General features: G+C 49.7%; 50 protein-coding genes (2 of these 50 cut by a window edge). 24 read left to right on the top strand and 26 right to left on the bottom strand.

The annotated features are described in order from the left end of the window. A protein-coding gene (locus tag BUC22_RS10845) for an RNA polymerase sigma factor (protein WP_158308573.1) crosses the window boundary here: on the bottom strand, positions 1-221 show its 5' portion. Its footprint begins 1,024 nt before the window's first position; the window shows 221 of its 1,245 coding nt (coding positions 1-221); it begins with the start codon at positions 219-221; its stop codon lies beyond the left edge, outside the window. A gap of 77 nt (positions 222-298) precedes the next feature. Here BUC22_RS10845 and BUC22_RS21850 point away from each other — a divergent pair, with 77 nt between their 5' ends. Then, the gene (locus BUC22_RS21850; protein WP_013378402.1) at positions 299-445 is read left to right on the top strand and encodes a hypothetical protein; all 147 of its coding nucleotides are present in this window, start codon (positions 299-301) and stop codon (positions 443-445) included. 26 nt (positions 446-471) lie between these two features. Continuing rightward, positions 472-7,896 (top strand): InlB B-repeat-containing protein, encoded by a 7,425-nt coding sequence (locus tag BUC22_RS10840; protein WP_013378403.1) that lies wholly within the window; start codon positions 472-474, stop codon positions 7,894-7,896. Positions 7,897-7,947: 51 nt separating this feature from the next. On the opposite strand, the gene deoC (BUC22_RS10835) is transcribed toward BUC22_RS10840, so the two are convergent. Genes deoC (BUC22_RS10835) through BUC22_RS10825 form a run of 3 tightly spaced genes read right to left on the bottom strand, consistent with a single transcriptional unit; the run spans position 7,948 to position 11,266 of the window. Next, positions 7,948-8,613 carry a deoxyribose-phosphate aldolase gene (deoC, locus tag BUC22_RS10835; protein ID WP_013378404.1) on the bottom strand — a complete coding sequence of 222 codons (666 nt, stop codon included), beginning with the start codon at positions 8,611-8,613 and terminating at the stop codon, positions 7,948-7,950. A 13-nt stretch (positions 8,614-8,626) separates the two neighbouring features. After that, positions 8,627-10,144 carry an FGGY-family carbohydrate kinase gene (locus BUC22_RS10830; protein ID WP_013378405.1) on the bottom strand — a complete coding sequence of 506 codons (1,518 nt, stop codon included), beginning with the start codon at positions 10,142-10,144 and terminating at the stop codon, positions 8,627-8,629. A gap of 51 nt (positions 10,145-10,195) precedes the next feature. Next, positions 10,196-11,266 carry a galactitol-1-phosphate 5-dehydrogenase gene (locus BUC22_RS10825; protein WP_013378406.1) on the bottom strand — a complete coding sequence of 357 codons (1,071 nt, stop codon included), beginning with the start codon at positions 11,264-11,266 and terminating at the stop codon, positions 10,196-10,198. A gap of 250 nt (positions 11,267-11,516) precedes the next feature. Between BUC22_RS10825 and BUC22_RS10820 the strand changes: the two genes are divergently transcribed. Then, positions 11,517-12,362 (top strand): MurR/RpiR family transcriptional regulator, encoded by an 846-nt coding sequence (locus BUC22_RS10820; RefSeq protein WP_110060309.1) that lies wholly within the window; start codon positions 11,517-11,519, stop codon positions 12,360-12,362. Positions 12,363-12,414: 52 nt separating this feature from the next. Here the strand turns inward: BUC22_RS10820 and BUC22_RS10815 are convergent, their stop codons facing one another. From BUC22_RS10815 to BUC22_RS10780, 8 genes are read right to left on the bottom strand one after another with little or no spacing between them, the layout of a single operon-like run. Further along, positions 12,415-13,980: an FGGY-family carbohydrate kinase gene (locus tag BUC22_RS10815; protein WP_013378408.1), complete on the bottom strand. Its 1,566-nt coding sequence runs from the start codon at positions 13,978-13,980 to the stop codon at positions 12,415-12,417. Positions 13,981-14,030: 50 nt separating this feature from the next. After that, entirely contained in the window at positions 14,031-14,405 is a 375-nt protein-coding gene (locus BUC22_RS10810) for a DUF1667 domain-containing protein (RefSeq protein ID WP_013378409.1), read from the bottom strand. A 4-nt stretch (positions 14,406-14,409) separates the two neighbouring features. After that, a complete protein-coding gene (locus BUC22_RS10805; protein ID WP_013378410.1) occupies positions 14,410-15,675 on the bottom strand; it encodes an NAD(P)/FAD-dependent oxidoreductase in 1,266 nt (421 codons plus the stop codon). A 10-nt stretch (positions 15,676-15,685) separates the two neighbouring features. Next, positions 15,686-17,140 carry an NAD(P)/FAD-dependent oxidoreductase gene (locus tag BUC22_RS10800; protein ID WP_041689791.1) on the bottom strand — a complete coding sequence of 485 codons (1,455 nt, stop codon included), beginning with the start codon at positions 17,138-17,140 and terminating at the stop codon, positions 15,686-15,688. Positions 17,141-17,154: 14 nt separating this feature from the next. Then, positions 17,155-17,805 (bottom strand): deoxyribose-phosphate aldolase, encoded by a 651-nt coding sequence (deoC, locus tag BUC22_RS10795; RefSeq protein ID WP_013378412.1) that lies wholly within the window; start codon positions 17,803-17,805, stop codon positions 17,155-17,157. Between the two features lie 31 nt (positions 17,806-17,836). Beyond that, the gene (locus BUC22_RS10790) at positions 17,837-19,024 is read right to left on the bottom strand and encodes an apurinic/apyrimidinic endonuclease family protein (RefSeq protein ID WP_013378413.1); all 1,188 of its coding nucleotides are present in this window, start codon (positions 19,022-19,024) and stop codon (positions 17,837-17,839) included. 21 nt (positions 19,025-19,045) lie between these two features. Next, positions 19,046-20,089, bottom strand: coding sequence for an alcohol dehydrogenase catalytic domain-containing protein (locus BUC22_RS10785; protein WP_013378414.1), 1,044 nt, complete (start codon positions 20,087-20,089; stop codon positions 19,046-19,048). 17 nt (positions 20,090-20,106) lie between these two features. Beyond that, positions 20,107-21,159, bottom strand: coding sequence for a galactitol-1-phosphate 5-dehydrogenase (locus BUC22_RS10780; protein WP_013378415.1), 1,053 nt, complete (start codon positions 21,157-21,159; stop codon positions 20,107-20,109). A gap of 214 nt (positions 21,160-21,373) precedes the next feature. On the opposite strand from BUC22_RS10780, the gene BUC22_RS10775 reads away from it, so the two are divergent. Then, on the top strand, positions 21,374-22,219 hold the full coding sequence (locus tag BUC22_RS10775) for a MurR/RpiR family transcriptional regulator (RefSeq protein ID WP_013378416.1): 846 nt from the start codon (positions 21,374-21,376) through the stop codon (positions 22,217-22,219). Positions 22,220-22,382: 163 nt separating this feature from the next. Then, positions 22,383-22,922, top strand: coding sequence for a DUF6323 family protein (locus BUC22_RS10770; protein ID WP_013378417.1), 540 nt, complete (start codon positions 22,383-22,385; stop codon positions 22,920-22,922). 20 nt (positions 22,923-22,942) lie between these two features. Here BUC22_RS10770 and BUC22_RS10765 read toward each other — a convergent pair whose 3' ends face one another. From BUC22_RS10765 to BUC22_RS10745, 5 genes are all read right to left on the bottom strand, one after another. Beyond that, positions 22,943-23,467 (bottom strand): YcxB family protein, encoded by a 525-nt coding sequence (locus BUC22_RS10765; protein WP_013378418.1) that lies wholly within the window; start codon positions 23,465-23,467, stop codon positions 22,943-22,945. A 75-nt stretch (positions 23,468-23,542) separates the two neighbouring features. Continuing rightward, positions 23,543-25,681 carry a glycoside hydrolase domain-containing protein gene (locus tag BUC22_RS10760; RefSeq protein ID WP_013378419.1) on the bottom strand — a complete coding sequence of 713 codons (2,139 nt, stop codon included), beginning with the start codon at positions 25,679-25,681 and terminating at the stop codon, positions 23,543-23,545. Positions 25,682-25,855: 174 nt separating this feature from the next. Beyond that, entirely contained in the window at positions 25,856-26,590 is a 735-nt protein-coding gene (locus BUC22_RS10755; protein ID WP_013378420.1) for a peptidoglycan-binding protein, read from the bottom strand. After that, the gene (locus BUC22_RS10750) at positions 26,581-26,841 is read right to left on the bottom strand and encodes a phage holin (protein ID WP_013378421.1); all 261 of its coding nucleotides are present in this window, start codon (positions 26,839-26,841) and stop codon (positions 26,581-26,583) included. The genes BUC22_RS10755 and BUC22_RS10750 overlap by 10 nt, the downstream gene beginning before the upstream one ends. A 187-nt stretch (positions 26,842-27,028) precedes the next feature. Beyond that, a complete protein-coding gene (locus BUC22_RS10745) occupies positions 27,029-27,427 on the bottom strand; it encodes a hypothetical protein (RefSeq protein ID WP_013378422.1) in 399 nt (132 codons plus the stop codon). Between the two features lie 440 nt (positions 27,428-27,867). Between BUC22_RS10745 and BUC22_RS10740 the strand changes: the two genes are divergently transcribed. Together BUC22_RS10740 and BUC22_RS10735 are read left to right on the top strand one after the other, a co-directional pair. Continuing rightward, positions 27,868-29,298, top strand: coding sequence for a trimethylamine methyltransferase family protein (locus BUC22_RS10740; RefSeq protein WP_013378424.1), 1,431 nt, complete (start codon positions 27,868-27,870; stop codon positions 29,296-29,298). A 10-nt stretch (positions 29,299-29,308) separates the two neighbouring features. Then, a complete protein-coding gene (locus tag BUC22_RS10735; RefSeq protein WP_013378425.1) occupies positions 29,309-30,538 on the top strand; it encodes an MFS transporter in 1,230 nt (409 codons plus the stop codon). Here BUC22_RS10735 and BUC22_RS10730 read toward each other — a convergent pair. Then, the gene (locus tag BUC22_RS10730; RefSeq protein WP_013378426.1) at positions 30,535-31,986 is read right to left on the bottom strand and encodes a sigma-54 interaction domain-containing protein; all 1,452 of its coding nucleotides are present in this window, start codon (positions 31,984-31,986) and stop codon (positions 30,535-30,537) included. The genes BUC22_RS10735 and BUC22_RS10730 overlap by 4 nt on opposite strands. A gap of 266 nt (positions 31,987-32,252) precedes the next feature. On the opposite strand from BUC22_RS10730, the gene BUC22_RS10725 reads away from it, so the two are divergent. After that, positions 32,253-32,846 (top strand): hypothetical protein, encoded by a 594-nt coding sequence (locus tag BUC22_RS10725; RefSeq protein WP_013378427.1) that lies wholly within the window; start codon positions 32,253-32,255, stop codon positions 32,844-32,846. Between the two features lie 46 nt (positions 32,847-32,892). On the opposite strand, the gene BUC22_RS10720 is transcribed toward BUC22_RS10725, so the two are convergent. After that, entirely contained in the window at positions 32,893-34,284 is a 1,392-nt protein-coding gene (locus tag BUC22_RS10720; RefSeq protein WP_013378428.1) for a sigma-54 interaction domain-containing protein, read from the bottom strand. 298 nt (positions 34,285-34,582) lie between these two features. Here BUC22_RS10720 and BUC22_RS10715 point away from each other — a divergent pair, with 298 nt between their 5' ends. The 7 genes from BUC22_RS10715 (at position 34,583) to BUC22_RS10685 (ending at position 42,974) form a co-directional block, all read left to right on the top strand. Then, positions 34,583-36,046 (top strand): trimethylamine methyltransferase family protein, encoded by a 1,464-nt coding sequence (locus tag BUC22_RS10715; RefSeq protein ID WP_013378430.1) that lies wholly within the window; start codon positions 34,583-34,585, stop codon positions 36,044-36,046. A 27-nt stretch (positions 36,047-36,073) separates the two neighbouring features. After that, entirely contained in the window at positions 36,074-36,988 is a 915-nt protein-coding gene (locus BUC22_RS10710) for a sugar phosphate isomerase/epimerase family protein (protein ID WP_013378431.1), read from the top strand. Between the two features lie 21 nt (positions 36,989-37,009). After that, positions 37,010-38,350, top strand: a complete 1,341-nt coding sequence (locus BUC22_RS10705; RefSeq protein ID WP_013378432.1) for an MFS transporter — start codon at positions 37,010-37,012, stop codon at positions 38,348-38,350. A gap of 14 nt (positions 38,351-38,364) precedes the next feature. After that, positions 38,365-39,768, top strand: coding sequence for a trimethylamine methyltransferase family protein (locus BUC22_RS10700; protein WP_013378433.1), 1,404 nt, complete (start codon positions 38,365-38,367; stop codon positions 39,766-39,768). Positions 39,769-40,139: 371 nt separating this feature from the next. Then, entirely contained in the window at positions 40,140-41,489 is a 1,350-nt protein-coding gene (locus BUC22_RS10695) for a BCCT family transporter (protein WP_073382870.1), read from the top strand. Further along, positions 41,381-41,734, top strand: coding sequence for a BCCT family transporter (locus BUC22_RS22675; protein ID WP_278286326.1), 354 nt, complete (start codon positions 41,381-41,383; stop codon positions 41,732-41,734). Before BUC22_RS10695 ends, BUC22_RS22675 begins: the two co-directional genes overlap by 109 nt. Positions 41,735-42,002: 268 nt before the next feature. Continuing rightward, positions 42,003-42,974 (top strand): NADPH:quinone reductase, encoded by a 972-nt coding sequence (locus BUC22_RS10685; protein WP_013378435.1) that lies wholly within the window; start codon positions 42,003-42,005, stop codon positions 42,972-42,974. 37 nt (positions 42,975-43,011) lie between these two features. Here BUC22_RS10685 and BUC22_RS10680 read toward each other — a convergent pair whose 3' ends face one another. Beyond that, on the bottom strand, positions 43,012-43,362 hold the full coding sequence (locus tag BUC22_RS10680; RefSeq protein WP_013378436.1) for a helix-turn-helix domain-containing protein: 351 nt from the start codon (positions 43,360-43,362) through the stop codon (positions 43,012-43,014). Between the two features lie 205 nt (positions 43,363-43,567). On the opposite strand from BUC22_RS10680, the gene BUC22_RS10675 reads away from it, so the two are divergent. From BUC22_RS10675 to BUC22_RS10660, 4 genes are all read left to right on the top strand, one after another. Next, positions 43,568-43,810, top strand: coding sequence for a DUF739 family protein (locus BUC22_RS10675; RefSeq protein WP_013378438.1), 243 nt, complete (start codon positions 43,568-43,570; stop codon positions 43,808-43,810). Continuing rightward, positions 43,797-44,033 (top strand): hypothetical protein, encoded by a 237-nt coding sequence (locus tag BUC22_RS10670; RefSeq protein ID WP_013378439.1) that lies wholly within the window; start codon positions 43,797-43,799, stop codon positions 44,031-44,033. Before BUC22_RS10675 ends, BUC22_RS10670 begins: the two co-directional genes overlap by 14 nt. Before the next feature lie 3 nt (positions 44,034-44,036). After that, the gene (locus tag BUC22_RS10665; RefSeq protein ID WP_013378440.1) at positions 44,037-44,750 is read left to right on the top strand and encodes a hypothetical protein; all 714 of its coding nucleotides are present in this window, start codon (positions 44,037-44,039) and stop codon (positions 44,748-44,750) included. Between the two features lie 336 nt (positions 44,751-45,086). After that, positions 45,087-48,389, top strand: a complete 3,303-nt coding sequence (locus BUC22_RS10660; RefSeq protein WP_013378441.1) for a S8 family serine peptidase — start codon at positions 45,087-45,089, stop codon at positions 48,387-48,389. Positions 48,390-48,443: 54 nt separating this feature from the next. Here the strand turns inward: BUC22_RS10660 and BUC22_RS10655 are convergent, their stop codons facing one another. From BUC22_RS10655 to BUC22_RS10645, 3 genes are read right to left on the bottom strand one after another with little or no spacing between them, the layout of a single operon-like run. Continuing rightward, positions 48,444-48,956 carry a cyclophilin-like fold protein gene (locus BUC22_RS10655; protein WP_013378442.1) on the bottom strand — a complete coding sequence of 171 codons (513 nt, stop codon included), beginning with the start codon at positions 48,954-48,956 and terminating at the stop codon, positions 48,444-48,446. Between the two features lie 27 nt (positions 48,957-48,983). Beyond that, the gene (locus tag BUC22_RS10650) at positions 48,984-49,526 is read right to left on the bottom strand and encodes a flavodoxin family protein (RefSeq protein ID WP_073382865.1); all 543 of its coding nucleotides are present in this window, start codon (positions 49,524-49,526) and stop codon (positions 48,984-48,986) included. A gap of 29 nt (positions 49,527-49,555) precedes the next feature. Beyond that, positions 49,556-50,125 (bottom strand): sugar O-acetyltransferase, encoded by a 570-nt coding sequence (locus BUC22_RS10645; RefSeq protein WP_013378444.1) that lies wholly within the window; start codon positions 50,123-50,125, stop codon positions 49,556-49,558. Between the two features lie 157 nt (positions 50,126-50,282). On the opposite strand from BUC22_RS10645, the gene BUC22_RS10640 reads away from it, so the two are divergent. Beyond that, the gene (locus BUC22_RS10640; protein ID WP_013378445.1) at positions 50,283-51,176 is read left to right on the top strand and encodes a LysR family transcriptional regulator; all 894 of its coding nucleotides are present in this window, start codon (positions 50,283-50,285) and stop codon (positions 51,174-51,176) included. Between the two features lie 41 nt (positions 51,177-51,217). Here BUC22_RS10640 and BUC22_RS10635 read toward each other — a convergent pair whose 3' ends face one another. Further along, the gene (locus BUC22_RS10635; protein WP_073382863.1) at positions 51,218-51,988 is read right to left on the bottom strand and encodes a sulfite exporter TauE/SafE family protein; all 771 of its coding nucleotides are present in this window, start codon (positions 51,986-51,988) and stop codon (positions 51,218-51,220) included. Between the two features lie 187 nt (positions 51,989-52,175). On the opposite strand from BUC22_RS10635, the gene BUC22_RS10630 reads away from it, so the two are divergent. Genes BUC22_RS10630 through BUC22_RS22310 form a run of 4 tightly spaced genes read left to right on the top strand, consistent with a single transcriptional unit; the run spans position 52,176 to position 53,570 of the window. Then, a complete protein-coding gene (locus tag BUC22_RS10630) occupies positions 52,176-52,400 on the top strand; it encodes a DUF1659 domain-containing protein (RefSeq protein ID WP_013378447.1) in 225 nt (74 codons plus the stop codon). Between the two features lie 18 nt (positions 52,401-52,418). After that, positions 52,419-52,646: a DUF2922 domain-containing protein gene (locus tag BUC22_RS10625; protein ID WP_013378448.1), complete on the top strand. Its 228-nt coding sequence runs from the start codon at positions 52,419-52,421 to the stop codon at positions 52,644-52,646. A 10-nt stretch (positions 52,647-52,656) separates the two neighbouring features. After that, positions 52,657-53,052, top strand: a complete 396-nt coding sequence (locus BUC22_RS10620) for a phage holin family protein (protein ID WP_013378449.1) — start codon at positions 52,657-52,659, stop codon at positions 53,050-53,052. Further along, positions 53,049-53,570, top strand: coding sequence for a peptidoglycan-binding protein (locus tag BUC22_RS22310; RefSeq protein WP_013378450.1), 522 nt, complete (start codon positions 53,049-53,051; stop codon positions 53,568-53,570). Before BUC22_RS10620 ends, BUC22_RS22310 begins: the two co-directional genes overlap by 4 nt. Before the next feature lie 47 nt (positions 53,571-53,617). Here BUC22_RS22310 and BUC22_RS10610 read toward each other — a convergent pair whose 3' ends face one another. Both BUC22_RS10610 and BUC22_RS10605 read right to left on the bottom strand, forming a co-directional pair. Next, a complete protein-coding gene (locus BUC22_RS10610; RefSeq protein ID WP_013378451.1) occupies positions 53,618-54,685 on the bottom strand; it encodes a GLUG motif-containing protein in 1,068 nt (355 codons plus the stop codon). 72 nt (positions 54,686-54,757) lie between these two features. Beyond that, positions 54,758-57,671 carry the 3' end of an Ig-like domain-containing protein gene (locus BUC22_RS10605; RefSeq protein WP_013378452.1) on the bottom strand. The gene runs 3,197 nt beyond the window's last position, so the window shows 2,914 of its 6,111 coding nt (coding positions 3,198-6,111); its start codon lies beyond the right edge, outside the window — the gene reads right to left on this strand; the stop codon is at positions 54,758-54,760.

Below are 57,671 nucleotides of genomic sequence, written 5' to 3'. Positions count from 1 at the left end.
TATGGATAGCGGATATTGGCGATTTTCCCAGGGTTTTTATAAAGGCGCAGAAAGGTCTCCTGAACAACGTCCTCCGCCATGCAGGCGTCGCCGAGAAATTGACAGGCCTGAAGAAACTGAAAATTGTAGGCAAGCCGGTATACCTCCTCAAAGGCCGACCAGTCCCCTTTTCCATAGGCCACAAGCAAGGATTCAATTTTTTTCTTAAGTTTTGGGCTCATTTTATTCATGATTATAGGATAGGCTAATCCCAGCATTCTGTCAAGAACAGAAAATTTTTTAAGCACAGGCATAAAAAATGAACCCTTTTTCCAAAAAAGATGGTCTAAAAAATCAGGGAACGCTTTATCAGGGATTCTTGGAATCCGGTAAAAAAAAGTTTAAAATGACAGAAAAGAACAAAACAGATATAAATAAGGAATATGAAGCTTCCCCTGAACAATAAAAAAGGTAAGAAGTGAGGAGAGTAAAATGAGTGGCGCGAAAAAAGGAATAAGGTGTCTGGGATGTATGATGATGATTATCGTCCTGCTCCTGGGCTTGATGGCTGTGGCGATGCCGGAAACGGCGGAAGCGAAAAATGAAGATATAAGGGATGCCTATGAGGCAGAAATTAAGTTTAAAACCTTTTCTGCAGAAGACGGGATACCCGTGTGGGATGGTATAAATAGTGTCACAACAAAGCCGGCAGGTGCGGATATTACTGGAAATGTATGTACGGTAACAACACCGGAGGCGCTGCGCTGGGCAATGACGCAGTACAGCACAAACAGCATTGCGAAAATTGTCATTGCAGCAGACATGGACATGGGCGGGCGTGAAGATGCTGTGCCGCCAAAATGGGAACCGGTAACGCTGACAGGAGCCATCAGCATTGAAGGCCAGCGGGATGAAAACTGCGGCTATTATGGCGGCAGGGAATACCCGACCATCTACAATTTAAATGTGGAGACTGCCAGTGGACATACGGGTTTTATTGCGTCAACAAGCGGTGATGTGAACATTAAAAACTTCTATTTTGACAGTGCTAAGATAAGGACAACTTCCAGTTCTGGAGTACAGGGAGTTGCGATTATCGGATACGCCGGTAATGGATTGATAATGGAAAATATTGGAGTAGAAAACTCACTTTCAAAAACCGCTTTTTATGGCGCAGCTGGTTTAATCGGAAAATCAGCTGAAACAACAAATGGCATAAGGGTTACCAATTGCTATGCAAAAAAAGTATATGTTACTGCATCTCAGTGTAGTGGTGGTCTATTAGGCCCAATTTCCGGAGGTGAATTTAATAATTGTTACGCCATTGACGGTGCGCTTATCACTACAGGCGGCGGGCATTCTGGCGGATTTGTCTCATGCAGCGGCGGATATACGATGAATAACTGCTTCACGAATAACGTAGTCTATGGTACAGCATATACAGGTGGTTTTGTAGGATACCCAGAAGGAAAAAAAACAGTTTTCAATAATTGCTGGACCGCGGGCAGTGTAGAAGGAACAAGCAGCATCGGAGGTTTTGTAGGACACACAAATGTAGCAGCTGAGTTTAATAATTGTTACTCTACAACAATGGTGGGCATGTTAAACAGCGGAACCAGCATGGGTGGTTTCGTTGGGTATGCCGCATCAAGTCCGAGTTTTAAAAATTGCTACGCGGCAGGTGAAGTCGGCGGCTTAACCACAGTGCCGGGAACCGCGGCGGCGTCTGTCGGCGGTTTTGTGGGCTCAAGCGCAAGTACAGCCACTTATTCAAACTGCTATTACGATAAACAGACCACTGCCATGGGTGAGTACGCCAAGGGCGGTACCACCGATAAGCAGGATGGAATCACAGGCCTCACCACTGAGGAGCTCCAGAGGCAGCCCATGGATGCCTATACCATTGAAAGCGGCTTATACCCGCAGTTAAGTACGCTGGCAAACCCGGCGGATACAACCTTTTCCTCCGATTACGAACGGCTGACTGCCAGGGCTTACTCAGCGGCCTCGGCATCCAGCGCAATCTTTAACGTTGAGAAGGATAAAAACACTGGGGCCATCAAGGGCTACGACACGGTTCGCAATATTTTAAAGCCGCCGACCTTCAGCAATAACACGGTGGTTGACACCGGCAAATACAATGTTAAATGGACAGCTGGCAGCGACGCCAGCCCACTCCAGATTGAACAGACAAAAAAGGACGACAAAGGCGAACCAGTACTGGACGCAGATGGAAACCCGGAAAAGGAGATGGTCAATCCGCCGGTACTGACCATTGGACGCACTGTTAAAGAAGACGGAACAGTGGTTCAGGATGACCATATCACCCGGATGTATCCAGGTGTCGGCTGGGCGAATGTGGAGGTCGCCATGACAGAAGGTGAAAATACCGTTGTCGGTAAACGGGCCATGCGTATTATTCCTACCACTACCATGTCCCTTGGCGAGAGTGACCATCCTCTGGCGCCGGGCTCTAAGGATTCCCGCATCTATGTGGGGCTGCAGAAAAATGACGGCGGCCTTGTCACAGATGTTGACCAGAAATATAACCATCGGAATACCATTGCCTTTGTCAAGACCAGCGCAGAGGAGCTGGATAATATTATGAAAAATCCAGGCGGTTCCAGTCTGTCAGCCATCCGGTATAATCCGGATATTACGGATACGGGATATACAAATATCGCTGTCGACAGCGCGAACGCTGACCGTGGAAAAATAACTACGACGATATATAAGGTGACAAAGGATCCGGACGACCCCAGTAAGGAAATTGAGACGCTGATTCCAGATTTGTCTCAAAATAACCTGGACGCTAAATTCCGCGGAGAAAAAGATTTTACAAATGGCAGCGAGGATGCATCAGAAACGGTAGCCTCTGATGACCGGGGAACCTATCGCATCAAGTATAAATGGGAAATCCCCGTAGCGGGCGACGCGGGCGCGGTCACCACCTACGAGGACAGCAAAACCCTCACCGTCACAGACCCGCTCACGGTCACCTACTACAACAATGTAAAAGCAGGAGACCCGGATGCGGCCGAATATGCAAATCCTGAGGGGTTTGAGGAGGCTGACCAAGATACGGCTGCGGATAAAGCCGTGTTTGACATCTACGGCGACAACGATGGCGAACGGGCACTCAAGGTTGGTGACAGAACAACAGCGCTGCATAAAAAAGTAACCGGCGATGACGGTGTGGAGACCACCATTGACGCCCCATCCCGTATAGGATACACATTCGCGGGCTGGTCAAAAAACAGGCAGGTGGTGGCAGACAGCACCAGGGATGAGGAAATGACAGACGGCGATATCCGTCTGGCCGATTTCAAACAGGAGCTGCAGGCATTTACTGCAGCCAACCCCGAAAGCCCGGACTATACCGAGCCCGCCAATGCCTTTATTCCGGGTAAATCCACTGTGTCTGCGGATACAAAGGTATACGCGGTCTGGGAAAATAACGCCTACGATGTCCATTTCGATTTTGATCCGTCTGCTGCTGAGCCGGCAAAACCCGGCGATGGCAAAACCGTTGAGGATATCGTCTATAATGGCTCGGTCCAGGAAGGTGATTTTCCTTCTTTTAACGGCGTGCCGATAGCCGAAAATTTTGTGGATACCACAGCATTCGATGATGAAGGCAAGCCAAAATCCCGCCTGTTTACAGGCTGGAGCGTGAAGGACCCGTCAAAGGCTGTGGCACCGGCAGCAGAAACAGAGGAGGAGCAAGCCCCCTCTGAGGAAAAGGACATCTACTTTACCAAGGACAGCAAAATCACAAAAGACCTCTTTGGAAAAGAGGCCTTTGCCAGGGACGCGGAGAACGCAGCAGCTGGGAAAAACACACAGCTGGAAATCTACAGTGTATTCAAAGACGCTCAGATAACCTTTCTGGACAGCAGCCAGAAGCAGGGCGGTGAAACCCCAGAGACAGCAGACCAGCTGAAGCAATATGGCGAAAAGGCCAATGTCGCGGCTGATAACACCTTTACCCTGCCGGATATGACCGCACAGGCAAACGCAAGGGCGGGCTATAAATTTCTGGGCTGGTCGGCCAAGCCACACGCAGATTTTGCTGCGACAGACAAAGATTTTTCGGCTGCTGAGCTGATTTCTGAGGACAAGCTTGGAAAGGATTTTAAAGCGGACAGCCCCACAACCCTCTACGCGGTCTGGCAGAACACAGGCTATGTGGTCACCTTTGACTACGGCCCTCAGGGCACAGAGGCAGCCAGGGTAAATATGGTTTATGGGCAGGCCATCGGGGATAAACTGCCAGAAACGCCTCAGAACTGGATGGACAGCCAGGGCCAGCAATGGCGTTTTGACGGCTGGAAATCCGGCACAGAAAGCATCACGGCTGAAACCATCAAGAATGAGGGGCAGGTTTCAGGCGACGCCATGACCGTTAAGGCGCAATGGAAAAAGGTTTATGACATTCTGACCGCCAAGGTGGGCCATGGAACCATTGATTCTTCTAAAACCGTCGATGAGGGCAGCAGCTATACTGTGAGCTGGAAAGCTGACGAGGGCTATCATGTGGCCCAGGTCATGATCGACAACGGCGTTCATGACGAGCTGCTGGGTGATGGACACAGCGGCAGCTATACACAGCCAAGGGCGGACAGAAACCGTACCGTTTATGTCATTTTTGAAAAGGACGCGGACGCCCCGTCCGGCGACGCGGTTTATTATACCGTGCAGACCGTGAAAATTGGCGGCGACGCCACCACCACCCTCACAGAAACCCAGACCATCGCAGCAGGTGAAAACCATACGGTGACATGGAACGCGGGTGATTTGTACCGGGTCACAGGGATTGTTGTGGATGGATCCGCGCGGCCTCTTCAGGATGGCGGAAGCTTTACCTTCAGTGATATGAACGCAGACCACAGGGTAGAAGTTCATTTTGAAGAAAAGCTGCCAGACAGCAGTCCTTCTGCCCTGCCGGGCTATTATACCGTGAACACTGTCCGGAATGAAGGCGGCGTCATTACAGAAACCGGTGTGGTAAAAGAAGGTGAATCCAGAGAAATTACATGGTCTGAGGATTCGGGTTATACCGTAAAATCCATTACCATTGATGGGCAGCCTGCAGGCCCGGATATTATGACAGCAAAAAAGGTGGTTTTCAATGATATCCGGGAGGATCACACTGTTAAAGCGGTTTTTGAGAAAAACGGCGAAAACCCGCCGGCGGATAAAGTACCTGTAGAGACAGTGCTTGTGGGAGGTCCGGGTGAGATCAGCAGCTCTGCCGTCGTCAATAAGGACGAATCCTACAAAGTAGAGTGGAATGCCCCGGAAGACAAGCGGTATCTGGTTGATCATATCCTGGTCAACGGAGAGCGGCAGGAGGTGGCAGCGGAAGCGGTGACCACAGGACATATTGAGGTTAAGGCAGAAGCTGAAACAAAGGTAGAGGTTGTCCTGAAGCCGAACCTGTTAAAAATCGCAACAATGGTAGAGGGCCAGGGATCCATCGACCCGACAAAAACCGTTTTTTATAATGATGAAGCCTATACGGTAGCCGCGAAGGCTTCGGACGGCTGGTATATCAAGAGCTATCAAATTGACGACGGTGAAGAGCAGACAGTGTCTTCCCCGCAGTCCGCAGCCTTAATGCCAATGTCTGAGGGTGAGCCACAGCCTGCGGGTGACAACAGTACCGTTGTCATTGATGTACCATCAGACAGCAACAATAAAATTGTGGATAATCATCGTATAAAGGTGACAACAGAACGGCTGGATGGCAGCGCGGCCACAGAATTATTCCCGGTAGCGACCGGAATGGAGGGTGGTACTGGTACCATCACTGCCGGAAGCTCTGTTGAAAAGGGCGGCAGCATGGAGGTCTCATGGACTCCCGACGAGGGCTATGCGACGGCAGGCGTTTCGGTAACTGCCAGCGGTGTCCCGATTCCTGTAAGCTATGCGGATAACCATTTGATTTTAAGCGATATTGCAGATCCCTATCAGGTAACTGTCCAGCTCAGGCCAGTGGAAAAGGCAGCTCCGGAGACTGCACCCAAATACAGCGTCAGCACCAGTATTTCCGGCGCTCCCGGCGCGTCCATTACACCATCGCTGGCTGGAAATATTGAAGAAGGAAGTGATGTGAGCATTGGCTGGAGCTGGTCCGATACTGCCTATGAGGTCAAAGCTGTAAAGGTAGACGGCCAGCCCCTCAGTGGCGCGGTAAAAGATTTGAGAAGCTATGCCTTCAGCCAGGTGAACACCGACCACAGCATCGAGGTTGTTCTTGGAAAACCAGACACCAATCCGGCACCGGACACCGATGCCTTTACGATCACAACAGAGTGTACGACCGGCGGCAGCATCAGTGCTTCATCGGTGGTGGCAAAGGGAGATACCACTACGGTAACATGGGCGCCGGACAGCAATGATTATACGGTGAAGGCAATCCATATTGACGGTGTCAAAAGGGACGACCTGTTAACCACGGACCATGTTGTCTTTGAAAATGTCGCCCAGGATCATTTTATCGCTGTTGAATTTGGAAAGGCTGGCTCTCCTGATGAACCAGAAGCGCCTGATGAACCGGCCAAAACCTATACCATCTCCACCGAAATTGTCGGCGGTATTGGCAGCACCATTGACAGCAGCCGGATTGCAGACGAAAATGAAACAGTTACTATCAGCTGGAAACCAGGCAGCAATGCCTATGTCACGACCGTGATTATTGATAATGTTGTTCGGGATGACTTGAAGTCTGCCGGAAGTGTTACCTTTGAAAATATTACCGCCAACCATCGTGTACAGGTAGTCTGCCAGCCCATACCGCCAGCTCCGGGAGTCCAGCACCGCATAACGGTTTCTAAAAATGGACAGGGACAGGTTAACGGCACAAAGACAGTCGAAACGGGTGCATCCTATGAGGTGTGCTGGGAAGCAGACAGCGGATGGCATGTGGAAAGCGTGAAGGTTGACAATATTCCGATTGAAAATCCGGAAAATAAAGGCAGTGTCAGGTTTGAAAAGATTGACACCGACCATCAGGTTGAGGTTGTTTTCAAAAAAGATACAGACGAAACACCATCAAAAGCATGGCCAGTCATCACAGGAATTATTGCCGGTAATGGAAGCATCAGCGCAGGAAACAGCAGCGTTCCAGAGCATGGAGATTATTCCGTCAGCTGGAAACCGGCTGAGGGCTGGCATACGGCCAGGGTGTTTGTCAACAATGCTGAGCGCAAAGATTTACTGGATAAAAACAGTGTCACACTCACGAACATTACACAGACACAGACGGTACAGGTCGAGTTCGCAAAGGATACGGCACTGCCGCCTGAGCCTGACAACCCGGCGGAGCCTGGTAAACCAGAAAATCCTGATACATCAGGACCTTCAATTGATCCGCCAGATTTAGAGATACCAGACACGAATGCAGAAGGCAGCGTACTGGATAAGATCCAGAAGGAAGCTGATAAAATCCTGCCGCGCACGGCTAAAGCCAGCAGTATTGCGCCAAATACTGGCATAAGGGATGGTGGTCAGAGTGCTGCCTCTGCTTCTGGAATAAGTGGAAAGCCTGGAAGAAAAACGCAGAGAAGCACTGTGGAGCGCTGGATCAGCGGCGAAGGTGAAAGCCTGCTCAGCCATATTGTCGGGAAAAGCAGCAGCAATGCGGCGGTTCTGGGCAGCAGAGAGATATCCGTCTTTAATTTGCTGGCCGTTATGGGAGCAATGCTCCTGATGATGACATCTTTAAAGAAGAATAAGGTAATCCGCTGGACTACCACCTTGGTATCCCTCGCATTATTGACGCTTTTCTTCCTCACACAGCCCCTGAGCCTGAGCTTCAGGCTGTTTGATCCATGGTCCGTTATTTTTGGACTGTTGATTTTGCTGGATGTGGCAGCAGCCTTTATCAAAAAGCGGAGCCATAAAATGTTCTAAATAAAAGAAAACCCAACCTGCAGGAATTATCTGCAGGTTGGGTTTGTTTTTTTAATACCCTTGAGCTTCCCCGCCCTTGAGCATGGAGACAGCAGAGCTGGTACCGATACGTTCACAGCCGAGTTCCAGGAAGTCGACCAGATCTTCTTTGGTTTTTACGCCGCCTGCGGCTTTCATTTTCACGTTTGGACCAATGTGTTCCTTAAACAGGCGGATATCTTCTCTGGTGGCGCCAGCGGTGCCGAAGCCGGTAGAGGTTTTGATAAAATCTGCGCCAGCGGCGGTGACGAGCTCGCAGATCTTGATCTTTTCTTCCTCGGTCAGGAAGCAGGTTTCAACGATCACTTTCAGGATATTATCCCCCACTGCTTTTTTGATCTCTGCGATTTCATTCTGGACAAAATCGTATTTGCCGTCCTTTAAAGCGCCGATGTTGATGACCATATCGATCTCGGCCGCGCCTTCCTTTACGGCTTCTTTTGTTTCAAAAACCTTGGTGGCAGTGGTATTGTAGCCAAGAGGGAAGCCGATAACCGTGCAGATGGTCAGCTTATCACCGTAGGCTTCTTTAACTGGTTTTACAAAGGATGGGGGGATACAGACAGACGCGGTCTTGTTTTCAATGGCGTCATTGCAGATTTCTGCGATCTGCTCCCAGGTAGAAAAGGGTTTTAATAAGGTATGGTCAATGTGGCTTAAAATTTCCTGATTGTTCATTTTGTCAGTTCCTCTATCTTTCTTTAGACATGGTGCCTTTTAATTCTTCATATAATTCAACATAGGTATCAAATACCTTCTGGTAATCGTCGTATACATCCGGGTTCGGGGTAACCGTGTAGGCTTCCTTAACCATTCCCTTGGTGGCCTGCTCGAAGTCTGGGTAGGCCTTTGCGCCGACAGCGGCGACGATGGTACAGCCCAGTGCGCCGGCACTCGGGTCAACGGTAACAATGATGGGTTTGCCGGTGGCGTCTGCGATGATCTGCATCCAGGTGGCGTCCTTGGTGACGCCGCCGCAGCCAACGACCATATCGACCGGGCAGCCCTGTTTTTCAAAGTTGTCGATGATGTTTTTTGTGCCCAGGGCAACGGATTCAAGTAAAGCGCGGTAAATGTGTGCTTTGGTGTGGCTTAAGGTAAGGCCGTAGATGACGCCCTTTGCGTTGGGATCTTTGTACGGTGTGCGGTTACCCTGGAAGAAATCCAGAGCCACTAAGCCGTCAGAACCGGGTGCGATTTTTTCGACCTGTTCATTCATGTAAGCATAGGGGTTTTCCATTTTGTTCAGGTCAAATTCGCGCATGAACCATTTGACAATGGAGCCGGCAGAAATCTGGCCGCCTTCCAGAAGCCACGCGTTTGGCACAACGGGTTCGTTGTAAGGGCCCCAGATGCCGTCAAGCTTCAGCTTTTCATCGGCGTTGGCAAATGCGAGCTGCACAAAGCTGGTGCCCATGATCATGGCCATTTTACCCGGTCTCGCAACGCCAAGGCCAAGCATGCCGATGTGGGCGTCGATGCCCCCCTGCACCACCATCATATCTGGGTTCAAGTCATATTTTTCTGCGAAAGCGGGATCAATTCTCCCAAGCTCTTCGCCGAGACGTCTGACATCGGTGACGAGCTTTTCCTCGTAATCGTCCAGGCCGATCTTTTTGAAGAACGCACTGTTCCAGCCGCCCTCGCAGGATACATAGTTCCATTTACAGGCTGCCTGGCAGATGGAGGTGGCAAAGGTGCCGCACAGCTGATAATTCATCCAGTCCAGCTGCTCGATGATTTTGTAGCTGTCTTTGTAAATTTCTGGTTTGTTGTTTTTGATCCAGAGTGTTTTTGGGATCATCCATTCAACGGAATCTTCCCCGCCGCAGTATTCCAGAACCGGATCAGCAGTGGCGTTGATTTTTTCCATTTCCTTAACCGCGCGGGTATCCATCCACATGATGGCATCCATCATCGGATTCCCCTGCTCGTCGACAGCTAAAACCGTGGATGAGGTTGAGCAGACACTGATGGACTTAATGCTGTAGCGGATCCCCATTGATAAGTTTTTTGTAACATTTTCAACCGCTTTGTTAAAACAGCTCCACCAGTCCGCGGGCTTTTGTTCCGCCCAGCCTGGCTGCGGATAATAGGTTTCATAAACCTGCTCGTCACTGGCGACGATATTCCCGCTGATATCTGCAACAACGACACGCACACTCTGTGTTCCGGTGTCAACTCCCATAAAATATTGAGCTTCGTACATAATGATTCTCCTCTTAAATTCCCTATAGATTTATTTTAAAAACAAATTGTATTAAACCGTATCAAAATCCCCGTCATAACCATCTGGATAGAACATAACCTTATTGTAGAAGTAGCCGCCCTTGGCAATTTCACCGAGTACAGCGGGCGCATCGTCCAGCGGCAGGCGGTGGCTGATGATATCCTTGGCGGTCATGCCCTTTTCATCAAAGCCTTTTAAGGATTCTGTCCAGTCTTCACCGGGGTATGGTTTGGTGAAGGAGTTCCATGAACCGACAACGCTCAGCTGGCTTCTCATGATGGTATCCACTTCTTTTTCGCTTAAATCCAGACCCTTGTGAGAAATGCCCAGGAAAACGACGCGGCCCATTTTGCTGGCCATTAAGATACACTGTTTCTGCGCGATCGGAGCGCCGGAAAAGTCAATGACGATGTTTGCCCCTTTACCATCCGTTGCCTGGTGAACCGCTTCGACAGCGTCCTCCTTGGTTGAGTTGATCACCACGTCTGCGCCAACCTTTTTAGCGATTTCCAGTTTTTCATCCCAGACGTCCACTGCGATCACCTTGGAAGCGCCGTATAATTTGGCATACTGTGCTGCAAATAAACCGATCGGGCCTGTTCCCACAACACACACGCTGTCGCCCTCTTTAAAGTTACCGCGCATCAGACCGTGGTATGCATTTGCGCAGGGGTCGAGGGTTGCGGCGTCTTCAAAGGACACCTTGTCCGGAACCTTTAAAAGGTTGGATTCCTTAACAGATACGTATTCGGCCAGCGCGCCGTCACGTCTTGAACCATAGTAGTCATAATCTTCGCATAAGGAGTAAATCCCCTTCTGGCACCATTCGCATTCACCGCATGGAATAAGCGGCGGAACCACAACGCGGTCACCCGGCTTGAAATTCTTAACCTCTGAGCCAACGGCTTCGATTTCACCAGAAAACTCATGGCCGATGGTGATTGGAGAAACATGCGCCCCATAAACCAGCGCTCTTGGAATATCCGATCCGCAGAGGCCGACTGCCTTTACCTTAACCATGGCTTCATCGGGCATCATCTCTGGTTTTGGCACATCTTCAACTCTTAAATCTCCAGGTTTATACATACGTACTGCTTTCATCATAATCCTCCTTAAATGAAAAGTCTGCTTGGATTATTTACGGTTTATTATTTACTAAAGTAAATTATTTACCGTAAATTTTAAACTTATTCTAGCATGATTTTTTGAGGTTGTCAACAAAAAGCGTAAAAAATTTTCTGTTAATTAATTTTTTGCGTTTTTAAGTGTTTTACAAAAGCAAAATTATAAAGTATAATCAATCTTATAAAAATAAAAAAAAGATAAATATAGAATGGAGGTAAAGGGTACCTTGAAATCTCTTTTATCAGATATCAGAATAAAATACAATACCTTTTCAAAGGCACAGAAGCGTTTAGCGGATTATATCCTGTGTGAACCGGAGAAGGTGACTTTGCTGTCAATTACAGAACTGGCCGGGAAGGGCGACACCAGCGAGACAACGGTCATGCGGCTGCTTAAAAAGCTGGAATACGATTCCTACCAGGTTTTTCGCATTAACCTGGCAAAGGAATTGACAGAAAAACCGGGCGAGACCCTTAATGAAGAGCTGAGTGAGGAAGATGGCCTGGCGACCATTAAGAAAAAGGTCATCAAGCATAATGTAACAGCCATCAATGACCTGGAGCAGACCCTGAGTGAAGACACCATTGCCGAGTTTCTTGAGTTTCTCGCAGCGTCGAAGCGGGTTCTCTTTTTTGGCGTGGGCGCGTCCGCGTCCATTTCTCAGGATGCGCTGCACAAATTCGGCAATATCGGCATCAATGTGTGCAGCCATCCCGACCCGCACCAGATGAATATTATCTGCGCGCATTCGACACCGGATGATCTTTTCATAGCGGTTTCGCACACCGGGGAGAGCCAGGAAGTACTGAATGCGGTATCCATTGCCCGGAAAAACGGAAGTAAAATTATCAGCCTGACCAGCTATGCCAACTCAAGCCTGGCCAAAATGTCGGATCTTTATCTGCTGAGCTCGACCAATGATAAGAAGTACCATTCTGAGGCCATGGCGTCGCGTATTGTGCAGCTGACCATCATTGATATTCTTTATATTGCGACCTTTATGCAGAATGAGGATGTTTATTTTGAAGAGATGAACAAGTCCCGTATCGCTGTGGCTCTGAATAAGACTTGAGAAATAAAAAAGAGCAGCCGGGGGCTGCTCTTTGAATGCATTTATGTGAGGTTTAGCGGTATTTATCCTGAAACGCCACCACCTGGTCAAAGGCGCCGGTAGACAGGGATTTGTAAATCTGCTGCCAGGTACGGAAGGCGTCCTCGTAGCGTTTGACATTTTCTGGATTGGGCTCATAGCGTCTGCGGATTTTTACCATGTGTTTTTCGGCCTCCTCAAAGTCCTTGTAGATGCCTACGCCGACAGCGGCGACCATGGCGCAGCCGAGGGCTGTGGCTTCTTCCACGGCGACAACTTCGCAGGAGCGGTTAAAGATATCGGCCTGCATCTGGCACCAGAGCTCTGAGCGGAAGATACCGCCGGTCAGGCGGACCATGTCAAAGTCTGGAGCGCCGCCGGAGACCATGGCGTCCAGCATATCACGGATATCATAGTTTACTCCTTCCATGGTGGCGCGGATAAAGTCTTCCTTGGTGTGTCCGACGGTCATACCGATATAGGTGCCGCGGGCGTTGGGGTTTTGGTTTGGTGTGACCGCACCGGCAAAGTAAGGCAGGAAGAACAGGCCGTTTGCCCCAGGGTTCGATTTGGTGGCCACAGAGGTCAGGAAGTCATAGACGCTGATGTCGAGGGATTCCGCGGCCAGCTGTTCAACGTCGCAGAACTGTTCTTTAAACCATTTGAAGGCAGAGCCAGAGGCGTTGGCAACCCCTTCCATAACCCATGCGCCGTCGGGAGTGCCTAAAACGTAGCATCTTCTGGATGGGTCGCGCAGCAGGTTAAAGGACTTGCCAGCCACGATACCGGCAGTGCCGCCGCAGGCATAGCCGACGCCTTCACGCACACAGCCACAGCCCAGGCAGCCGGACTGCTGGTCGCCGGTACCCATGACAATGGGAGTGCCCTCTGCCAGGCCGGTTCTCGCGGCAACTTCGGCGGTTACCTTGCCGATGATGGTGCCCGGCTGCCGCAGCGGCGCCATTTTATTGATATCAATGCCGAGGGCTGCGCAGATCTGCGGGTCATACTGGAAGTCTGGACCGTTGAGCTGTACCCACGGCGTATCGTTGATGTCATCGTAATAATCATCCGCGCCGTAAGCCTTGGTGACAAGGCCCATCATGGTGTGGATGGTGGCAGCCTTTTCATAGGCTTCCGGCATGTTTTTCAGAATCCACTGGAGGTTGCTCTGCGGGTTGACGCCGCCAAGCGGCATGCCGCAGCGGTCGTACAGCTCATCGGCAGATAAGCCTGCGGCCACAAGCTTGCGCTCAACCTCGGGGATCATTTCCGCGCTTCGCATATCCTGCCAGATAATGATGGGCATGGTAAAGCCGCCGTTTTCGTCGCGCAGAGCCACAGTGCAGCGGAACACGTCTGTACTGATGGCCGCGATTTCTTCAGGGTCAACGCCGCTGTTGTCAATGGCAAGGCGGGTGGTGCGGTACAAATGCTTGATGAGCTCATCGCCATCACACTCCTGGCGTCCGGGAGCCGGATAAGTCAGCGGATTCATGATCTGGCCTGAACCGATTTCATTGCCGTCAAAGTCAAACACAACCGTTCTCGCGCTGGTTGTTCCTAAGTCAATCCCTACTACATATTTTTTTTCTTTCATGATTTTACCCCTTATTTTAAATTAATTTAAATTTTCCCTATCAATTGTGTTTAATACGAGCAAGCTTTTTTGTCGATGTTTTTGGTGGCAATAACATTGACGCCGGTGCCGCAGACATCCGGTACAATAATATCCCCAATCTTCACAGGTGCGGTTACAACGATTTCACGAATAGCCTCCATGCAGTCAAATATTTTATCCTTTGGTATGTCGGATTCTGTCTTGACCGATACCATCTGGATATCCCCTTCATTGACTTTGACAATGGAGGTGACGATACGGGTGGGATGTGTCACCTCTTTACGCGCATACTTTTCGCCGCGGCTGCAGGTGTGTCCGGTGATGTCGGTGATTTCCCCCTGATTCATGGTGACCGTGACGGCACAGCCGAGGGGGCATCCAATACAGGTGATTTGTTTTTCCATAAGCTCAGGCCTCCTCGATTTTAATCAGAATCTGCTTTAAGTCCGGTTCAGCCTGGAGATCCTGTCGGACGAGTTCGATTTGTTCCATTTCTCCAGGGGTGACAATCCGCTTTTTGCGGTGCTTGACGCGTTTATCGTCAAAGTAAACAGAGACTGTGCAGTTTTCATAAACACCGCTGACGCGGAAGCGGACCTTGAGGGTTTCGTCCATACGGCTCAGGTCAATGGTTTTGGGCACCGTGTAGCTGACGCCCTCCCCTGTGACCAGCTCGACAACAGGCCCGGATTCAGGTTTTCGCTGTTTTATGACATATTCTGCCGCGCATTTTCCCGCGCCGGCAGCTTCCTCCGAAACATAGTCGACCAGGTCGTGGACATGGAGGACGTTGCCGCAGGCAAAAACGCCTTCCACATTGGTCTCAAAGCTTTCATTTACGATTGGGCCGTTTGTTTTCCGGTCAAGGCTGACCTCCATTTTGCTGGAAAGCTCATTCTCAGGGATGAGGCCAACAGACAGCAGGAGCGTGTCACAGCTGTATTCCTCCTCGGTTCCGGGAACAGGCTTCATGTTTTCATCCACCTGGGCGATGGTGACGCCTTCTACCCGTTCCTGTCCCTTGATGTCTACAACCGTGTGGCTCAGCTTAAGCGGAATGCCATAGTCGTCCAGGCATTGGACGATGTTGCGCTTAAGACCGCCGGAGTAGGGCATAATCTCAGCGACGACCTTTACCTTTGCCCCTTCCAGGGTCAGGCGCCTGGCCATGATGAGGCCGATATCTCCAGAGCCGAGAATCACGATTTCGCGGCCGGGCATAAAGCCCTCGATATTGACAAAACGCTGGGCAGTGCCGGCGCTGTAAATGCCCGCGGGCCGGCAGCCGGGAATGTTGAGGGCGCCCCGGGGGCGTTCCCGGCAGCCCATGGCCAGTACGATGGCCTTTGCCTTAAGCTTAACCAGGCCGTCGGTGCTGTTCATGATGGTGAGGACCTTGTCTCCCTCAATGTCCACCACCATGGTGTTCAGCTTGTATTCGATACCCAGGTCGGCCACCTCGTCGATGAAGCGCTGGGCGTACTCCGGCCCGGTCAGTTCCTCCTTAAAAGTATGCAGGCCAAAACCATTGTGAATACACTGGTTTAAAATGCCGCCGAGCCGCCGGTCTCTCTCCACAATCAAAATATCATTGACGCCCGACTGTTTGGCGGAAATGGCAGCGGCAAGTCCTGCCGGCCCCCCGCCGATGATGACTATTTCATAAGACTTCATAATCAACCTCTCATTCCTGTCCGATTTCTTTGTCGCAGCCGGTCAGAAGCTGCGACGCACCACCTTTTTTGGTGATGTCTGTCATTTTAATGCCCAGCTCTCTGGAAAGGATTTCCATGGTGCGCGGTGTACAGAAGCCCGCCTGGCAGCGTCCCATGCCGGCCCGGGTTCTGCGCTTGACAGAATCCATGGACTTTGCGCCGATGGGACGGTTGATGGCGTCCATGATTTCACCCTCGGTGACCATCTCGCAGCGGCACACAATATTGCCGTATTCGGGTTTTTCCTTGATGAGCGCCATTTTTTCTTCATCGGACAGGCTGTCGAATTTCAGGACACCCTTGCGTCTGGCGATGAAGTTCGTTTTCTTTTTAAGCTGCATTTTCTCCGTGATGATGCCGGAGAGCATCACGCCAATGGCCGGTGAGCTTGTGAGGCCCGGCGACTCAATACCAGCGGCGTCAAAGAAGTTTTCAGCGTCGGCCACCTCCTCAACGATGAACTCGTGGTGGTCCTCATGTGCGCGCAGGCCCACAAAGGAGGTGATAATTTTATTAAGCGGCAGAGGGTTTTTATGCAGAAAATCAGGTGAGGCGGCGATTTCCTTCAGCGAGTCCAGCACCTCCTGGGTGGTCTGGAAGGATTCCTTGTCGTCCACGTCGGTGGCGGTCGGTCCTACAAAGAAGTTGCCGTGGATGGTCTGGGAAGCGGCGATGCCTTTACCCATCTTGCCGGGAAGCGGCACCACCGTCGCGTTGAAAATGGTTCCCAGTGATTTGTCAAAGAAAATATACTCGCCCTTTCTGGGAGTGATGTGGATTTTCTTTTCACTGACCATGTTGTGAAATTTATCGGCGTAGACGCCGGCAGCGTTGGCGATGGCTTTTGTCTGAATATCGCCGCGGTTTGTCTTGATGGTGTAGAAGCCGTCTGCTTTGATAATGTCATAGGCTTCGGTTTCAAATTTGAACGCCACGCCGTTGACGTTTGCGTTTTCACCCATGGCGATGGCGAGATTAAAGGGACAGATCACGCCGCCGGTGGGTGCATAAAGCGCGGCGACGGTCCGCTCGGTGAGGTTGGGCTCAAGCCTGAGCACCTCATCTCTTGGGACGATACGGCAGCCCGGGACGCCGTTTTTCTCAGCGTGGTCCAGCTGCTCCTGGAGCTTTGGCAGGTCTTCCTCATGGGTGCAGACAATGAATTTTCCGTTTTTCTTTACCGGGAAATCCAGTTCCTCAGAAAGCTTCCACATTAATCGATTACCTTCGACGCATAACTTTGCCATCAGGGAGCCCGGGTCTGCCTCAAGGCCGGTGTGGATAACACCGGTGTTGGCCTTTGAGGTTCCCGAAGCCACGTCGTCCCCTTTTTCGATGACGCATGCGTTTACTTCGTATTTTGATATTTCGCGTGCTATACAGCAGCCGGTAACACCGGCGCCGATGATCACAAGATCATACATTTTTTTCACCTGGCCTAGCTTTCTTTTAAAAGTCCGATGGCTGAGCTGGTGCCGATGCGCTCACAGCCTGCGTCTAAAAACATTTCCAGGTCTTCTACGGTTTTCACGCCCCCGGAGGCTTTCATTTTTACAGAGGGCCCGATATGCGCTTTAAAGAGATTGATGTCCTCAATGGTAGCGCCGCCTGTTCCAAAGCCCGTGGAGGTTTTGATATAGTCTGCGCCAGCGTTTGTGACCAGCTCGCAGACCTTGACCTTTTCCTCCTCGGTCAGGTAGCAGGTTTCAACAATGACTTTTAAGATGTGGTCGCCGGCGGCTTTTTTCAGCTCAGCGATCTCATTTTGAACATAGTCGTAATCCTTGTCCTTGAGCGCGCCGATGTTGATGACCATATCCACCTCCGAGGCGCCCTCGCGGATGGCTTCTTTCACTTCAAAAGCCTTGACGGCAGTGGTGTTATAGCCCAGCGGGAAGCCAATAACGGTGCAGACATTCAGGGCATCGCCGTAGGTCTCTTTCGCCCGTTTTACAAAGGAAGGGGGGATGCAGACAGAAGCGGTTTTATATTCCACCGCGTCGTCGCAGAGTGCTTTAATCTGGTCCCAGGTTGAGAATGCTTTTAAAAGTGTGTGGTCAATGTGGCCTAAAATTTCTTGTTTGTTCATTTTTTTACTCCTTCATTCAGTCTTGTCGGTTTTATTTCAGCCGCTCAATGAGTTCGTTGAGCGGCATGCCATCCTTCGGAATAAACGTACGCCAGTACGCGCAGGTCTCTTTTAATTTGTTTTTGATTTCTCTTGGATGCTCAGCATTGGATGCAAAAATTTCAAAGCTCAGGTAGATGGCCTCAGCCTTTGGCGGCATGGCCGGATCTTCCTTTTCATAGGATTTTGCGATGGCCGCAAGGAGCCGGGCGCCGTCGATGATGCCCGCGGCGTTGTTGTCCTCTGTGAAGGCCGCGTGGGAGGAGGTAACGCCGTTGGTCTGCTGCATATGCATAATGGGGGAATAGCAGGCCAGCGCCTCAAGCCAGGCATACGGGTCAGAATCTGCCGGATCAAAGGAGAAAAGGTGAGGATAGCGCGCCATGTCGGCCTCAATGGCGTCCAGGATACCGTCGCCGGTATCTTTGTCCTTGATGGCCTTCTCCCAGACTGCGTAGGTGGTATCACCGCCCAGCCAGGGCTCTGTGAAGACACGGCCCTCTATTGCGGCTTCAATGCTTTTACGGACAGCGTCCCGGGAGGGTTTTTGAAAGCGCACCTGTCCAACCATGTGGCCCATGTCGATGGTGGTGTAGACGGGATTCTGGCCGATGTTGTAGATGTCTCTCAGAAAGTTCTTTGTGCCCTCGATGGTCCAGGGAGTCTGGTGGGGCGCGTACATGGCCTCAACGCACACCGGAATATTGCCGTTGTCCTTTGCGATGCCGCCGATTTCAGACAGCAGCTCTGAAACTTTGCGGGTTTCTTTTTTGTAGAGCTCCGGGTCCTGGAGCACCCTGTCAGGATAAGCGTGAAGCGAAAAGCCAATGCCGGAGCCGCGCGCGCCCAGCCTTTCAATGGCTGGCTTTACCCAGCCCTCCAGCATATGGCGGGCCATTTTTTCGTTTGGGTGGGCCAGTCCGGCAGTGCGGTAGGTCTGATAGCCGGTGAAAAAGTTGGCGACATGGATATCCTGCGCGGCCTCCACTGCCTTTACCCGGTCAAACCACGCGTCAAGGTACCAGTCCGGCGAGTAGAAAAAGTCCGCCTCGTTGTCAAAGCTTGCCTCGACATAGTCAAAGCCAAGCTGTTTAATGAGCGGCCCCCAGGTTTCAGGCTCCACCCAGCGCTTGATGGCAAAGCAGTTATCCAGTACCAGGTATATTTTTGGGTAGTTCATAGATGATCTCCTGTTTTTAGTTTATGGGTGAACAACAACCTTCATGATGTTTTCATCCCGGATTGCGGTGAAGCCGTCCATGATATTTTCCAGCTTAATGGAACGCTCGATATACTTTTTGGCATCCAGCTTCCCTTCTGCCATGAGCTGCATAATTTCGCGCATACAGTCCGGCGTAGTGGCGTGCACACCGCAGACCTGAAGCTCCTTATAATGGATGAGGTTCGAGTCGATGTGCCCCCTGCTCTCACCCGGAAGCCCGCCAAACAACGAAATACGCCCCATCTTTGCGGCGATGACCTGAGCCTCGGTGTGGACAGAAGGAACAGAGGTCGCTGTGATGACCACATTGGCGCCGCGGCCCTCAGTGATTTTTTCAACCTCTGCCGCCGTGTCCTGTGTGAAGGGATTGACCCAGATCACACCCGGTACCTTTTCCATGGCGATTTTTCCCCGTTTTTCGACAGGTTCCACAATAATGACCTTTGCAGCCCCTTTCTGGAAAGCAAGCTCGGCATGGATACAGCCGATCATGCCGCTGCCGTAAACGACCACGAAATCGCCGGGCTCAATGTGCATGTAGCGCTGGCCGTTTAAGGCGCAGGCTGCTGGCTCGATCAGGGTGGCGTCATCATACTCAATGCTGTCCGGCAGCTTGATGACATTGTTCATCTTGATGGCCTGGGCCGGAATCTCCAGATAAGGTGCGAAAACACCCTCATATTGGAAGCCGATGGTGGTCAGGTGGTCACACATATTGGTATGGCCGGTTTTGCAGGGCCAGCACTCGCCGCAGCCGATGGCCGGGGCGATGGTGACACGGTCCCCTGCCTGATAGCCGTGCTCCCTGGCAAGTTTGCCGGCATGGACAATATCCCCGGCACACTCGTGGCCCAGGACACGCGGCACGTCAATTTTGTCATTTCCCTTTAAGAAAGTGCGCATGTCTGTGCCGCAGATCGAAGCGGATTTTACCTTGACGATGATGTTATCGTCATTTCCCTGAGGCTCGGGAACCTCCCGAACCTCGAGCTCTCTGTTTTCATTAAGTACAAATGCCTGCATCGCTTTTTTCCTTTCGGTTATTCCTGTCCCCAGGGGTAGAACATGACCTTGTTGTAGAAGAAGCCGCCTTCCTTGATTTTATCAAAGATACCCGGGCAGTCATCCAGCGGCAGGCGGTGGCTGATGATATCCCTGGCGGTCATTCCGCGTTCGCCGAACATTTTTAAGGATTCTGTCCAGTCCTCACCGGGATAAGGCTTCGTGAAGGAGTTCCATGAACCGATAACGCTCAGCTGGCTGCGCATGATGGTGTCCACTTCCTTTTCGCTTAAGTCTAAGCCTTTATGAGAAATTCCGAGGAAGACAACCCGGCCCATTTTAGAGGCCATGAGAATACACTGCTTCTGGGCGGCCGGCACGCCGGAGAAATCAATGACCAGATTTGCGCCTTTTCCGTCGGTCGCTTTTTTAACCGCTTCCACAGGATCTTCGTTTAAGGAATTGATGGTCACATCTGCGCCGACTTTTTTGGCGATATCCAGCTTTTCATCCCATACGTCCACCGCAATGACCTGAGACGCTCCGCAGAGCTTTGCGTATTGTGCGGCGAATAAGCCGATGGGGCCGGTGCCGCAGACACAGACACTGTCGCCTTCTTTAAAGCCGCCGCGCATGAGGCCGTGATAGGCGTTCGCACACGGGTCAAGAGTTGCGGCGTCCTCATAGGATACGCCCTCCGGAACCTTTAAAAGGTTGGATTCCTTGACGGATACATATTCGGCGAGGGCGCCGTCGCGTCTTGAGCCATAATAATCATAATCCTCGCATAAAGAGTAGATTCCCTTCTGGCACCATTCGCATTTCCCGCATGGAATGAGCGGCGGAACCACAACCCGGTCCCCGGGCTTAAAGTTTTTCACATTTTTTCCAACAGCTTCGATTTCACCGGAAAATTCATGTCCGATGGTAATCGGTGAAACGTGAGCGCCATAGACCAGAGCTCTTGGAATATCTGAACCGCAAAGACCAACAGCGCGAACCTTCACCATCGCTTCGTCGTCCATCATTTTTGGTTTTTCGACATCCTCAACCCTCAAGTCTCCAGGCTTATACATTCTTACTGCTTTCATTTTTAATCTTTGCCTCCTCTGATTATTTGTTTCTACACAAAAATAGTATTAAATTTACGTTTTGTATTTACTATTCGTAAATTATAAACGAATTATAACATCATTTTTTGACGATGTCAACATACATATCGTAAATTATTAACGAAAAAGTGTTTTACTTTCAGAGAGTTATGAAGTATAATTAATTCAAAAAGAGGAAAAAGGGAGAAATCTTATGGCTTCTTTATTAAGTGATATACGAACAAAATACAATCTGCTCTCTAAAACGCAGAAGACCATTGCAGACTACATACTGGATAATCCGGATGCTACCATTCTTTTGTCCATTACAGAGCTGGCCAATTATTGCAGCACCAGTGAGACAACCGTTATGCGGTTTCTCAAAAAGCTGGATTATGATTCTTATCAGATTTTTCGGGTTAATCTCGCAAAAGAGCTGATCGACAGCCCCAGTGAGACCATCAATGAAGAAATTGCAGAGGGCGACAGTACCTCTGATATCAAGCGCAAGGTGATTAAGCATACCAATACCGCGGTCAGCGATCTGGAGTATTCTATCAACCAGAAGGATATTGACCAATGTGCAGAGATGATTCTTAATGCAAGGCGCGTGACATTTTTTGGAATCGGCGCCTCTTCGGCCGTCGCCATTGATGCGCTGCATAAGTTTGGGAAAATCGGGTTAAATGTTAACGGCTTTCAGGATTCACACCTGATGAACATTCACTGCTCACATATGACCTCTGAGGACGTCCTGTTTGTGGTTTCCCATACAGGTGAAAGTGTGGAGGTGTTGAACGCAGCCAGCCTTGCAAAGGAAAACGGCGCAAAGATTATATCGCTGACCAGCTTCAGCAATTCCAGCCTGGCGAAAAAATCCGATGTGTTTTTATCCAGCTCCACCAATGATAAAAAATACCACTCCGAAGCCATGGCGTCCAGAATCGTCCAGCTGGTGATTGTGGATATCTTGTACCTGTCCGTCTTTATGCAGAACGAGGCCAAGTTCTACAAAGCCCTCAACCAGTCGCGGATTGCGGTATCCTTAAACAAAACATGAAAAAAGTTCCAGCCAAAACCTGGCTGGAACTTTTTATTTTGGGATAAGCACTTCCCCTCTACCTCCATTATACCCCACAAAATTTTCAACTACAAGACTGTTTATTTCTGAAGAATGGGCGTACAATAGGGGTTACTCTGCAAGAGAAAGGAAGTGTCTGGAAATGATGGATCTTATGAAAACAGCGGCTGAAGTACAGCTGGTGGAAGACACAAAAGCAGTGCTGGCCTGCAACGAAGAAAGCGAACACTTTGGCCTTACCCTGTCCGGCGAGGATGCGCTGGCAGTGATGGAATCCCGAAATGAAAGCCTTAAGAAACACCAGCGCGTGGAGATTGGTCCCTGTGTCACTAAAAAAATCATCCACCTTTTTTGTGACTCCCAGTATATCTGGCAGGAGAATTATGTCAAGACGCTTAAGCGGCTGCAGGATATTTTTTTCCTGTATAAAAACGAATCTGATGATCTGGTTTCAGACGACGAGCTGCTGACCTTTATGCAGGAGCAGTTTGAAGGCGTGTGCTTTGGCGATCTCGACTATCTTGAGACTACCTGCCTCCAGCGTTTCTGTATGGCTGTGCGGGCCGGCTACCGCGGCTACCGGAAATCCGGCGGCCACAGTGAGTACAGCCTGTTTGACGAGGAACCACGGTGGGATAAGGAGCTCTATATGAAGGTGCTCAGGGAGCTGGCCTGGGAGTAAAAAAGTCTATACGGTCAGTCTTAAAGCGCATTGCCCGTTTTATTCAGAAAAAATTCCCTGAAATTTTCCGGTGTTCCCTTTGTGAAAGCATTCTTTTGGAGCACAAAATAGATATTTTTGTAGTAAAAAACAAAATGAAGATCATCCTCTTTAAAATTGGTCAGTTCACTGTATTCCAAATGCTTCATAAAAGTACAGTCGGCGTAGTTTTCATAAAATAAAAACACAGGGGGCTTGTCTTCAACCTTATTCACTTTTCTTAGTCTGGCGCCCTTTAGTTTTGTTATAAAAAAGATAAAACGGTCATAGTTGCATGCATAAAGTTCAATGAGTGCTACAAGGCTCAGTGCAGCTAAGCCGATGAGTGAAATCAGATCAAATTTAAACCCGCTTAAAAGAAAAATGATTATTTCCATTCCGGCGATAAGCACTCCCATGATTTTTATGTTTGTCATATCTTTGGATAACCCCAGGGTGTTTTTTTTCAGAAGTTCTTCAGTATCCGCCTTGGTGTAGTGCGGCTCATTTATGTATAGCGCTTCCATGGTGACCTCCATTATTTTTTTATATTATACCAAAAGAAAGCCCCCTTTAAAAGAAAGCTTTCTATAAGACGTTTATTAGTTATTATATGTATTGATGGCCAGCAGGACAGCAATCATTAAAGCTGCGCCAGTAGATGCAGTAAGACCGCCCGTTGGAACAGCGGCTATCAGAAGTACTATCGCTAAAACAAGCCCACCTGTATATAAAAGTGCTCTATGATTTGCAACAATATTATCAAGATCCTGTTGATAATCTGGTTGTCCTTTCATTTTAAAGGAAATTTCGAAATAAACATTTCTGTTTTCAACGGATGTACTATAGACTAACTGTTTTACCTGAATATTAAATGTTGGGAATCCATCAACGGTTGAAAATGAAATGGTGAGTGTACCATGATTAATACTGTTCGCAAAAGCAACGGATGTTTGAATACCTCCAGAAGCATTGATGATAGCTTTATCGGTCGCTGTTAAAGTATCTAAAATTTTTTCTGCGGTAGTAATGTCACCTTTTTCAAATTCGCCGTTATTAATGGTAATTGTGGCTTTATCACTTGAAGGAATGGTACTGGTGTCTACCATTGGCGTAAATGAACCACTCAGGCCGAACTTGTATTCAATATCAATGAACGGCCCTGGAATAGTGGTTTTCTGATTCCAATCCCAGCCAATACTTGGATCAATGTGAAAAATTCTAAGCATTTCATTACAAAGTCCTTTAGCGACATTAGATAGAGTAAGGGATGAAACCCCGGTATCCTGTCCTGAAGCCATTACCTTATCAATATTAATTTGTGAGTCACCAGAACCATAGCTTGTTTCATAAAATTGGTCAAAGGCCCAATTGCTTGGAATTCGTACACCAATATTACCTGAAAAGCCTGTTGACATATCCGCAACGTAGCTTGTTTTGGCGTAACCTGCATTTGAAACACGAGTGCAGACATTACGCGGTCCATAAATTCCCACATTGTAGTGGAGTAAATATACTGAAAGTGCTCTGAAATATTCGAGAATATTGCTATCCACCTCAAAATCATAAGCATCAAAATCGACTGCAAAGTAAATCGTTGTATTCTCAGGAAGTCCTAGCTCTTGAGCTGTTGATGCAGCATATAAAGCGTCCTGTCGGCCCTGCTCATGGGTAAAGTAGCTTGCATCGGTAACATCCATGTTTCCGGATAAATCATTACCTGATCGTTCAAAGATAGGAACAAACTTCATTCCAGCTTCCAGAATTAAACTGATTTCTGAAATGGATACGGCCCAATAACCTGTAATATATCTTCCAACATAGTTGATACCAATACTTTTTAGATACTGAGCTCGCTGGCTCGTGATGCGGTCAGTACAATCGCAGGCATTGCAGCTGCGGTCCACATTTCCTTTGCTGACAAGTAAAGCCGCCCAAGTCGACAAGCCAACCCATCCATCGGCTTCCAATGCCATCAGGCTCTGGAAATTGATCACAGCATTTTCAACGCCGGTATCAAAGATACCATTAAAAGAGCCTGGGTTAAATCCATTGACATAGAGCATATACTGAAGCAGGTAAACCAAAGCGGTCTGTCTGCTGTTTAACGCAACATTATGATCATTCGCTCCCTGTGCTGTGCCAGGTCCGAACACACCATTTGGCTCATCAATACCAACTTCTTTTTGAAAGGCATAAAGCAGCGCGTTACAGGTGTTTCTGCCATAGACCCCGTCACAGGGACAGATATTCAAGTCCATCCAGAAGTAATCACTGTATTTATTGTTAAGTGCCTGCTGAATGGCTCGAATGCGGCTGTCACCGCCTGAAATTAAAACGACAGCATCTGTGGATAATAAGCCTTTCATTGTTTTTGCATCCACTTTCCTGTCAGCGGTAAGCCCAGCTGCCATTTTAAATTGGTTTACACCGGAAACGGTTGTATTGTCAAAATCCTGAGTCAGATCCTGGGAAGAGAACCCCTTACACCATAACCCTCCCTGAATAATATTGACAATATGACCTTTCGCGCCACTTTGGACAGTTGGACAAAGCTCTGCGGTCATTGGGCCAAACTCACCAGTTGGTGTGGAAACACCAATTTCAATTTGCAGAGCTGAAATTAAAGATGCCACTGTGCCATTCCCTGTTTGGCCGTCTTCCGTACATGAGATATAACCATTAAAATTTTTATAGGTTGCATTTAACCATTTCTGCGTCATTAATACTTTCTGATCCATAATATAAATCCTTCTTTCTGTTTTTATTTTTTTAGTAAACCGACAATGTGCACTTGCCGGTTTAAGAAGAACCGGTCCTCTGCTTTAGTTTTTGGCCTTATGCAGTGTCGGGCGCTTTTATAATGCTATTTTATCCGCGTTTCTCTGCTTTGTCTGTGTGCAGTTTGTGTGTTTTTAAGCATTCCACTGAAAATGCACAAAGCTCCTGTCATAATAGCGGATGGTCTTCAGGCCATACCGCTCACCCGCGTCTGCTACCGCATCGACGGTGTACCCATTGGCGGCATAGACGGCAATATCAGCCGCCCGTCCCAGTTTATGGTAGGAATCCGGCACACCGCCGACTTCTGCGTTGAGGATTTCACACCTTACGCCAGAGGTCACGACCAGGGGAATCCCCAGGTCATTGCGCACCTGCTCCAGCTTTTCGATGAGTGTCCGATTCATCGGAACCGGAAACCCATCGCAGTATTTGCCGCCGCACTCACATTTAAACTCCTGCATATTAAAATGCTCGGTTACCTGTTCCTGCGGGTCAAAAGCTGGCGCCGGATCGGCTGTGGCATAGTCAAACAGGGCCGCTTCAGTGTTATAGCCGACGATGCCGTCAGCGACGAGTCCAAAATCGGCCTGCAGTGTCTTGACGGCCGCATCGGTTAAGGGGCCTGGAAGGCCATCGACAGGGCAGCCGCAGCCCTTTGCGTTCAATTGCGCCTGTATGCCGCGTACCTGCTTGGACAGATGCTCTTTTGTCACCGGACCGGCAATGCCGTCAGCCTCAATGTCATAACCTTCCTGGGTCCGCCTCACAGCAGCCTGGGTTTCGGGTCCATCATAGCCATCGACGGTCCCCGGCGCGTAGTTGCAGAGCTTGAGGGCTTCCTGTACCTGTGTTAAGGTCATCTCCATTTTTTTTCACCGCCTTCCTTTTTGTCTTTCTTTTTTAATACCTGTTCTGAATCGCTGATGCTGGGGGTTGTCGGATCGACAATCACGCCCATTGCAACGGCACAGATGACAACTGCGTTTAAAATCTTTTCGATTAAAGGCACGTTAAAATCCGTTGAGATAAATCCCTGAGCGTACTGCAGGATCAAAACGATCAGGCCGATACAGGCAACCCAGAAGGCTTTGTTCTTTAATCGAATCTTTAAGTTCATTCCGATTATCACCTACTTTCTATCGAAGTCTGCTGATGTTGTGGTATCGCGATAACAGCTATGCTTTCGATAAGCACATTATAGCACTGCGTTTGTGGACCGGCTGTGCTCACTTTGTGCTGTGTTTGCTTAAAAAAAAGAGCCTTCCGGCTCTTTGGAGGCAAGTGGGAGAATTTGATTACTTAATCTAGCGTTTCATCACTTGATTTGCTTTTGAAGCGACATGGCGGATATAATCATAGTCATACTCAAGCTCCTCGGCGATCTGCACCAGTGATTTTCCAGTATAGCGCTGCATGTAAAATACTTTTTTCTGGATGTTTTTAAGCTTTGGAATTGCCTCAAGAATAACCTTAAGGCTTTTTTTAAGCAGGTGTTCCTGACGGCGCTTCTCACCCACCGCCTCCCGGATAAGCGTTAGCTGTTTAAGAATTTGCTGTTTTCTTTCCACCCTTGTGTAGGATGTTTTTTCAGATAAACGCATCCATTTTTCTTCAAGCTGAGTAAGATGGATAATCTCCTCCTGGATAATGGCCAGCTCAGCTTTCAGACTGATGACAGAGTCGTCCTTTTCCAATAATTTCATATACTCCCACCTTTCGAATGAATTTTCTTTTTCGAACATATGTTCTTTTTAAATGATCATACGCTTATCAAGAGAAAATGTCAATGAAATCCATTGGAGTGGACAAATATTTACTCTAATTTAAGCAAGTATTTTTTTGAGTTTAAAGATTAATTGTATTCTTTGCGGCTGTTTTTAAAATAAAAATTTCAAAAAGTGTCAATATTTTGGACAGCTTTTCTTCATCTAGTTGAAATTTCGTTAAAAATATTGGTTTTTAGGTTTGTTGTTTTTTATGACAGTGTCAATATTTTGAACAAAAATAAAAGAAAAACTAAGTAAAAAAATAAAATTACGGTGTTTTAGAGTGATAAATCCTGGTTTTTTCGGTATATTTTTGGCATAAGAATTGCATTTACTAAATATCAAGATTTAATGCTGCTACATTTGGGAGGAACAAGATGAAAAAATACGAACAGTTTATTGCAAAAGAGGACATTGAATTAATTCATGAGAATACCATTCGTATTCTTGAAAACGTCGGGGTAAAATTTGAGCATGAGGAAGCTCTGGAGATTTTCAGGAAGCACGGCATGCGGGTCGAGGGCGATGTCGTCTATATGGGTGAGAAGGATGTGCGCGCGGCTCTGTCAACGGTTCCGGAGACCTTTACGCTGTACTCGGGCAGAGGAACCGTAGAGGTTGGAGGCGGCAGTATGGTCAAGCTGCCGGTGGGCTGTCCGGCTTTTATTGAGGACCGTGGCAATATCCGTAAAATTTTAAATAAAGACATTATTGATCTGTTTAAGCTTATTGATACCAGTCCATTGCTTGACTGTAACCACGTTAACTTTTTTACCGAATCGGAAGGCTTTTCCGATGATGTGAAGCGCTATTCCTATCTGGCGCTGCTCATGAAATACTCCAATAAGCCTTTCCCTTTTGCCATTCCCGATACCTCGGCAGAAAAGGGTAGCCTGCGGGAAGCCATGGCAGGCGGTATCCGCCTGATGAAACGGTTTGAGGGCGTTGAGGATAAATGTCTGGCTTCGGTGGGGATCAACCCTCTTTCGCCGCTCTGCTATGACCATGCCCCCATCGAGCGGATCATCGGAACCTGCAGCGAAAACCAGGGTATCTGGCTGGCCTCCTGTGTGATGCCGGTTTTAACAGCTCCGCCTTCGGTCGCTTCAATCCTGACCATGGTGAATGCAGAGATTCTGGCAGGCTTTGTTTTTACGCAGCTCTTAAAACCCGGAACACCGATGATTTACGCCAATGTATCCGGCTCGACAGATTTGAGGACTATTCAGCTGAGCATGGGGAATCCAGAGGCGGCGCTGATGATTTACGGAACAGCGGCTCTGGCCGATTATTACCGCGTTCCCTTCCGGGCCGGCGGCGCCATCAGCGACGCCAAGGATCTTGATTTCCAGGCAGGTATGGAATCCATGATGATGGCCGAAGCGACCGTAGAGGCAAAACCGGATATGATCCTCCACAGCACAGGCTGTCTGGGGACATACAATATCGTCAGCTTTGAAAAAATGCTGATGGATGAGGAAATCTTTGCCTATGCCGAACGGATTCACCGGGGCATTGATGTAACGGAGAAGAAAATCTGCTTTAAGGATATTGAAAAGACCGGACCAAGGGGAAATTTCCTGTCTGGCAGAACGCCGAAAATGTACCGTGAAGAATTTTATCTCACCCAGTACCTGAACAAGGCCGACGCCAACGACTGGCAGAATAAAGGCCGGGTCGGGCTCAAGGAAAATGCCGGCCAAAAGGTGCAGGAGAGAATTGAGGCTTACCAGGCGCCGGAAATTACAAAAGAGCAGGAAGAATTGTTAAAGCCGTATTTGCCGGAAGCTTACCGGGATCAGATTTAGGAGGCCTGTCATGAGTAAGGGAAAACGTAATTTTCTTTTGGTGTTGATCAGTGTGATGGTGGGAATTATCTATTTTATCCCCTACCTCCGCTTTTTCTTTTATGACCAGATGCTGGACGGATTTCATCTGACCAACTTGCAGCTGGGCACGCTTGGGTCGATTTATGGCCTGGTCGCCCTGTTCTGCTACCCGGTCAGCGGTTATCTGGCCGACCGTTTCAGCGCGCGTATTCTGCTGACCATCTCTTTTTTAGTCATGGCAGGGCTCACTTTCTGGCAGTCCACTTTTCCAGGCTATAATACACTGGTGGTTATCTATGTCCTGTATGGCTTCTTTACGACCGCCACGCTCTGGTCACCTTATATCTGTTTTGTGCGCCATCTGGGAACAGAGGAGGAGCAGGGAAAGCTTTTTGGTGTCAGCGAGGCCATGCGCGGTGTGGTCAGCGCGGTAACCGGCTTTGTTTTTCTCTGGATGCTGGGCCTTTTTGTGGACAGCGTGGGAGGAATGCAGGTGCTCCTGTGGATTTCGGTTGGGTTATATGTGCTCTTCGCGGCTTTGAGCATCGTCTTTTTACCTAAAACGGAGGTTAAGGGCTCAAAGCAGGACAGTCCTCAGGAAAAAGGAATGAAAAATATTATAAAAGCGCTCAAGCTCCCCGGCACATGGCTGGTTGCGTTCTTCCTGTTCAGTTGTTTTTGCGTGATCAATACCGGGACAAACTACCTCGGCACTTACACAACACAGGTGCTGGGCGTATCGGCCTCTGTCTCCAGCGGACTGGCGATTTTCAGAAGCTATGTCATCGTGATTGCGGCAGGTGTGCTGGGCGGTATACTGGCGGATAAGGCGAAATCCAGAGCCATTTTTATCAGCGGCCTTCTGGGCGGTATTATCGTGTGCGCAGCGCTTTTGATTTTCAGCAGCAGCCTGGTAACGGTGTCCATTGTCATTACCATGGTCATGTCCTTCCTGTATTTTACGGTTAAATCTGTTTATTATTCAGTCATGGGTGAAGGCGGGATTCCCCTTGAACTGACCGCGGCCGCCACAGGCATCATTTCCTTTATCGCCTATGCGCCGGAGGCCTTTATGACGACCATCATGGGTTCGTGGATTGACGCGGACCCGGTGGTGGGCTTTAATAAGATATTTATCTGGATGATCAGTTTTTCGGTGATCAGTATCATACTGGCTGTGATTATTTACAGACGGCACAAAAAAGCTGAGGGCATTTAGCCCTCAGCTTTTTCCAGGTTGTACTTCTTAATCTTATTGTGCAAGTTTGTCCGGGAAATCTGGAGCTGCTTTGCGGTTTGGCTGATATTATGGCCGTTATTTTCAAGGGCATCCTGGATGATCTTTGCTTCATAGGCGTTCATCAGATGGCTGAGCCTTTCTTCCCCGCTGGTTCCGGGCAGGCCGGAGGGCGGCGCTTTTTCGGGAGCGGCCTTTGTCCTAAGTAGGTACTCAGGCAGGTGGTGGGGTTTGATAAAGGCTTCGTCCTTTCCCGCGAAGTAGATGGCCTGGGTGATGATATGCCGCAGTTCCCGGACATTGCCGGGCCAGCTGTGGTATTCAAAAATCTGTTTTACCGCGCTGGACAGCCGGGTGACCTTTTTTCCGAGCACTGGCGCCATACTGCCAATAAAATACTCAGCCGTTTCAGAAATATCTTCCCGGCGCCGGATAAGTGGTGGAAGCTCAATGGAGAAAACCGCCAGGCGGTAATAGAGGTCTGCCCTTAAATGGCTATTTTCAATGGCGATGAAAGGCTCCTCGTTGATGGCGCTGATAATACGGCATTTACAGGGCTTTTCCTCCTGGCCGCCCACCGCGCGGAAGCGCCCGGTCTCCAGAACACGCAGCAGCTTTGACTGGAGCCCGATATCCATGGAGTTGAGCTCATCCAAAAACAAAGTGCCGTTCTCAGCCTCTTCAAACAGTCCTTTTCGGTTGACAGCGCCGGTATACGAGCCTTTACAGGTGCCAAACAGAGTGCTTTCAAGCAGGGCTTCCGGGATAGCGCTGCAATTTACAGCCACGAAGGGATAGGAGGAAAAGGCACTGTAGTTGTGAATGCTCTGGGCAAAGACCTCCTTACCGGTGCCGGTCTCACCCCAGATGAGCACAGGGGCATCTGTTTTAGCCGCGATTTTCCCCCGGTAGACTGCTTTTTGCAGCATCGGGCTGCTGCCGATCACATTGGCAAAGGTGTGCTGGGTACCGTTTTGCAGGTATTGGGAGGGGGCCTGGCGGTCGCTCTGCTTTTTATTGCCGTCGGCGATCATTTCCAGATAATCCGAGACCTCGCGGTAAATGCACAGGGCGTAGTCTATTTTACCGTTTTTACCGTAAATGGGGTAGGTGCTGCACAGAATATTTGCCTCATTGCCGCCGACTGTGGTGTAATAGTCCAGCGTTTCCTGATAGATTTTTCCGGTTTTCAGCGTATCGAGCACCATTGAGCGCTTTGGGCGGATGATGTTTGGAAACTGCTGTGGATTATAGAGCTCTTCCGGGCTTTTTCCAATAACCTCGTCACGCCGCAGGGCTTCAATTTTTTCACAGCCCTTAGAGTAACAGATGATACGCCCCTCGGCGTCAAGAATCATCACGGCCATGTCCGTGATGCGCTCCAGATCACCAATGTTCAGGGGGCGCAGCGCCTTTAAATCCTGTTCCATATTTTTACCTCTTTGTTTTAGGATTGATGATTAAAAAACTGTGAGTAAGACAGTCGATTTTTGTTTTTTACACTATTTTTATAATTTTAATCAGTTTTAAGCTACGGTTATTATACCATTTTTCTTAAAAATTGAAAGCATTCAAAATTAAATATTGACAACGTTCAATAATGGGTGTATATTGAAAGCATTCAAAGTTGCGCGCCTTTGTAATTCAGAATGGAGAAATTAACTGAATCACTTTAATTATGTAAAGGAGAAAAACAATGGATGAAAACAGAGTAAGTGTTCCGGCAGATCCGGGAGGGGCCATGCTGTTTGTTTTTTCAATGGAGGTAATATCTTTTTGGGCCGTTTATTTGGATGTTTTTTCGGAGGGAACATACTTAGTGCTTGGGTGCTTAATGCTGGCTGTTTATCCCGTTTATCTTATAGGCGCTTTTATTTATTATAAGCGCAATGATGCTTATATGGGCAATTGTTATTTCATTTTTGGCTCTCTCTTCGGAGGAATTTTTGGTTTAATCTACATTGCTCTGCATTTTGGATTTCTGTTTGGCTGGGATATGAACATTTCGATTTTAGCGATTCCCATGTTTTGGGGAAGTCTTGCTGTTTTTGCGCTGCTCAAGCCGATGCTTAAAGGGCCTGTTATCCCGCTTGTGGTTTATGGTATCGCTGCGATATGGCTTTTTACCTATGGATTAGAGCTGCTTTCTGTTGGCTCGCTGATCATTTTTACAGTTAACAAATACCTGTCGCTGATTGTGGGAGTCGGCACAGCTTATCTTTTTGTCAATGATCTTTTGCTTTCAGCTGGAGACAGGGGTCTGCCAATGGGGCCGCTTTTGGGCCATTAGGCGTAAAAGCAGGAAGCAGGATTGACAGGCCTGTTTCCTGCTGTTTTTACTCCTCCTTAGCACAATATTTCCGTATGAGCCGGCTGGCTTTTGACTGGGTAATGCCAAGCTCCTCAGCCACGCCGACAGAGGTTTTTCTGCGGCTGTAGCAGTCCTGGATGATGTAGCTTTTGACCTGATCCAAAAGCTGGTCGTAGGAATAGTAGAACTTATCATCCGTCCGGGGAACGTGCATGCGGATCTCCTCGGGCACCTTGCTCTCGTAGATAATGGAGCCGCTGGTTAAAACATACATGCGCTCAATGACATTTTTGAGCTCACGGATATTGCCAGGCCAGTCGTAGTTGACCAGTGCCAGCAGGGTCAGAGAGTAAAAAACTTTGTTCGTGCCGTATTTTAAATTTTGTTTTTTGAGATAATGGAGAGAAAGGGGGATGATATCCTCCTTGCGTTCTCTGAGGGGTGGGATATAGCTGATAAAGGAGCCGATACGCCAGTAGAGGTCCTCTCTGAAGGTTTTTTGCGCGATGGCAGTTTTTAAGTCCTTATTGGTGGCGGAAATAATGCGCACATCCACATGGACAGGCGTGGTGCCGCCGACGGGCAGGAAGGATTTGCTCTCAATGGCGTGCAGAAGTTTTACCTGGAGGTTTAAAGGCAGATCCCCGATCTCATCGAGGAAAACAGTCCCCTTGTCGGCGGATTCCAGCAGGCCCTTTTTTCCGCGGGTATTGGCGCCGGTAAAGGAGCCGGAGGCATAGCCGAAAAGCTCGCTTTCCAGCAGATTGTCGGGGATCGCGCCGCAGTTGATGGACATAAAAGGGCCAAAGCCGCGGTCACTGCACTGGTGGATGTACTCAGCGATCAGGGTTTTGCCAGTGCCGCTCTCGCCCAGCAGCAGGATGGACATGTCCGACTTCGCGATGCGTTCCAGCTCCACAATCCGCTTCAGAAAAGCATGGCTTTCCCCCACAATATTGCGCCGCTGGCGCTTTTTTACTTTCTCGGGCTTTTCCATAAGCTTAGCATCTGCGTCAAAATCTACATCCGAAAAATTTTCCTGAATCACATAGACGGTAAAGTCGATGTCATCCGGCGCCTCCTCTTTCATGACGGGGGTGTCAATGATTTCCATGTAATTGCGCGACAGCATATTTTTCTGCCGGTAGATCAGCGGCCTTTTCATGGCCAGCATATTTTTATAGGCGGGCGGGTAGACAACACCCTCCCATTTCCCCCAGTCGCTGTCGCCCACCAGATCCTCGGGCAGCTTGCCGTAATGCCTTGAGATGGCCGGGTTCACGTAGATGGTTTTTCCGTTCTGGTCGCTGACAAAAACGCCCAGAAAAAGATTTTCGAGAATTTTAATATAGAGCTCCTTTGGAAGAGACATGAGATAGTTCATGTATTCTTCGCTGTGCTGAAATGGATTGTTCACAAAATCACCGCCTTTTCTAAAGTATACCGGGATTCTTTATAAAAAACAAGCGATTTCCGAAAAAATAGTCATTTTTGCATAGATTAATAAATATTAAAAAGTATGGGTAGTTAAAAATGATTAACAGACGGCCCTTTTTTATGGAGAAATGGCGCATCTGGGGCTTTTTTAAAATTGGCACGGGTCTTGCGTTATTAAACGGCATGAATCGGAAAGCCGATCCTTCCAGAATCTGCAGAATGATGGAATCAAGTGTAATCAACGAAAAATGACTGATATGAAAAATTGGAGGAAAACCATGTACCCGAACCGTAATTTATTTGAGAAATATATCACCAGAGATGAAATTGAGCTGATCCATGAATATACCTTAAAAATTTTAGCCGAGGTCGGTGTGGTCATTGAGAGCGACTACGCCGCGGAGGTGTTCGCGAAAAACGGCGCCCGCGTGGAGGGCCATAAAATTTTTATCGATGAAGCCCTTTTAAAGCGGGGCCTCTCCACAGTGCCCAAGGAATTTGACATTTACAGCCCATCGGGGAAGCTTACCTTGGGTGAAACCGCCCCGACCATCTGCGCAGGCCCTGTGGCCCCGACCACCATACAGGATTTTGAAAACAACACCTACCGGCCGGCCAACCTGAAGGATGTGGCCGAATACTATATGCTCCAGGAAACCAGCGCAGTCATTGACATGCCCACCCATTCCTGCCAGAACACTGACGATCTGGACAAATCCGGCGATGATTTCCACACGCCGCAGGTAGCCATGGGACTTAAATACTGCCGTAAGCCCATCTATCAGGGCAACACCATCACCCCCATCAATTACAAAAAAGGCTCCCTGGTGGAGGCAAACCGCAGACTGGTCAAGCTGCACCGCGAATTTTACGACATCTGGGACAAGCCTGTGACCATGTCCAACTGCTGTGTGCTCTCGCCGCTGGCCATCGGCGCAGAAGTCGTGGACACCATTGTGGGCGCAGTGCTTGAAAACCAGCCGGTCATCATTATCTCCTGCTCCATGACGAACCTGACCTGTCCGCCGACGCTGGCAAGCGCCATTGTACAGGACAACGCCAACATCCTGGCCGGGATTGTCCTCACCCAGCTCATCAACCCGGGCGTAGGCGCGGTTTATGGCTCGGTAACCTCCCCCACCGACATGCGCAATGTCCAGCTGGCTACCGGCGCGCCCGAAGCTGTGCTCATGCAGATGGGACTGGTGGCCATGGGGCGTTACTATAACCTGCCAGTGCGCTCCGGCGTATCTGCCACCACCGCCGTTGACCTGGACTTCCAGTGCGGCGCGGAATCCATGATGACCCTCATGACCGGCATGCTCGGCAAAACGGACTTTATCCTGAACGCCGCGGGTGCTTACGGCGGTTATAACCTGGGCTCTCTGGAAAACTTTGTGCTGGATGAAGAAAATATCGCTTACCTCAGGCGTGTGAACCAGGGGCTGGACATCACCGAGGACAAGCTGTATTTTGACCTCATCAAAAAGACCGGCCCCCGCGGCAATTATCTGAAGGGCCGCACGCCAAAGGATTATAGAAAGGAAAACTATTTCCCGAACATCTTTGTCCGCGAGGGCGGCTCCCCGGCAGATGTCATTGAAAAGAACGGCAATCTGGTGGCCCGGGCCCGCAAGGTTATCAACGAACGGCTGGAAAGCTACGCGCTGCCAGATGTCACCACCACCCAGAAAAAACTGTTAAATGAATACCTGCCGGAAGGCCATAAATACGATTTATAAAAGATAAGAAGAAAGAGGAGTAAAATAATGAGACGAAACGACCGACCATTACAGTTAGGCATGCACACCTATACCCTGCACCTCAGCGGACTTGGCGAGAGCTGGGGATTTGACGACACCCACGCCTTTGAAAAGTCCATCAACCTCATGCAGCTCATGGATCTGGCTGTGGAATGGGGGCTGGACGGCCTCCACATCACCAATGTGGACCTGGAAACCCTTGATCCCGCCCATCTGGCAGAGGTGAAGGCTGCCGCCGAGGATCACGGGCTCTATCTGGAATACAACGTATCCTTTGACGCCCCCTGCGACCCGCGTGTCAACTCAAACGTGCATGACGCCCTGGTGAACGCCAAGGCCATGGGCGCAGATCTGGTCAAATTCAGCCTGGACATCGAGCGGCCAAAGCCGCTGTATGGCACTTGCTTCCACCCGGAGGTCATGTCGCAGCTGGCAGCGCGCTACCGTGAGTTTAAGGAGAATATTCCCCTCATGGAGGAGCTGGGGCTTCAGGTTTCCATCGAAAACCACTGCGATACCTACGCCGACGAGGTTATCTGGCTGGTAAAACAGCTGAACCACCCAGACATCGGGGCGTGTCTGGACACCATCAACTCCCTGTGTGTGCTGGAAGGTCCGGAAGCCTGCGCGCAGAAGATGGCGCCTTACGCAAACTGCTGCCACTTCTGCGACAACAAGCTGGTCATCGACCCGGACGGCACCCACTCCATCGGTGTGGCCATTGGCGATGGGGATATTGACTGCGCCAAAATCCTGAAAATGCTCAAGGAGGAAGCGCCGCTTTCCCGAATCACCTTTGAGGTGGAGTATGAGATTGGGGAGGATACCCTGGAGGTTGCCAGGGAAAAGGAAATCGAGGCCTGCAAAAAGAGCATCAACTATCTGCGCAATGTGTTAAAGCTTGGCGTCCGCGGACGCTAAGCGGGAAGAGGGGATAATAATATGAAAGTAACCGGGAAAAAAAGATGGGTTGTACTCACGCTGGTCTCACTGCTCGGCGGGATTATGGTTTATGTGCCGTTTCTGCGCTATAACTACTATGACCAGATGATCACCGTGTTCACACAGTTTAAGCCCATTGTCTCAGAATCTTACGCCCACGAGTTTATCGGCGATATTGGCCTGTGGTTTGGTATCTTTTCGGTATTGATCTACCCGATCGGGGGGATTCTGGCCGATAAATTCAGCGAGCGGAACCTGCTGGTCATCGGCGCGGCCATCATGGGCCTTGCCTCTTTCTGGTATGGCATGGTGCCCGGCAGCACGGAGATCATGATTATCCACATTCTTTACGGCATCGGCACCAGTATTTTTATCTGGTCCGCCTATCTGAAGGTTGTCCGCAAAATGGGGACAGACGCCGAGCAGGGCAGAATGTACTCCACGTCAGAATTTGTAAGGGCCATTGTCGGCACAGCCATCGGCTTCTTTGGCGCAAGCCTTTTAAACAAAGCCATTTTCTCAGGCACAGGCGTGGACGCGCAGGTGTTGGGGCAGCAGTGGCAGCTCATGCTGTTCTTCAACGGCGCGCTGTTCATCGTTCTGGGAATTTTGATTTTTATCCTTGTGCCGCGGAAGATCACCGGCGCTGAAGAGAGCAATGAGGTGGTTCAGGAGGGCTTCAGCATGAAGAGCATCACCACGGTTTTAAAAATGCCGGGCACCTGGCTGCTGGCCCTGCTCATTTTCTTCTGTTTTTCCTTTACCTCTGCCGGCGCGGGTTATCTTGGGACATACACCACGAATATTCTCGGCATTTCAGAGACCCAGGCCAGCAATTTTGCGGTTATCCGCAACTATATTATCGCCGGGCTTTCCACCCTGGCCATTGGCTTCATCGCAGATAAGATCGGCTCAAAGGTAAAAACCCTGGGCATATACCTGGTGCTGGCGACCGTCATGGCAGTGGTCATGATTCTGACAAAGGACGCGACCATGCTGTGCATTGTCGTCACCTTCGTGTTCGCCACAGTCTACACTGGCATGCGCGGCATTTATTTCGCAACCCTGAGCGAGGTCGGGATTCCGCTGTCACTCACCGGTGTGGCGACTGGGATCATCTCTCTGATCTGCTACACGCCGGATATTTATTTTGCCAAGCTGGCAGGCTCCTGGCTGGACGCCTACGGCAGCGCGGGCTATGATTTTATCTGGTACTGGGCCATTGGCTGCGGTATTCTGGGGATTATCACAGCCGTCATTACACTGGCCTATTCTAAAAAATTACAGGCAAAAAATAAAACAAAACAGCCAGCAGCAGAAACAGTTGCTGACGCAGAATAATTGAGGAGGAAATCATGAAACAAGAATACAATTTTGCGCCAAAAGAAGAGCTGGAGCTCATCCACGCCCATTCCCTGAGGCTTCTGAAAGAAACTGGCGTTGTCTTCTACTGCGATGAAGCCCTGGAAGTTTTTAAAAAGCACGGCGCGCGTGTGGACGGCGAGACGGTTTTTATTGAAGAAAAAATGCTGAACGAGGCCCTCAGGACCATTCCCAAAACCTACGAATGGCACGGCCGGAAGAACACCCTGACCCTTGGCGGCGGCAAGCCCATCTATGCCTCCAGCTATGGCCCCATGTACGTCTATGAGGATGACGACTATCATTTTCCTACGCCGCTGGATTTCGCCAACTTCGCAAAACTGGACCAGAGCAGCAGGGTGGTGACCATCGGAAATCCCAACAACATGGATATGCCCCAGATCAAGCCCGAGGAACGGAGCAATTACGCCATGGCGGCCACCCTCATGTACCTTGACAAGCCCCTCATGGGCATGGTAGACGGAAAGAAAAGCGCCACAGACTGCCTGAATATGGTCCGCCGTTTCTACGGCATGGACGATTCCGACAAGCGCTGTGTGGTGTCCGGGCTCATCAACGTGGCCTCGCCCTTTCACTATTCACAAGCCATGTGTGAAGGCCTGATGAAATACGCCTCAGAAGGACAGGCAACCTTTGTGACCTCGGCAGGCATGAGCGGCCTGACGGTTCCGGATACCCTCGCCGGGCATATTCTGGTGGCAAACACCGAAATTCTGGCCGGCGTTGTGCTGACACAGCTCATCAACCCGGGCGTTCCGGTGGTCTACGGACTCCAGGGGCTTGGCTCAGACCTGCGGTATACGGTCGGCACCATGGGCAGTCCAGAACAGTCGCTCATCTTCCAGACCGCCAAGGCTCTGGCAAACTTTTACGGCATGCCTGTGCGCACCGGCGGTCTCATGAATGACGCCAAGGATATGGACATCCAGGCCGGCGTCGAATCCTTTAACAGCGGTTACGCAGCCATCATGTCCGGCGTGGACGTCATGCTCCTGTCCTGCGGCATGCTGGACTCGGTCAATACCATCAGCTATGACAAGTACATCTATGATGAGGAAATGATCCAGTCCATCGAACGCTTTGTCCGCGGCTATGAGGTGACCGAGGAAACACTGCAGCTTGATAAAATACAGAAGGCCGGCCCGGGCGGCGATTTTCTGGGAAGAACCACAAGACTGTACCGCAGGGACTACTTTATGCCCGAGATCTGCAACCGGCTGTCCCACGGCAACTGGATCGCTGCCGGAAAACCGATTGTCAAAAGCCGGACAAAGGCAGCGTACCAGAAACGTCTGGAGGAATATGTGATGCCCGAAATGGATAAGGACCAGAAGGCCTTGGTTGAAAAATACATTCCAAAGGAACACTGGTATTAAGTCATATAGAAAAATAAAACGCTTCAGACTGGGGTCAGAGGTCCTTCGATATAAGGGCCTCCCAGATTGTCAAAAACCTGAGAGACGAAGCCTTTTACCTAAGAAAGAAAAAAGCGGCCTGCGGGAACCACCTTTAACGGATAGCTTCTTTACTAAAGTTGATCCTTAATTTCACCAGTGTCCGGCTGTTCCTATCATGCAGCACGATTCCTGGCCGTTATCCACAGCGCCTGGACCTTTTTTCTTATCTGGATAAAAGGCACAGTCTCGGGATACGCCACTTCTTTGACACGCTGAGAGGTCCTTTGGTATAAAGGGCCTCCTCCAGTCCAAATGGTTTTAAGAGGGTTTTGAGAAAAGAGGAGAAGAACATGGAAGGTAAAAATAAAGAAAAAGGTAAAAGCGTTTGGCAGGAGGTTGATAAGCGGGTGCTCATCCCCGGGGGGATCTGCCTCCTTCTGGTCGTTCTGGCCGGTGCGGTCTTTCCCGCACAGTTCGAGACAGGGCTGAGCGCCTGTGTGGAATGGATTATGGCGCATTTTAAATGGCTGTACATCGTCTGCGTGTGCGCCATCACCATTGTCTGTTTCTGGCTCATCTTCAGCAAATACGGGAATATCCGCCTCGGCGGAAAAAAGGCAAAGCCCAGCTTCAGCCTCTTTACCTGGTGCACCCTGTCCCTCACCGGCACCATCGCTGTCGGTATCTGCTTCTACGGTGTGTCCGGCCCGGTTAACGCCTTTATGAACCCGCCGGAATTTCTGCACGTTGCGCCGGGGAGCCCGGAGGCGGTTATCCCAAGCTTGAAATACTGCTTTCTGCATTACGGCATACCATCCTATTTTCTCATGGTCTTCTTTGCCATGATCCTGGCTCTGGTCTACTATAACGGAAAGCGGGATCTGCGGGGGAGCTCTACCCTCTTTCCACTCATCGGGGATAAATCCAAAACCTGGATTGGGAATATCGCCAATATCCTTATGGTGGTCTGCCTGATTGTCTGCGGGACCAATATGGGTCTTGCGGTTATCCAGTTGAACGCGGGCATCGGCACAGTGGCGGGTATGACCGAGACGCCCAGCTTTGAGGTGGTTTTGATTGTCATCTACACAGTCGCTACGGTCATTTTCGCCACCTCCGGCGCCCATAAGCTTATGGGACGGCTGAGCAATGTCAACGCGGTCTGCTATGCGGTAATCCTTATTTTTGTCCTGTTTACGACGAGCGTGAACGATACCTTTAACCTGCTTTTTACCGCCCTCGGCGAGTTTGTCAGAGACTTTATCCCCATGATCTCCTTTGGCGATCCCATCTATCAGACCGGCTGGCAGAACAGCAATTCCATGTTCTACTATGCCTGGAATCTGGTCCCGGCCCTCATGCAGGCGCTTTTCTATGTCAGCATCGCCTACGGGCGTACCCTGCGCCAGTTCCTGCTCGTCAACTGCCTGCTGCCCTGCACCGTGGTGTTTACCTGGTACGCCGCCTTTGGCGGAAACGCCATGCTGGGCATTTTAAACGGCAGTGATCTCTTTGCCCAGATGCAGCAGTTCGGCGACGGCATCGCAACCTTTGCTTTTCTGGATACCCTCCCCCTGGGACAGATCATGAAGTGGGTGTTTATCATCGTGGCCATGATGACCTTTATCACCTTCTCCGATTCTGTGGCCTACTCCTTTCCCATGCTCCTGATGAAAAAAACTCGACCGACATCTCTCTGACCAAAATCCCCAAAGCCTTAAACGCCGCAGTCGCCATTTTCATGGGCGTGCTGACCATGGTGCTGCTCTTTGTGGGCGGATACGACGCCCTTAACCAGGTTATTGTGGCTCTGGGCTTCCCCGCGGTCATTTTTACCCTCATCGTGCTCATTGCCGGGGTGAAGTTTATCCTGCATAGGGATAAGTACGACGCGACTTATATTGAGGAGATGGAGGAAGCTGCTCGTACAACGAAAATCGAATGACCGCTTCAAGCAGCGGCAGGTTCGTGATACGGTTTCGCTCAACAATATCTTTAAGTAAGGAGGAAGAAAACGAGGAAATAGAATAAACTGAGCAGTTCAGCTTTAAAGGCGGATTCCATTTAATGACGGAATCCGCCTTTTTGTTTAACAAATTATTTAAACCATTTCTCCGTCAGTCGATTTTCTGATTTTTGTGGTATATAGTCATTAGAAAAATAACTTATTCGGGCGTTCTGAATTTTATTTTGGACGGCTGACGGAGGTAAAGATGAAAGCAATTATTGTATCATCCTTTGGTGATGAAGAAGTATTGAAGTATCAGGAAACAGAGACGCCAACACCGGCGGCAGGCGAGGTGCGTGTGAAGATAAAGGCAGCAGGGGTGAATCCTGTAGAGACTTATATTCGGTCAGGACACTATACGGCGCTTCCCGCTCTTCCCTACACCCCCGGAAATGACGGCTCTGGAATCGTGGACGCGGTGGGCGATGGCGTAGAGCATTTAAAGAAGGGCGACCGCGTGTTTGTAGCGGCGGCACTGGCCCGCCGCAATACGGGTACCTATGCAGATTATACCGTTTGTGATGCTGACGCAGTCCGATATTTACCCCAGAATCTTTCTTTCTCAGAGGGCGCAGCCCTTGGCACACCGGGGCTTGCGGCAACTTACGCTTTATACTCAAAGGCAAAAATAAAACCAGGTGAAACAGTTTTTATCCATGGCGCAAGCGGCGGCGTAGGCTCTCTGGCTGTACAGCTTGCCAGAAGAACCGGGACTTTTGTCATGGGAACTGCTGGTGATCCTGAAGGCATGACGCTGATTGAAAAGCTGGGCGCACACCGGGCATTTAACCATAGGAGTCCAGGTTATTTGGAGGCTGTAAAACAGGAGACTGGTGAACATGGGCCGGACGTAATTATTGAAATGGTCGCAAATATAAATTTGATGAAGGATATGGAGCTTTTGGCAAAATATGGCCGGGTAGTAATTGTAGGGAATCATGGAACCCTTGAGTTTGACCCGCGTTCGGCCATGACCAAGGATGCAGTGGTGATGGGAATGAACATTGGCAATATGCCCCAGGAGGATTATATTGCCAATATGTACACACTGTCAGCGGCCATGGAGACAGGGCTCCATACGATTATCGGAAAAGAACTGCCTCTCTGCCAGGCGGAACAGGCACACCGTGACGTCAGGGAAGGAAAAGGCGGAAAGGTGGTTTTAACCGTGGAATAGCAGCTTTGGTTCATCCGCAGCAAATGGGAAGAAGGATTTATACATACCGGGACAGCTCTGAAAGCTCCTCCACCCGCTTCAGCGCCTCGTCCTGCCCAGTCTCGCTGAGCTTCCGAAAAAGCTTCAGGAGGGCAACCTCCTGCTCGGTAATGAGCGGGGCGCTGTTATCGCTGCGCTCGATACTGACATCATAGCCCATGAGCCAGGCTTCATTGACGTTTAAGGCCTTTGCCAGCAGATAAATATTATTCTGCTTGGGCTCAAAATTGCCCGAAATATACTGGTTGATGGCAGAGGGACTGATCCCGGTTTTTTTGGACAGGTCGCTCTGCCGCATATGGTTTATTTCTAAAGCCAGCCGGATGCGCTGGCCGATGGTTTGCTTCATAAGGTCTTCTCCCAATGTCGATGGTTTAGTTACAGACATATCGTTTTTGATTACGGTACCCCGTTCGTTTATTATATGCTATTTTCTAACAAAATACATCAAATAAAATAAAATTAGAAAAAAAATGAAATTATTATTGTATTCATAAATAAAATGTGTTATTATATAATAAAATTTATTAAAACTAAAGAATCTGGGGAGCGTCATGTGTTTTAATTACGACCGATTATTGGAAAGAGTGCTTGAAGTCTTTTGGGATAAACGTGTTTTTGCCGTTGAGATGCAGATGGCCGAAGCTGTCTTGATCAGCCGGATTGAGAATAAGACCCCGTTCAGAAAGGAGGAAATCGACCGTGCGGTTATGCTGTTAAACATTGACCATGAAAAAATATCCGATTATTTTTTTAGAATTGAAAACGATAAAAGAGGTCAAATTGAAAAAATGTGATTACAGGCTCTGTGGAAATTTTGACGAGCGCTTTGGCAATAACTGCCGGGCCCTGTCCAGAGTTATCCCACAGAAGGAATGCTTTGCCAGAATGAGCCGTCAGACGGCCAGACAGGTGGACGAGGAAATCCGGGACGCGCTGGAAACCGAAACGGCCCAGACGAACCGGCGCTATTATGAAAAGAAAAATAAAAATATGAATGATGAGAAAAGGGGGAAATAATTGATGTATTCCGAAAAAACAAAATTTTACACCCATCCGGAGCTTGGGGTTCAGACAGTTGCCTTAAAGGATGGGCAGGTCTATTTTATTCCAAAAGATTTTACAGGTCGTTTTGGCTATAAATGTAATGACGCGCTGGTCCGCCGCCTCTGTAAGGGGCAGCAGATGCTGATGGTGCCGGTGGGGCCGGACACCAGAAAGATGCGGAAGGTGCTGGGAGTTCCCTGCCACGAGGCCCTGGCAATCATCAACGACATTGCCCATTATATTACGGAAAAGGAAGCTTACCGCCTCTGGTTTGACGAGATCCTTCTGGATTTTATGAAACCGGAATTTGATTTAAAGGAGGAGCTGCTCAAGTGTATCCACCGCTATCACAGCAACGGCGGCGCAACCTTTACGGATATGGAGCGCAACTTTGACCGCTATGGGTACGATTATCAGGGCGATTGCAGCCTGGTGTTTGAAGCCGTTGGCGGCGGCCAGCCCGTGTACTTCTGGTCTGGATGGAATAAGGAGACCTTTGAAGCCCTGGCTCAGCTGGTGGAGGAGGGGCGCATCCAGAGGCGGTATACGGGTCCCCTGCCCTATTATTATGAGGGGCATGCCCTGAGTCTGCCGGTCATTCATGACATTGACGGCATCGCAGCAGGCGGCTGGCTGCCCATTGGCTTTACCATCACTCCTGCGGGTGAGGCGGCGCTGGAAGCGGCGTAAAATAAGCTTGATATGAAAAAAGGGCCATGTTTAGGCATTCTAAACATGGCCCTTTTTTAAAGGATTTTACCTGAAATTTTGACTGGGAAGGAGAGACTGCGGTCTTTTAAGACAGAGACTTTTTTGCAGGCGTCCGAGAAGCGCATGGCCATCACCCCAGTCAGGGAGTCAATGGTTTTTTATGATAGATTTTCTTATAATATAAAAGCACGCTTTTCTTAAGGGATGCCGTTTTCGATACGTTTCAGCCGTTATTGGATACAGAACCATTGCCACAAAAATATCTTTTTTATATAATTAAATTAAGATTAAAGCATTACAGATGAGGAGAAACCCATGAAAAAGTTTTTAACCGTTCTGCTGAGCGCGCTTCTGGTCGCGGCGTCACTGCCGCTGGCCGCGTTTGCTCAGACAGCATCAGAGGAAACGCCTGTGATCACAGGCGATTATGTTCAGGGAGAGGTTATCGTGTGCATGGACAGCGGCAGCACCGCCCTGCGCAGCCGTTCAGCCCTGCCGGAGCTGCTGGCTGGTGCGGAGCAGCTTATGACCCTGTCGGACAGCGCCGGGGATGCAGATAACGCACAGCTGCGCAGCCGTTCAGCGGCTTCTGCGGATACACAGGTGCTCGCGCTGGTTAAGGATGAAAGCCGTTCAACGGAAGCGCTGATCGCAGAGCTTGAATCCTATCCGCAGGTGGTCTTTGCAGAACCGAACTACATTACGACAAATTTTGAAACCACAGCCACAGAGACTTATCCGGATTTATCGGATCTGCAGTGGGCAAACAGTGATCAGAGCAGCAAAAATAATCCCTTTGGAAATCCCCAAGGCTTTAACATCGGGGTTCCCGACTGGAATGTTCCCAGCGCGAGCGCTGAAAGTGATAATCCAGTGGTCGCGATTCTGGATACAGGCGTAGACCTCACCAATCCGGATTTAAAGGACAAGCTGTGGACCCGGCCAGCCGGCTCAGGCCTCCCCGGCGGCGATCACGGCATTAATGTCAGCGGTGAGGGCAGCCAGGAGAACGTGGTGGACACGAACGGCCATGGGACGCACTGCGCCGGTATTGTGGGCGCGGCCTGGAACAATATGGGTGTTTCCGGCGCGGGTGAAAAGATTGAGATCATGGCGATCCAGAGCAATAACGCCATTTCCAGTAAAATTCAGGGCTTTGATTATGTCAAACAGGCCTGCCAGGAAGGGGTTAACGTCAAGGCTGTGAACCTGTCCTGGGGCGGTCCCGGGCAGTCCAAAGCTCTGGACAGAGCCATCGAGGAAACTGGAAAGGCCGGCGCCATCGCCCTTGTGGCCTCAGGTAACTCTGGCTGGGATAACGACATCAGCAACAGCATGGCCTCAGGATTTTCAAATAATCCTTACGCGGTTGTGGTCAACTCAGCAAATCCGACAGGAACCATGTCTACCTTCAGCGATTACGGGAAACGGACCACGGATATCGTAGCGCCGGGGAGCCAGATTTTATCCACAGTACCCATGGACCAGAGCGTCTATTATCCCGAAAAGGATAAAGCGCCAGTCTGGTATGATAATTTTGAAGACGGACAGGCCCCGGCCATTTCGTTCTTTTATGATGCGGCGTGTACAGAGGCTGCGAAAGTCACCAAGATAAGCGGCGACAAGGTTTATGAAGGTTCAAAGAGCCTGAGTATAGACATTGAGGATGCTGAAAGCGGAAACGTTGTGCTTTACAGCCAACCGATGGATCTGTCGGAAAAGGCCAGTGCAATAGAGAATAAGGCCATCAGCATCAAGGTTGCGGCGGCAGGACAGAAAGTCGGCGCTTGCGCTTTACTGGTAAAAAACACCGGAGGCGAGTTTGAGAAAGTTAAAATTTCGGGAGGCTCAGCCCTTGACGGCACGTGGATGAATTACAGCGCGGCCCTTCCAAAAGATACGGATTATAAGAACTTCCAGATGAAGGTACTGTTTGCTTTCCGGGATATTACCTTTTTACCGGACAGCTCCAATCCGTCAGTGACACCAAACAGCGGCACAGTCTATGCCGACGCCATGGGCATTGGCGACGCGTCCAAAATGCTGCCCTTCGATTATAAAAACGGCACATCTATGGCAACTCCGGCGGCAGCCGGTGCGGCTGCCCTGCTCGGCAGTCAATATAACGAATCCGGCGCGGCACTGGCAGCCCGGGTGGTGGGCAGCGTGACTAAATATCCCAATTTTACGGATAAGTGCGTGTCCGGCGGGATGGTCAATGTCAGCCAGACAAGACCTTACCCGGTACTCAACAGCATTGTGGATCAGGGGGATACCGTTGAGGTTGACGGTTACTTTTTTGAAAACCTGGAGAGCGCGAAAATCGGCGGAATGGACGCTGAGATTGTGGCAAATGTGCCAGAGGCGGTTTCTGCCACCGATGGAGGAAAAGTTGTTACCCTTAAAAAGCCCGAAGGCTTTGCAGGCGGTACCGCCGAGGTATCGCTCACCACAGGCAATGGTGAGGGGCATCAGACCTTTGAAATCGGCCAGAACGTAAACATCGACTACTTTGAAGAGAATCTGCCGCTTCCAGAGGATGAGGATTTTTATAAGGCGGAAAACAAACAGATTGTGGGCTATCAAAACCAGCTTTACGTCCTGCCGGACGGGCTGGAGAGTGAACCCTCCCCCGAAATATGGGCTTACAGTATTGAAAACCAGAAATGGTCAACCCTTGAGCTGCCGGAGGCCTTAGTGAATCTTACCGGCGCAACCTGGAACGGCAGGCTTGCCGTTGCGGGCTTGACGGTTGATGAAAAGAATCAGCCGGTTGAGAAGCTGTGGTTCTATGACGGCCAGTGGCAGGAACAAAAGATTGAAGGACTCCCATTTGCCACTTCCCTGGTCAATGCGGACGGCACACTGATGGGCGTGGGCGGCCAATATATCGAAATTGATAAAGAAACTAATCAGGCGGCAGCGGCAGCTACAAAGGATATCGTGGCCATCGACACTAAAGCCGGTACGGTTTCAAAAGCTGGAGAACTGGCCGAAGCAAGAGTTTACGGTAAGGTAAACGCCCATGAAAATCGTCTGATCATATCTGGCGGTACAGACAGCACAGGCGAACCGGTAGGAAGTATTGAGCTCGTGACACAGAGCGAAAACGGCTATCAGGGAATGAAGGTCTCTCTTGATATAAAAAAAGGCCAGGCTTTTAACAGCATTGCCAATGCCACTGTAAAGAACGGCTTTATGCTGGCCGGTCCCCAGAGTGCGAGTGAAGATCCGGCGGCAGTAGCAGATGCCTACACGGTTGATCCGCAGACAGGGGTGATAACCCCTTACGGGAAACGGATTGACGACGGTATACTCATCGGAACAGGCGCTACAGCCTACCACGATCAGCTCTACGTGCTGGCCGCCAGCTACACAGCACCGGGCGGTTATATTTTCAAGGCAACCGCGGTTGAAACCATCAATCTTCAACCGGGAGAGGAAGCAGACAAAAAGCCGGATGATAACAGCGGACAGCCGGTAAATCCTGAAAACAAACCGGATAATGTAAAAACCGGAATCGTTGAGGATAGCCAGACCGCGGCGTTCCTCTGTGCGGGATTGCTTATTCTGGCCGTTGCCGGACTGGCAGCCTACCGTAAAAGAAAAATAAGCTAGATTGAAAAACACCCTGCTTGTTAAGCGCAAGCAGGGTTGTTTTTTATGGTTCTTTTATTCAGCCAGGCTAAAGCTCACTTCGACGCTCCCGCTCCCGAGGGCGTCGGCAAGGCCAGCAGTGTCCGTGATGGACCCAAGGTGGGTATAGCTGTAAGCGCTCTGAAAGCTTTCGTAGAACAGGACAAGACAGTTGTCCCCGTAGAGCATCAGATCGCCGGCAGCAATATGGCCTGACCGCTCGGCGTTTGTGGGCAGTGCATCTGAGAGGAAGAAATATTTTTCGTTTCCGTTCATTTCATCCATATTCAAGGTCATGGGCATGGCGGCGGCCAGAGCCTGAGCGGCCGGAGTATCCTCCAGCTGCGCGGTGAAGACCCTGTCCCCAGCCTGAATGCGCAGCTCTGTGACAGCAGTGGGAGTGGTCTCGGCCTGCGCAGTGGTCTGGACAGATGGGCTGGGCTTTTCCGGTTCGGGTGCGCTTGAGGCTGCCGTGTCTGCGGCGCAGCCTGTGAAGGCAGCAGCCAAAAGCAGAGAACAGCACAGGAAAGCGGCTTTCAGGCGAATCATCACTTTTAGTACCTCCGGTTTCCTTGTTCAGAGAGTTTTGCCCATATCATAGGCCGCCTTTAAAACCAGCGGGGCGTTTTTGGCTGCGCCCACAGCGTCCAGGCCAGTGCCCCGGAGTACGCCGGCCAGCTTTGCGCGTTCAAAACAGTCGATCCAGCCCTGGAGGCCTTTGACAGCCCCATCCATTGAGTCCCTGTTTTCATCCGCCGAGGCAGCCAGCAGATAGATCTCTCTGAAAGCGTAATCTGCTGGAAACAGTGGGTTGCTGTGGTCGAGCAGTGTTTTCATCTGGCCGGACATCTCATAGAAATAGATGGGTGTCGCGAACACCAGCACGTCGGCGCTCAGCATCTTTTGTACAATGGCGTTGACGTCGTCCTGGATGACACAGCGCTCTGTTTTCTGGCAGGCCAGACAGCCCCGGCAGAAACCAATGGTTTTGCCAGCCAGACTGATTTTTTCGGCGTCGTGGCCTGCGTCCCGGGCGCCGCGTGTGAATTCATCGGCCAGTGTGTCGGAATTTCCGCCTTTGCGGGGACTGGTTGAAAGGATTAGAATATTTTTCTTCATAATGGATAACCTCTTTCTTTAAGGATTTTTTATACGCTAAGCTCACGGAGAACCTTCGCGGGGACTCCGGCGGCGATGGTGCCCGCTGGGATGTCCTTTGTGACCACCGCTCCGGCGGCGATAACTGCATTATCCCCGATGGTCACGCCAGGCACCACAGTGACATTTGCGCCCAGCCAGACATTTTTGCCGATGACCACAGGCGCCGGATGCATGGAGCTTCGTTTTTCAGGGGAAAAGTCATGGTTGAGGGTGGCCAGCACTGCGTTATGACCGATGAGCGCGCCGTCACCGATGGTGATACCGCCCTGATCCTGGAAACGGCAGCCGCTGTTGATAAAAACATTTTTCCCCACCGTAATGTTCTTGCCGCAGTCTGTGTAAAAGGGTGGGAACAGGCCGAAGGAGGCGTCCACAGGCTTGCCGGTCAATTCTGAAAAAAGTTCCCGGATTTCCTCGGGGCTGTGGTAGGTATTGTTGAGCGCGCTGGTGATCCGAAGCGCCTCCTGGCTGACCTTGTGCATAAATTCATGTGCTTCTGACCCGCCGTCAACGGTCAGGCCTTTATTTAAATGTTCTAAAAATGTGTCGAGATTCATTGGTAATCAGCTTCCTTTCAAATAGTTGTTTATCATGGCTTTATTATATAACCTGACTTGCTGTAATAGCAAATACTTATATGCTATGCGATACCATGCTTGACAAGCATGGAAAACGCCAGTATACTGAGAGAAACAGAGAAAGGGAGTGCAGCCAATGGAACTGAGGGTTTTACGCTATTTTCTGGCAGTTGCCAGAGAGGAAACGATCTCCGGAGCTGCGGAGTCACTGCATGTGACCCAGCCCACCCTCTCGCGCCAGCTTATGGAACTGGAGGAACAGCTGGGAAAAAAGCTTTTTATCCGGGGAAGCAGAAGGGTTACCCTGACCGACGAGGGGGCTTTCCTGCGCAAGCGCGCCCAGGAGATCGTAGACCTGGCGGACCGCACCGAGGCTGATTTTAAAGCGTCCGATGAGATTGTCGGCGGCGATGTTTATATCGGCGGCGGAGAAACCGACGCCATGCGGATTATCGCCCAGGTGGTTGGCAGAATGCGGAGGGATTATTCCCATATCCGGGTACATCTCTTCAGCGGAAACGCCGACGATGTGACCGAACGTCTGGATAAGGGGCTGCTTGATTTTGGGATTTTGATCGAACCGGGAGACATTACAAAATACGATTATATACGCCTGCCTGCCACGGACACCTGGGGATTGCTGATGCGCAGGGACAGCGTTCTGGCGGCGCTGCCCGACATTAAGGCAGAAAACCTGCTGGAGATACCGCTGCTCTGCTCAAGGCAGTCGCTGGTGCGCAATGAGCTGTCCGGCTGGTTTGGCAGCGACTCAGACAAGCTGAACGTCGTGATGACCTATAACCTGATTTACAACGCGGCCATCATGGTGCAGGAGGGCATCGGCTATGCCCTGTGCCTTGATAAGCTGGTGAACACCACCGGCGACAGCGCTCTGTGCTTCAGGCCGCTGAGCCCCCGCCTCGAGGCACAGCTGTACGTTGTCTGGAAAAAGCATCCGGCGTTCTCAAGAGCTTCAGAAATTTTTCTGAAGCAGCTCCAGGCGTTTCTGACAGAGAATGATGGCGAATAAAAAAATAACCGCACTCCCTTTAAAGGGATGCGGTTGTTTTTTTATTTCAGAAAATTTACAAGGATAATGGAAACCCCAAGGACAGAGAGTACCACGCCGGTGGCCCGGTTGAGCACAATGGGGCTGGCCTTGTTGGCAAACTTGGCCGCAATTCTGGCCCAGAGCAGGGTAGATAAAACACAGAAAACAAGACTCCAGACATCCGGTGGGCCACCGATGGCAAAATGGCTGACCGCGCCGGTAAAGGCCGTAAAGGCCATGACAAAAACACTGGTCCCGACAGCTATTTTGAGCTCATAGCCCAGCACACTGGTCAGGATCAGCAGCATCATCATGCCGCCGCCCGCGCCCACAAAGCCGCAGATAAAGCCGATGGCCATGCCGCAGACCACAGACTGCACAAAGCGCTTTTGGGGGCTTGTGCCGGTCATGGAGTCCTTGGTGGTCATCACAGGTTTTACGATGAACTTAATGCCGAGCAGCAGCGTCATAAAAACTGAAAAGCCGCCCATTGCAGTGCTGGGGACCAGGCTGGAGATCCAGCTTCCAACCAGGGTAAAGCACAGAACCGCTGCCATCATGACCAGTCCGTTTTTAATATCCAGATTTTTGTGCTTGCCGTAGGTATAGGCGCTGACCGCGCTTGCCAGCACATCGCTGGCAAGCGCAATGCCAACAGCCTCATAGGCCGGGATACCCAGGAAGGTAATAAGCATCGGGCTGATCACCGCAGCTGCGCTCATACCCGCGAAGCCTGTCCCCAGTCCCGCGCCGATACCGGCGATAAAACAGATGATAAATTTAAACAGCATAGACGTTCCCCCTCGTCTGTCCGAAAGATTTTTCTGAAAATTCATGAGTATAACCTATATTCTATGCCTTAATGCGGTGAGTGTCAATGTAAAACTGCCCTCTTAATCCCTTTGCAAAAAGTCTTGACAGGCCTTAAACTAAAATCACAGGCAGCGCGCAGACCTGAAAAACTTTTGGAGGTTAACAATGGCAGTAACAGCAAATGTAAAGAGTGTCGGTTTGAAAATTGTATCAAACTATGGTGAAGAGAATGGAAAAATCGTTAAGAAGTCCAAGACCTACAGCGATGTCAAAAGCGATGCCACCAATGAGAGCATCTACAATACCTACAAGCTGATCAAGAACATGCAGGAACCCGTCGGCGAGTCCTGTACCAAAACAATCGCCGAAGAGCTTATGGATGTGGCGTAAGGATAGAGGAGGAAAAAAATGGCAAATGTTTCAAAAGATTTACAGTTGATTTATGAATTGGCTAACGGCAAAAATTATACCCTGACCATTCCGGATTATAAGGACGGCATCACCGATGCCGAGATCGCCACAGGTGCAAACGGTATTTTAACCGAGGGGATTTTTGCGCCCGACGGACAGCCGCTGGCGGCACTGGTATCCGCGGTGCGCATCGACACCACCAAAACCGAAGTGGCTTTGGCTTAGGCAGCAGGCAATGAGGGAAATCATCCGGGGCGCCGCCGCTGTGGCAGGCGGCACCCTCTCCTTCCTGTTTGGGGGACTCGATGATTTATTGGTGGTACTCACGGTTTTAGTCTGTCTGGACTATGTGTCCGGCGTTATCAAGGGAATTTACAGGCATGAGCTTTCCAGCGCGGTGGGCTTTTACGGAATACTGAAAAAATTGATGCTATTTCTGGTGGTCAGCGCTGCATTCATGGTCCAGAGGATCATAACGGCCGAGCTGCCCATCCGGGATATCACCGTGCTTTTCTACATTTCCAATGAAGGCATCTCACTGGTCGAAAACGCCGCAGAATTTATTCCCATTCCTGATAAGCTTAAGGCCGTACTCAAGGAATTTACAAAGGATGAAAAGGAAAAGAAATGAGTATTTTAGAGGTACAGAGAATTTTATCCCACCTGGGCTATAACCCGGGTGAGCACGATGGACTGGACGGCCCGAACACCCAGGCAGCCGTCAAAGCCTTTCAGCGAAAGGCTGGCATCAAGGCTGACGGTATTGCGGGACCGGTAACCCGGGGACATCTGGCAGAGGCTTATAAAAACAGCCGCGCCAGTGAACACTTTGCCATGAGCGAATACCAGTGTGACTGTGATGGCATGTACTGCGGCGGTTTCCCCGAGCTCATGGAGGAGGCCCTTCTGGCCCAGGTTGAAAACCTGAGAAACCGCCTCGGTCGCCCGGTCATCATCACCTCCGGCGTGCGCTGCACACAGCGCAACCATGAGGTGGGCGGCATCGAGTACTCCAAGCATAAGATCGGCTGCGCCGCAGACCTGTACTGCCCCGGCGTCCACTACTCCGAGGTGGCCGCTGTGGCCAGAGAGCTGGGGCTGGGTGTGATCGAGTACCCTGAGCAGTTGTTTGTGCATGTGGAGGTATAAATAAGAAATCCGGGCTTTGGAAGACGTTCCAATGCCCGGATTAAAAGTTATTTTGTACCAATTTCTGGCACACCAGCGCCTGTAAGATTGGATAAATCCTGATTGTTTGTCAAGGTTACGTACTGCGTGCCTGAGCGGTAAGTCATACTGCCGATGAGCCATCCCCTGAACTTATTCTGGTTGCTCTGAACAGTCATATCGCCGGATACCGTGTTATCCTGTAATGTCATTAGGGTTGAGGTTCCAATCACTTCTCCTGCGATACCGCCTGCGGCAGCCGCGTTCTTAATAATTGGGGTGAGGATAGAAGAGAATTTTACGGTCGCGCGGATAGTTGAGCTGTTTACCGTACAGCCTTTGATGGTATTGCCATATTGTATTGCCCCGGCAATCCCGGCGATTTTGCGGTTGCCAACCATGGTACAGCCGTTAACATTACAACTGTCAATCACAGAACCGCCTTCTCCGATAAGGCCGATGATCCCGCCGACAGCGCCGTTTTCATCGGTACCGGTCATCTGGCAATTGATGACCTCGCAGTTTGTAATGTCACCATAGCTGAGGCCGGCCATGCCCCCAATTCTGGTGCCGCCGTTAAATATCGCGTTCATAACCTTACAATTGATGATATCGGCTGAGTAAGCATTTCCGACGATTCCGCCAACATCGTTTGCGCCTGTGATGGTCGCGCCGTCAATCACAATGTTTTTAAAAGTCGGAGCTGCTGCACTTTCAGTATAAGCAATTGATCCAAACAGCCCTGAGCCGTCCTCGCCGGTGTTTGTTACCGTCAGGTTTTTGATCGGTACGTTATTTCCGTCAAAGGTTCCTCTGAAATTATCAATGGGCACCCATGGAATACTCTGCATGTCTATTTCCGCAGCTTGAAGCCTTACGATCTTTCCTGCAAAATTTTCTGCATTTTCAGCTAACCGTGTTTGATCCGCAACCCATTGCAGCTCTTCAGGGGTTGTCACCACATATACCCCGCTTTCGTCTGGCGTCACGGCATTGCTCTCCTCTTCAGCAAATACACCGAGCGGCATTGCCGTCAACAGCATTCCCGCGATCAATAACGCGGACAACATCTTTTTCCCAAATCTTCTTTTACGCATATCTGATACCTTCCTTTTTTTATTTTGAGGCAGAAGTGTAACCTCCTGCCATCAATTCATTTAACTGGTTGCCTATTCGTTTGTCTGCCAGGCTAAAATTGGGTATGCATTGCCCATTTTCCATATGCTGTTACTTTCATCAAAGCTCCAGCCGGTAAAATTATTGGGGGTTTTCATCTCTTCAGCGGTTAGCATTTTGCTTTTGTCATCTGCACCAATAGTAGCAATCGTTGCCGCAGAACCCTCAAGTGAATAAGAAGTTTGAATTTTGCCGTTATTATCTAGCGTAGCCGTTATGCCAAATCCTTGACCAGAATTGATGCTGCCGACATTGTGGCAATTCTGAACAAAAGATTTTAGTTCACTTGTACTGGAGGCCATCCCAACAATACCGCTGCCTGACGGTGCGTTCACTTCGCCGGTATTATAGCTGTTGCTGACGGTAATGCCTGTTCCTGTTCCGATAATGCCGCCTGCCATACTGTACAGTTCGGCTTTAGCCTCTATTTTTCCAGTGTTGCAGCACTCAGTTACCTCCGCCTGTCCTCCGCCGATAATACCGCCTGCTGATATCTGGCTGCTTACCGCAGCGTCATTATGGCATTTTTCAATTTTGCTGTCTGTCGCAAAGCCGACCATGCCGCCTGCAATACCGCCTTCATGAGTAGTTGTTACTGTACCGTCAGAAAGCTCTACATTTTGGAGGTTTGCGCTGTCAATCACGCCAAAGAGGCCAACAATTTCGTTTTCGCTGTTAATGCTAAGGCTAGTGATTGACTTAAAGCCACCGTCAAAGCTTCCTTTAAATGGATGAACATCGTCTTTGCCGATGGGCACCCAATTGACATTGTTTAAATCAAGCTTATCCGCTGTGATTGTGATGGTCTTTCCAGAAAAATCGACAGCCCCTCCAGAGGATTTGCCGTAATCATCTTGGCCGCCGCCGTTTACCAGCAAAGCTAAGCCTGCCAGCTGCTGCGGTGTGGTAATTGAATAGCTCGTACCCTCTTCATGCCCAACATACCAGCTGATGTCCCGTTTGCCGTCCCACGGATTGTTTTCCGTTGGCGGTGTTACGACATCGCCATAGATTGCATAGAGTGTTGTTGCTTTTTCGACTCTGATGCTGTTTGTTGTTCCTGTAGCGGTATAATCCGGCGATTCTGCATTCTTGTTTGCTGCCCAGCCAAGGAAAGTTTTTCCTTCTGTGGATGGCAGCGGATCAAATTTGACGTTTACCTCGGTTCCTTGTGCGTATTCGGCACTTGCCGGTACACTGCCTGTTCCGCCATTGGCATCATAGCTTAAGGTAAAGAATGCAGTGCCTGTTTCGTAGATCTGGTCAGCATAGCTTACCCAGCTGTTCTTATAATCGGCAACTTTTTCTTGCGGGACAAAGATTCTTACCTGACCCGGAATGTTATAGAGAATCTCGGTGCCTGTTGTTCCGGGGGCTTCGTTGCTGGTAATATGAATTTCCTTCAAAGCAGTGCAGCCGCTGAATGCGTAATTACCAATATTGGGATTTCCTTTTATCGTAACTTTTTCCAAGGCGAGGCGGCCATCAAATGCATAATCTCCAATGTTTGTAATTGATTCTGGAATTGTCAGTGTTTTTAAGTCTTTGCAATTGTTACTGGTAAAGGCTTTATCACCAATGGCCGTTACAGGGTGTTCTCCATTGATGCTGTCATTATACGTTGCTGGTACTGTGAAATCTTCACCGATTGTGGCGGTTCCGGTGTTTTTAATCGTATAGGTTTGGCTTTTTGAATCAAATGCCATGACCATGGCCTTGGTTTCGATATATTGTGCTGTATATTTTATGTCTGCGCTTTCTCCTGCTGCCGCTGTAATCGGTCTGTCCCATCCATTATTTTCCGGATTAACCAGATAGCCGCTGTTTGGGCTTATTGTTGAAGATGGCAGCTCTCCTTCATAGAAAACGGCAACGGACGGGTGACAGGAGCCGTGATCTCCATGAGCGAAGGTAACGCGGTACACTTTTTTAACTTCCAGCCGGATTGCGGCGGATGCCGCATCACTGGCTGTTTTTTTATACCGGACATAGTAGATGCCTGGTTCAACGGACATATTTTGGTTTTGACATGGAGTCCAGGTGGCATCTGCAGCTGGCTCTGTATCACTTTTCACATATTCCATCGTGTTTTTTATGCCCACCAGGGTGCTGTTTTGGCTTTGCGCTGTACCGCTCACTGTTACGGAAGGCTTTTCTATGGTTATGACAGGCGCTGGCTTTATATCTGCGGCGTCTGTTGTCACGCTGGCTGTCGCTTCTGGGGACTCGTTGTGGTTGTCATCGCCGGACAGCTTGACCTTAACAGTGTATTCGGTTGAAGCAGCTAAGCCTGTAAAGCTGGGTGTCATAGACCAATCTTTTACTGAAGTTCCTGATTGATATAAAGCGTAAAGCAGCTTGTTCGATGCAGCTGTTGGCGTAACCGTTATGCTGTTTGAGGTCTTTGTTACTGTGAACGTGGGCGCTGTCTGTTCGGCTTTAGTAATGTTGACGGTAATCCCCACAGGCTGTGTTAAGCTGTAGTTCTCTGCGTCAGCTCCTGCCAGGGTATATCCGGTGACAACGACAGGTTTATTTTCCTTTGCGTTTGCATCGGCCATTTGTGCAGTTACTGCCGATGTGTCTAAGTGGATATCATCGCCGTCAACAATATCGCTGAGATCACCACCCGCTAAAGCTACAGCAGTATAACCATTGTAAGCTCGATCCGCTGCTTTAATGTTTGTAATACGGATCTCTTTTTTTGTAATGCTTGCGGATAAATCAGTATTATCTTTTGGCGCAAGATAACGCCAGGCATCTGTACCAGTTAAGGTATACTGTGCGGTGACAGGCTTATTGTCTGCCGCCTTTTTGTCGTTAAATTTGGCTGTTGCGGCAAGTGTAACATCGTGTTCGGCTTCTTTGTTGGTTAATGAACCAGCGTTTTCCACTTCTGCATCTGGA

The sequence above is a fragment of the Eubacterium callanderi genome (genome assembly GCF_900142645.1).
Taxonomy (GTDB): Bacteria; Bacillota; Clostridia; order Eubacteriales; family Eubacteriaceae; genus Eubacterium; species Eubacterium callanderi.
Note: the sequence above shows the minus strand (reverse complement) of the source record. Positions and strands in the feature narration are given on the sequence as shown.

Coding starts and splice junctions, on each gene's coding strand:
- deoC (WP_013378404.1), bottom strand. CDS start 8,613: ATGAACAATCAGGAAATTTTAAGCCACATTGACCATACCTTATTAAAA.
- BUC22_RS10610 (WP_013378451.1), bottom strand. CDS start 54,685: ATGCGTAAAAGAAGATTTGGGAAAAAGATGTTGTCCGCGTTATTGATC.
- BUC22_RS10770 (WP_013378417.1), top strand. CDS start 22,383: ATGATGGATCTTATGAAAACAGCGGCTGAAGTACAGCTGGTGGAAGAC.
- BUC22_RS10785 (WP_013378414.1), bottom strand. CDS start 20,089: ATGCAGGCATTTGTACTTAATGAAAACAGAGAGCTCGAGGTTCGGGAG.
- BUC22_RS10640 (WP_013378445.1), top strand. CDS start 50,283: ATGGAACTGAGGGTTTTACGCTATTTTCTGGCAGTTGCCAGAGAGGAA.
- BUC22_RS22310 (WP_013378450.1), top strand. CDS start 53,049: ATGAGTATTTTAGAGGTACAGAGAATTTTATCCCACCTGGGCTATAAC.
- BUC22_RS10840 (WP_013378403.1), top strand. CDS start 472: ATGAGTGGCGCGAAAAAAGGAATAAGGTGTCTGGGATGTATGATGATG.
- BUC22_RS10725 (WP_013378427.1), top strand. CDS start 32,253: ATGGATGAAAACAGAGTAAGTGTTCCGGCAGATCCGGGAGGGGCCATG.
- BUC22_RS21850 (WP_013378402.1), top strand. CDS start 299: ATGAACCCTTTTTCCAAAAAAGATGGTCTAAAAAATCAGGGAACGCTT.
- BUC22_RS10715 (WP_013378430.1), top strand. CDS start 34,583: ATGTACCCGAACCGTAATTTATTTGAGAAATATATCACCAGAGATGAA.
- BUC22_RS10645 (WP_013378444.1), bottom strand. CDS start 50,125: ATGAATCTCGACACATTTTTAGAACATTTAAATAAAGGCCTGACCGTT.
- BUC22_RS10700 (WP_013378433.1), top strand. CDS start 38,365: ATGAAACAAGAATACAATTTTGCGCCAAAAGAAGAGCTGGAGCTCATC.
- BUC22_RS10825 (WP_013378406.1), bottom strand. CDS start 11,266: ATGAAAGCAGTACGTATGTATAAACCTGGAGATTTAAGAGTTGAAGAT.
- BUC22_RS10625 (WP_013378448.1), top strand. CDS start 52,419: ATGGCAAATGTTTCAAAAGATTTACAGTTGATTTATGAATTGGCTAAC.
- BUC22_RS10695 (WP_073382870.1), top strand. CDS start 40,140: ATGGAAGGTAAAAATAAAGAAAAAGGTAAAAGCGTTTGGCAGGAGGTT.
- BUC22_RS10705 (WP_013378432.1), top strand. CDS start 37,010: ATGAAAGTAACCGGGAAAAAAAGATGGGTTGTACTCACGCTGGTCTCA.
- BUC22_RS10760 (WP_013378419.1), bottom strand. CDS start 25,681: ATGGATCAGAAAGTATTAATGACGCAGAAATGGTTAAATGCAACCTAT.
- BUC22_RS10660 (WP_013378441.1), top strand. CDS start 45,087: ATGAAAAAGTTTTTAACCGTTCTGCTGAGCGCGCTTCTGGTCGCGGCG.
- BUC22_RS10620 (WP_013378449.1), top strand. CDS start 52,657: ATGAGGGAAATCATCCGGGGCGCCGCCGCTGTGGCAGGCGGCACCCTC.
- deoC (WP_013378412.1), bottom strand. CDS start 17,805: ATGAACAAACAAGAAATTTTAGGCCACATTGACCACACACTTTTAAAA.
- BUC22_RS10680 (WP_013378436.1), bottom strand. CDS start 43,362: ATGAAGCAAACCATCGGCCAGCGCATCCGGCTGGCTTTAGAAATAAAC.
- BUC22_RS10755 (WP_013378420.1), bottom strand. CDS start 26,590: ATGGAGATGACCTTAACACAGGTACAGGAAGCCCTCAAGCTCTGCAAC.
- BUC22_RS10655 (WP_013378442.1), bottom strand. CDS start 48,956: ATGATTCGCCTGAAAGCCGCTTTCCTGTGCTGTTCTCTGCTTTTGGCT.
- BUC22_RS10765 (WP_013378418.1), bottom strand. CDS start 23,467: ATGGAAGCGCTATACATAAATGAGCCGCACTACACCAAGGCGGATACT.
- BUC22_RS10665 (WP_013378440.1), top strand. CDS start 44,037: ATGTATTCCGAAAAAACAAAATTTTACACCCATCCGGAGCTTGGGGTT.
- BUC22_RS10800 (WP_041689791.1), bottom strand. CDS start 17,140: ATGTATGATCTTGTGATCATCGGCGCCGGTGTTACCGGCTGCTGTATA.
- BUC22_RS10650 (WP_073382865.1), bottom strand. CDS start 49,526: ATGAAGAAAAATATTCTAATCCTTTCAACCAGTCCCCGCAAAGGCGGA.
- BUC22_RS10675 (WP_013378438.1), top strand. CDS start 43,568: ATGTGTTTTAATTACGACCGATTATTGGAAAGAGTGCTTGAAGTCTTT.
- BUC22_RS10635 (WP_073382863.1), bottom strand. CDS start 51,988: ATGCTGTTTAAATTTATCATCTGTTTTATCGCCGGTATCGGCGCGGGA.
- BUC22_RS10790 (WP_013378413.1), bottom strand. CDS start 19,024: ATGAACTACCCAAAAATATACCTGGTACTGGATAACTGCTTTGCCATC.
- BUC22_RS10745 (WP_013378422.1), bottom strand. CDS start 27,427: ATGAAATTATTGGAAAAGGACGACTCTGTCATCAGTCTGAAAGCTGAG.
- BUC22_RS10735 (WP_013378425.1), top strand. CDS start 29,309: ATGAGTAAGGGAAAACGTAATTTTCTTTTGGTGTTGATCAGTGTGATG.
- BUC22_RS10810 (WP_013378409.1), bottom strand. CDS start 14,405: ATGGAAAAACAAATCACCTGTATTGGATGCCCCCTCGGCTGTGCCGTC.
- BUC22_RS10830 (WP_013378405.1), bottom strand. CDS start 10,144: ATGTACGAAGCTCAATATTTTATGGGAGTTGACACCGGAACACAGAGT.
- BUC22_RS10775 (WP_013378416.1), top strand. CDS start 21,374: ATGGCTTCTTTATTAAGTGATATACGAACAAAATACAATCTGCTCTCT.
- BUC22_RS10805 (WP_013378410.1), bottom strand. CDS start 15,675: ATGAAGTCTTATGAAATAGTCATCATCGGCGGGGGGCCGGCAGGACTT.
- BUC22_RS10815 (WP_013378408.1), bottom strand. CDS start 13,980: ATGAAAGAAAAAAAATATGTAGTAGGGATTGACTTAGGAACAACCAGC.
- BUC22_RS10630 (WP_013378447.1), top strand. CDS start 52,176: ATGGCAGTAACAGCAAATGTAAAGAGTGTCGGTTTGAAAATTGTATCA.
- BUC22_RS10710 (WP_013378431.1), top strand. CDS start 36,074: ATGAGACGAAACGACCGACCATTACAGTTAGGCATGCACACCTATACC.
- BUC22_RS10750 (WP_013378421.1), bottom strand. CDS start 26,841: ATGAACTTAAAGATTCGATTAAAGAACAAAGCCTTCTGGGTTGCCTGT.
- BUC22_RS10685 (WP_013378435.1), top strand. CDS start 42,003: ATGAAAGCAATTATTGTATCATCCTTTGGTGATGAAGAAGTATTGAAG.
- BUC22_RS10780 (WP_013378415.1), bottom strand. CDS start 21,159: ATGAAAGCAGTAAGAATGTATAAGCCTGGAGACTTGAGGGTTGAGGAT.
- BUC22_RS10740 (WP_013378424.1), top strand. CDS start 27,868: ATGAAAAAATACGAACAGTTTATTGCAAAAGAGGACATTGAATTAATT.
- BUC22_RS10730 (WP_013378426.1), bottom strand. CDS start 31,986: ATGGAACAGGATTTAAAGGCGCTGCGCCCCCTGAACATTGGTGATCTG.